Origin of the sequence: Loktanella sp. D2R18 (genome assembly GCF_003318235.1) — a bacterium.
GTDB lineage: Bacteria > Pseudomonadota > Alphaproteobacteria > Rhodobacterales > Rhodobacteraceae > Yoonia.
The window spans coordinates 57,104-113,636 of sequence record NZ_QOCG01000030.1 but is presented as its reverse complement, the minus strand read 5'-3'; the positions used below and the strand labels follow the sequence as shown (position 1 = coordinate 113,636).

Annotated in this window: 56 protein-coding genes, 1 tRNA gene and 1 pseudogene (2 of these 58 cut by a window edge); 32 read left to right on the top strand and 26 right to left on the bottom strand. The window is 55.3% G+C overall.

Features of this window, described 5'->3' with window-relative positions:
* The 6 genes from DS901_RS13995 to pdxR form a co-directional block, all read right to left on the bottom strand.
* Positions 1–2,300: the 5' portion of a molybdopterin oxidoreductase family protein gene (locus DS901_RS13995; RefSeq protein ID WP_113777554.1), read on the bottom strand. It extends 508 nt beyond the left edge of the window; 2,300 of the gene's 2,808 nt are visible here — the first part of the coding sequence; its start codon is at positions 2,298–2,300; the stop codon falls past the left edge of the window.
* Positions 2,301–2,305: 5 nt separating this feature from the next.
* On the bottom strand, positions 2,306–3,364 hold the full coding sequence (locus DS901_RS13990) for an acetate/propionate family kinase (RefSeq protein ID WP_113777553.1): 1,059 nt from the start codon (positions 3,362–3,364) through the stop codon (positions 2,306–2,308).
* Positions 3,361–4,296 (bottom strand): phosphate acyltransferase, encoded by a 936-nt coding sequence (locus DS901_RS13985; RefSeq protein WP_113777552.1) that lies wholly within the window; start codon positions 4,294–4,296, stop codon positions 3,361–3,363. The genes DS901_RS13990 and DS901_RS13985 overlap by 4 nt, the downstream gene beginning before the upstream one ends.
* A 13-nt stretch (positions 4,297–4,309) precedes the next feature.
* Complete coding sequence (locus DS901_RS13980) at positions 4,310–5,053, bottom strand: TSUP family transporter (protein ID WP_113777551.1); 744 nt, start codon at positions 5,051–5,053, stop codon at positions 4,310–4,312.
* Positions 5,054–5,056: 3 nt separating this feature from the next.
* Complete coding sequence (xsc, locus tag DS901_RS13975; protein WP_113777550.1) at positions 5,057–6,829, bottom strand: sulfoacetaldehyde acetyltransferase; 1,773 nt, start codon at positions 6,827–6,829, stop codon at positions 5,057–5,059.
* A gap of 126 nt (positions 6,830–6,955) precedes the next feature.
* Entirely contained in the window at positions 6,956–8,416 is a 1,461-nt protein-coding gene (gene pdxR, locus DS901_RS13970; protein ID WP_113777549.1) for a MocR-like pyridoxine biosynthesis transcription factor PdxR, read from the bottom strand.
* A gap of 166 nt (positions 8,417–8,582) precedes the next feature.
* Here pdxR and DS901_RS13965 point away from each other — a divergent pair, with 166 nt between their 5' ends.
* Positions 8,583–8,915, top strand: a complete 333-nt coding sequence (locus DS901_RS13965) for a hypothetical protein (protein ID WP_147249943.1) — start codon at positions 8,583–8,585, stop codon at positions 8,913–8,915.
* Between the two features lie 74 nt (positions 8,916–8,989).
* On the opposite strand, the gene DS901_RS13960 is transcribed toward DS901_RS13965, so the two are convergent.
* Positions 8,990–10,372 carry an aminotransferase family protein gene (locus DS901_RS13960; protein ID WP_113777547.1) on the bottom strand — a complete coding sequence of 461 codons (1,383 nt, stop codon included), beginning with the start codon at positions 10,370–10,372 and terminating at the stop codon, positions 8,990–8,992.
* Between the two features lie 467 nt (positions 10,373–10,839).
* Between DS901_RS13960 and DS901_RS13955 the strand changes: the two genes are divergently transcribed.
* From DS901_RS13955 to DS901_RS13925, 7 genes are all read left to right on the top strand, one after another.
* Positions 10,840–11,847 carry a taurine ABC transporter substrate-binding protein gene (locus DS901_RS13955; RefSeq protein ID WP_181820877.1) on the top strand — a complete coding sequence of 336 codons (1,008 nt, stop codon included), beginning with the start codon at positions 10,840–10,842 and terminating at the stop codon, positions 11,845–11,847.
* A gap of 113 nt (positions 11,848–11,960) precedes the next feature.
* Entirely contained in the window at positions 11,961–12,767 is an 807-nt protein-coding gene (locus DS901_RS13950; RefSeq protein WP_113777546.1) for a taurine ABC transporter ATP-binding protein, read from the top strand.
* A gap of 101 nt (positions 12,768–12,868) precedes the next feature.
* Positions 12,869–14,098, top strand: a complete 1,230-nt coding sequence (locus DS901_RS13945; RefSeq protein ID WP_113778033.1) for an ABC transporter permease — start codon at positions 12,869–12,871, stop codon at positions 14,096–14,098.
* 116 nt (positions 14,099–14,214) lie between these two features.
* Positions 14,215–15,513 carry a histidinol dehydrogenase gene (hisD, locus tag DS901_RS13940; RefSeq protein WP_113777545.1) on the top strand — a complete coding sequence of 433 codons (1,299 nt, stop codon included), beginning with the start codon at positions 14,215–14,217 and terminating at the stop codon, positions 15,511–15,513.
* A gap of 55 nt (positions 15,514–15,568) precedes the next feature.
* Positions 15,569–17,791: a heavy metal translocating P-type ATPase gene (locus DS901_RS13935; RefSeq protein ID WP_113777544.1), complete on the top strand. Its 2,223-nt coding sequence runs from the start codon at positions 15,569–15,571 to the stop codon at positions 17,789–17,791.
* Positions 17,792–18,178, top strand: a complete 387-nt coding sequence (gene cueR / locus DS901_RS13930) for a Cu(I)-responsive transcriptional regulator (RefSeq protein ID WP_113777543.1) — start codon at positions 17,792–17,794, stop codon at positions 18,176–18,178.
* A 75-nt stretch (positions 18,179–18,253) separates the two neighbouring features.
* The gene (locus tag DS901_RS13925) at positions 18,254–18,871 is read left to right on the top strand and encodes an NYN domain-containing protein (RefSeq protein ID WP_113777542.1); all 618 of its coding nucleotides are present in this window, start codon (positions 18,254–18,256) and stop codon (positions 18,869–18,871) included.
* 322 nt (positions 18,872–19,193) lie between these two features.
* Here DS901_RS13925 and uvrB read toward each other — a convergent pair whose 3' ends face one another.
* Entirely contained in the window at positions 19,194–21,398 is a 2,205-nt protein-coding gene (gene uvrB / locus DS901_RS13915) for an excinuclease ABC subunit UvrB (RefSeq protein WP_113777540.1), read from the bottom strand.
* Positions 21,399–21,664: 266 nt separating this feature from the next.
* Here uvrB and DS901_RS13910 point away from each other — a divergent pair, with 266 nt between their 5' ends.
* The 3 genes from DS901_RS13910 (at position 21,665) to DS901_RS13900 (ending at position 23,137) form a co-directional block, all read left to right on the top strand.
* Positions 21,665–21,976: an ETC complex I subunit gene (locus DS901_RS13910; RefSeq protein WP_113777539.1), complete on the top strand. Its 312-nt coding sequence runs from the start codon at positions 21,665–21,667 to the stop codon at positions 21,974–21,976.
* A gap of 72 nt (positions 21,977–22,048) precedes the next feature.
* Positions 22,049–22,966 carry an MYG1 family protein gene (locus tag DS901_RS13905; RefSeq protein WP_113777538.1) on the top strand — a complete coding sequence of 306 codons (918 nt, stop codon included), beginning with the start codon at positions 22,049–22,051 and terminating at the stop codon, positions 22,964–22,966.
* A gap of 93 nt (positions 22,967–23,059) precedes the next feature.
* A tRNA-Arg gene (locus DS901_RS13900) sits at positions 23,060–23,137 on the top strand.
* 21 nt (positions 23,138–23,158) lie between these two features.
* On the opposite strand, the gene DS901_RS13895 is transcribed toward DS901_RS13900, so the two are convergent.
* From DS901_RS13895 to DS901_RS13875, 4 genes are all read right to left on the bottom strand, one after another.
* Positions 23,159–24,241: a tyrosine-type recombinase/integrase gene (locus DS901_RS13895; RefSeq protein ID WP_113777537.1), complete on the bottom strand. Its 1,083-nt coding sequence runs from the start codon at positions 24,239–24,241 to the stop codon at positions 23,159–23,161.
* A 203-nt stretch (positions 24,242–24,444) separates the two neighbouring features.
* Complete coding sequence (locus tag DS901_RS13885; RefSeq protein ID WP_147249942.1) at positions 24,445–24,708, bottom strand: hypothetical protein; 264 nt, start codon at positions 24,706–24,708, stop codon at positions 24,445–24,447.
* 2 nt (positions 24,709–24,710) lie between these two features.
* On the bottom strand, positions 24,711–24,932 hold the full coding sequence (locus DS901_RS13880) for a hypothetical protein (RefSeq protein ID WP_113777534.1): 222 nt from the start codon (positions 24,930–24,932) through the stop codon (positions 24,711–24,713).
* Position 24,933: 1 nt separating this feature from the next.
* Positions 24,934–25,218 (bottom strand): hypothetical protein, encoded by a 285-nt coding sequence (locus DS901_RS13875; RefSeq protein WP_147249941.1) that lies wholly within the window; start codon positions 25,216–25,218, stop codon positions 24,934–24,936.
* Positions 25,219–25,253: 35 nt separating this feature from the next.
* Between DS901_RS13875 and DS901_RS18800 the strand changes: the two genes are divergently transcribed.
* Genes DS901_RS18800 through DS901_RS13860 form a run of 3 tightly spaced genes read left to right on the top strand, consistent with a single transcriptional unit; the run spans position 25,254 to position 26,511 of the window.
* Positions 25,254–25,457 carry a hypothetical protein gene (locus DS901_RS18800; protein WP_113777532.1) on the top strand — a complete coding sequence of 68 codons (204 nt, stop codon included), beginning with the start codon at positions 25,254–25,256 and terminating at the stop codon, positions 25,455–25,457.
* Entirely contained in the window at positions 25,388–26,254 is an 867-nt protein-coding gene (locus DS901_RS13865) for a hypothetical protein (RefSeq protein WP_147249940.1), read from the top strand. The genes DS901_RS18800 and DS901_RS13865 overlap by 70 nt, the downstream gene beginning before the upstream one ends.
* Positions 26,251–26,511 (top strand): hypothetical protein, encoded by a 261-nt coding sequence (locus tag DS901_RS13860; RefSeq protein ID WP_113777530.1) that lies wholly within the window; start codon positions 26,251–26,253, stop codon positions 26,509–26,511. Before DS901_RS13865 ends, DS901_RS13860 begins: the two co-directional genes overlap by 4 nt.
* A 326-nt stretch (positions 26,512–26,837) precedes the next feature.
* Here DS901_RS13860 and DS901_RS19035 read toward each other — a convergent pair whose 3' ends face one another.
* The 3 genes and pseudogenes from DS901_RS19035 to DS901_RS13850 form a co-directional block, all read right to left on the bottom strand.
* On the bottom strand, positions 26,838–27,413 hold the full coding sequence (locus DS901_RS19035) for an HNH endonuclease family protein (RefSeq protein ID WP_258546767.1): 576 nt from the start codon (positions 27,411–27,413) through the stop codon (positions 26,838–26,840).
* 471 nt (positions 27,414–27,884) lie between these two features.
* Positions 27,885–28,511, bottom strand: a pseudogene (locus tag DS901_RS19030) (DUF262 domain-containing protein); the annotation flags it as partial.
* A gap of 433 nt (positions 28,512–28,944) precedes the next feature.
* Positions 28,945–29,322: a hypothetical protein gene (locus tag DS901_RS13850; protein WP_113777529.1), complete on the bottom strand. Its 378-nt coding sequence runs from the start codon at positions 29,320–29,322 to the stop codon at positions 28,945–28,947.
* Between the two features lie 678 nt (positions 29,323–30,000).
* On the opposite strand from DS901_RS13850, the gene DS901_RS13845 reads away from it, so the two are divergent.
* The 7 genes from DS901_RS13845 to DS901_RS13815 all read left to right on the top strand — a co-directional run bounded on the left by DS901_RS13845 (position 30,001) and on the right by DS901_RS13815 (position 37,075).
* Entirely contained in the window at positions 30,001–31,359 is a 1,359-nt protein-coding gene (locus DS901_RS13845) for a serine/threonine protein kinase (RefSeq protein WP_113777528.1), read from the top strand.
* 185 nt (positions 31,360–31,544) lie between these two features.
* On the top strand, positions 31,545–32,828 hold the full coding sequence (locus tag DS901_RS13840; RefSeq protein ID WP_113778032.1) for an extracellular solute-binding protein: 1,284 nt from the start codon (positions 31,545–31,547) through the stop codon (positions 32,826–32,828).
* Between the two features lie 72 nt (positions 32,829–32,900).
* A complete protein-coding gene (locus DS901_RS13835; RefSeq protein WP_113777527.1) occupies positions 32,901–33,782 on the top strand; it encodes an ABC transporter permease subunit in 882 nt (293 codons plus the stop codon).
* Between the two features lie 9 nt (positions 33,783–33,791).
* Positions 33,792–34,667 (top strand): sn-glycerol-3-phosphate ABC transporter permease UgpE, encoded by an 876-nt coding sequence (ugpE, locus tag DS901_RS13830; protein WP_113777526.1) that lies wholly within the window; start codon positions 33,792–33,794, stop codon positions 34,665–34,667.
* 10 nt (positions 34,668–34,677) lie between these two features.
* Positions 34,678–35,715: a sn-glycerol-3-phosphate ABC transporter ATP-binding protein UgpC gene (gene ugpC / locus DS901_RS13825; protein WP_113777525.1), complete on the top strand. Its 1,038-nt coding sequence runs from the start codon at positions 34,678–34,680 to the stop codon at positions 35,713–35,715.
* Positions 35,712–36,722 carry an endonuclease/exonuclease/phosphatase family protein gene (locus DS901_RS13820; protein WP_113777524.1) on the top strand — a complete coding sequence of 337 codons (1,011 nt, stop codon included), beginning with the start codon at positions 35,712–35,714 and terminating at the stop codon, positions 36,720–36,722. Before ugpC ends, DS901_RS13820 begins: the two co-directional genes overlap by 4 nt.
* A 74-nt stretch (positions 36,723–36,796) precedes the next feature.
* Positions 36,797–37,075 carry a hypothetical protein gene (locus tag DS901_RS13815; RefSeq protein ID WP_147249939.1) on the top strand — a complete coding sequence of 93 codons (279 nt, stop codon included), beginning with the start codon at positions 36,797–36,799 and terminating at the stop codon, positions 37,073–37,075.
* Here DS901_RS13815 and DS901_RS13810 read toward each other — a convergent pair.
* Complete coding sequence (locus DS901_RS13810) at positions 37,072–37,527, bottom strand: hypothetical protein (RefSeq protein ID WP_113777522.1); 456 nt, start codon at positions 37,525–37,527, stop codon at positions 37,072–37,074. The genes DS901_RS13815 and DS901_RS13810 overlap by 4 nt on opposite strands.
* 233 nt (positions 37,528–37,760) lie before the next feature.
* Between DS901_RS13810 and DS901_RS13805 the strand changes: the two genes are divergently transcribed.
* From DS901_RS13805 to DS901_RS13790, 4 genes are all read left to right on the top strand, one after another.
* Positions 37,761–38,399 carry a sugar transferase gene (locus DS901_RS13805; RefSeq protein WP_113777521.1) on the top strand — a complete coding sequence of 213 codons (639 nt, stop codon included), beginning with the start codon at positions 37,761–37,763 and terminating at the stop codon, positions 38,397–38,399.
* A gap of 90 nt (positions 38,400–38,489) precedes the next feature.
* Positions 38,490–38,747 (top strand): spike base protein, RCAP_Rcc01079 family, encoded by a 258-nt coding sequence (locus tag DS901_RS13800; protein ID WP_113777520.1) that lies wholly within the window; start codon positions 38,490–38,492, stop codon positions 38,745–38,747.
* Between the two features lie 91 nt (positions 38,748–38,838).
* Positions 38,839–40,335 (top strand): hypothetical protein, encoded by a 1,497-nt coding sequence (locus tag DS901_RS13795; protein ID WP_258546738.1) that lies wholly within the window; start codon positions 38,839–38,841, stop codon positions 40,333–40,335.
* 34 nt (positions 40,336–40,369) lie between these two features.
* Positions 40,370–41,968, top strand: a complete 1,599-nt coding sequence (locus DS901_RS13790; protein WP_113777518.1) for a YjbH domain-containing protein — start codon at positions 40,370–40,372, stop codon at positions 41,966–41,968.
* Between the two features lie 2 nt (positions 41,969–41,970).
* Here DS901_RS13790 and DS901_RS13785 read toward each other — a convergent pair whose 3' ends face one another.
* Complete coding sequence (locus DS901_RS13785) at positions 41,971–43,782, bottom strand: exopolysaccharide transport family protein (RefSeq protein ID WP_147249938.1); 1,812 nt, start codon at positions 43,780–43,782, stop codon at positions 41,971–41,973.
* A 132-nt stretch (positions 43,783–43,914) separates the two neighbouring features.
* Between DS901_RS13785 and DS901_RS13780 the strand changes: the two genes are divergently transcribed.
* Genes DS901_RS13780 through DS901_RS13750 form a run of 7 tightly spaced genes read left to right on the top strand, consistent with a single transcriptional unit; the run spans position 43,915 to position 50,321 of the window.
* Positions 43,915–45,120 (top strand): lipopolysaccharide biosynthesis protein, encoded by a 1,206-nt coding sequence (locus DS901_RS13780; RefSeq protein ID WP_147249937.1) that lies wholly within the window; start codon positions 43,915–43,917, stop codon positions 45,118–45,120.
* On the top strand, positions 45,027–46,448 hold the full coding sequence (locus DS901_RS13775) for an O-antigen polymerase (protein ID WP_258546737.1): 1,422 nt from the start codon (positions 45,027–45,029) through the stop codon (positions 46,446–46,448). Before DS901_RS13780 ends, DS901_RS13775 begins: the two co-directional genes overlap by 94 nt.
* Positions 46,438–47,022, top strand: coding sequence for an acyltransferase (locus DS901_RS13770; RefSeq protein ID WP_113777514.1), 585 nt, complete (start codon positions 46,438–46,440; stop codon positions 47,020–47,022). Before DS901_RS13775 ends, DS901_RS13770 begins: the two co-directional genes overlap by 11 nt.
* Complete coding sequence (locus DS901_RS19090) at positions 47,019–48,140, top strand: glycosyltransferase (RefSeq protein WP_113777513.1); 1,122 nt, start codon at positions 47,019–47,021, stop codon at positions 48,138–48,140. Before DS901_RS13770 ends, DS901_RS19090 begins: the two co-directional genes overlap by 4 nt.
* A complete protein-coding gene (locus DS901_RS13760) occupies positions 48,137–48,679 on the top strand; it encodes an acetyltransferase (protein ID WP_113777512.1) in 543 nt (180 codons plus the stop codon). Before DS901_RS19090 ends, DS901_RS13760 begins: the two co-directional genes overlap by 4 nt.
* The gene (locus DS901_RS13755) at positions 48,676–49,578 is read left to right on the top strand and encodes a glycosyltransferase family 2 protein (RefSeq protein WP_113777511.1); all 903 of its coding nucleotides are present in this window, start codon (positions 48,676–48,678) and stop codon (positions 49,576–49,578) included. Before DS901_RS13760 ends, DS901_RS13755 begins: the two co-directional genes overlap by 4 nt.
* Positions 49,575–50,321, top strand: coding sequence for a glycosyltransferase family 2 protein (locus tag DS901_RS13750; RefSeq protein WP_113777510.1), 747 nt, complete (start codon positions 49,575–49,577; stop codon positions 50,319–50,321). The genes DS901_RS13755 and DS901_RS13750 overlap by 4 nt, the downstream gene beginning before the upstream one ends.
* Here DS901_RS13750 and DS901_RS13745 read toward each other — a convergent pair.
* From DS901_RS13745 to DS901_RS13705, 9 genes are all read right to left on the bottom strand, one after another.
* A complete protein-coding gene (locus DS901_RS13745; protein ID WP_113777509.1) occupies positions 50,312–51,253 on the bottom strand; it encodes a phosphatidate cytidylyltransferase in 942 nt (313 codons plus the stop codon). The genes DS901_RS13750 and DS901_RS13745 overlap by 10 nt on opposite strands.
* Complete coding sequence (locus DS901_RS13740) at positions 51,250–51,891, bottom strand: lysophospholipid acyltransferase family protein (protein ID WP_113777508.1); 642 nt, start codon at positions 51,889–51,891, stop codon at positions 51,250–51,252. The genes DS901_RS13745 and DS901_RS13740 overlap by 4 nt, the downstream gene beginning before the upstream one ends.
* 81 nt (positions 51,892–51,972) lie before the next feature.
* Positions 51,973–52,251, bottom strand: coding sequence for a hypothetical protein (locus tag DS901_RS13735; RefSeq protein ID WP_113777507.1), 279 nt, complete (start codon positions 52,249–52,251; stop codon positions 51,973–51,975).
* A 38-nt stretch (positions 52,252–52,289) separates the two neighbouring features.
* Positions 52,290–52,970, bottom strand: a complete 681-nt coding sequence (locus tag DS901_RS13730) for a PspA/IM30 family protein (protein WP_113777506.1) — start codon at positions 52,968–52,970, stop codon at positions 52,290–52,292.
* Between the two features lie 91 nt (positions 52,971–53,061).
* Complete coding sequence (locus DS901_RS13725; RefSeq protein ID WP_113777505.1) at positions 53,062–53,658, bottom strand: TetR/AcrR family transcriptional regulator; 597 nt, start codon at positions 53,656–53,658, stop codon at positions 53,062–53,064.
* A gap of 55 nt (positions 53,659–53,713) precedes the next feature.
* Positions 53,714–54,931: a TCR/Tet family MFS transporter gene (locus tag DS901_RS13720; RefSeq protein WP_113777504.1), complete on the bottom strand. Its 1,218-nt coding sequence runs from the start codon at positions 54,929–54,931 to the stop codon at positions 53,714–53,716.
* A gap of 49 nt (positions 54,932–54,980) precedes the next feature.
* Positions 54,981–55,676: an alpha/beta fold hydrolase gene (locus DS901_RS13715; protein WP_113777503.1), complete on the bottom strand. Its 696-nt coding sequence runs from the start codon at positions 55,674–55,676 to the stop codon at positions 54,981–54,983.
* Positions 55,669–56,466, bottom strand: coding sequence for a 3-oxoadipate enol-lactonase (gene pcaD / locus DS901_RS13710; RefSeq protein WP_113777502.1), 798 nt, complete (start codon positions 56,464–56,466; stop codon positions 55,669–55,671). Before pcaD ends, DS901_RS13715 begins: the two co-directional genes overlap by 8 nt.
* On the bottom strand, positions 56,459–56,533 hold the final stretch of the coding sequence (locus DS901_RS13705; RefSeq protein WP_113777501.1) for an endonuclease/exonuclease/phosphatase family protein. It continues 1,125 nt past the right edge of the window; only the last 75 of its 1,200 coding nucleotides appear in the window; its start codon lies beyond the right edge, outside the window; it ends in the stop codon at positions 56,459–56,461. Before DS901_RS13705 ends, pcaD begins: the two co-directional genes overlap by 8 nt.

Below are 56,533 nucleotides of genomic sequence, written 5' to 3'. Positions count from 1 at the left end.
TGGACGGGGTATTCCTCGGCCTCGTCATCGGCGGATGGGTACCAAATTGGCAGCGGGTCCATCGTTTTTTGAACTTGTGCGCGCAGGTGATCGGGGGGCTGGCGCAACCCGGTGCCTTCGGCGGCGGCTTGGAATTTGCGCATCGGTTCGACGTAAAGTTGGAAAATATAAGGCTGCACGACATCATAACAGCCCATTTTCACGGCCCAGTCCTGATAGCCCATGTTAAATGGCTTATAATAGGCAGCGTCTTCGGGCACGTGGCTCAGCCAATAGCCGCCATTGTCGATGTAGTTCTGAAGTTGATCCGGGTTCGCATCACCGCGCCCATCGCCACCATCGCGGAACCCGGCAAGCGGGCCAATGCCGGGGCGCCGGATGTGGTTGGTGATATAGTCGGCGTAGTCTTTGTACTTCGCGCTGCCGTCTTCATTCACGAACCCCGGCAAGTCCAGCCGCGCGCCAAGATCACACAGCACAGATTGGAATCCACGCACATCGCGGTCAGGTGCGACCACCGGCCAACGGATTGCGTCGGCGATGCCGTCTGCCTCGCAAATCGGGCGGTCCAGCAACGAAATGCAATCGTGGCGTTCCAGATAGGTTGTGTCCGGCAAAATCAGATCGGCGTAGGCGACCATTTCGGATGAATAGGCATCTGAATAAATGATCCGCGGGATCACGTAATCGCCGTTCTCATCTGTGTCGGTCAGCATGTCATGCACGCCGCCCACATTCATCGAAGAGTTCCACGCCATATTGGCCATATACATAAACAGCGTGTCGATCTTATAGGGATCGCCCGCATGGGCATTGGAAATCACCATGTGCATCAGCCCGTGGGCGGACATTGGGTTTTCCCAAGTATAGGCTTTGTCGATGCGGATCGGATCACCCGCATCGTTCAGGCACAGATCCTCGGGGCCCTGCACATAACCCAGATGCGGCCCGTCAAGCGGTTGGCCCGGTGTAACCCGGCAATGCGGTTTAGGGTGGGCTGTCGCGGGTTTGGGGTAAGGTGGTTTGAAGCGCATCCCGCCCGGTGTTTCCACTGTGCCAAGGATGATTTGCAACATGTGGAGTGCGCGGCAGGTCTGGAACCCGTTGGCATGGGCTGAAATCCCGCGCATTGCGTGGAATGACACCGGGCGCCCGATCATTTTGCTATGGGTGACGCCCCGGAAATCGGTCCATTCGCGGTCAAATGAAATCGCCTCATCAAATGCCACACGCGCCAGATCAGCGGCGATTGCATGGATGCGCTGGGCAGAGATGCCGCAACGTTCCGCCACCGCTTCGGGGGCGTATTCATCCGAAAGATAGCGATCCGCCATCATGTGAAAGACTGGGCGGTGGGTGACGCCGCGCGCGCGGTGACTGCCTGCCAGATCGGGGTCAACGCCTTGCCCGTTCCACGGCGCGAGTTTGCCGGTGCGGCGGTCGATGACTTGCGGTTGCCCGTCTTTGTCGCGCAAGAATAGCCCGTATTGTTCCGACTTGGGGTCTTGGTCGATCAGCACGGATGCATTTGTGAAGCGGGCGAGATAGTCCAGATCGACCTTACCCGCCTTCAGCAAGCAATGCACAAGTGCCAGAATAAACAGCCCGTCTGTCCCCGGTGTGATCCCAATCCAATCATCCGCCACGGCGTTATAGCCGGTACGGATCGGGTTCACGCTGACCATACGTGCGCCACGTTCTTTGATCTTGCCAATGCCCATTTTAATCGGATTGCTGTCGTGATCTTCGGCAACGCCAAACAGCATAAACAGTTTGGTGTGATCCCAATCTGGTTGACCAAACTCCCAAAACGCGCCGCCCATCGTATAGATGCCAGCGGCCGCCATATTGACCGAACAAAACCCGCCGTGGGCTGCGTAATTGGGGGTGCCAAAGCCTTGCGCCCAGAAGCTGGTGAAGCTTTGCGATTGATCGCGCCCGGTAAAGAAGGCGAGCTTCTCAGGTGCTGTGTCGCGGATCGGCTTGAGCCAAGAGACGGCGGTTTCCAGCGCCTCTTCCCAGCTGATTTCTTCATATTCACCTGACCCGCGCGGGCCTACACGTTTTAATGGGGCCCGCAGCCGTGACGGCGCGTTGTGCTGCATGATCCCGGCAGACCCTTTGGCGCAAAGCACACCTTTGTTGACCGGGTGATCCTTGTTGCCTTCGATATAGGCGACCTTCCCACCCTTCATGTGCACGTTGATGCCGCAGCGGCAGGCGCACATGTAACAGGTCGTTTGACGGACCTCATCTGATACCTTCAGCGATGTATCAAGGTTGGGTTGGTCTTTTGGCATTTCGGCTACTCCCCCATAAGTAATCGCGCATCACGCGCGATTTGTTTTTCCTCGTCGGCTGCAATCACATGCACAGGCACGTCCCCAAAGCAGGTTAGATGCGCCATGATTTTGTCGCGAATGGGTGCGGCGTTTTCGCCGATCCCCCCGGTGAACGCGACCGCGTCCAAACCGTCCATTGCGATAATTGCTGACCCGACTTGGCGCGCGGCCCAATAGCAAAAATGATCCACTGCAAAACGCGCGGATTCGTCATCGCGTTCCATCAAGGTCTTCATATTGTTGTCGCCAGCAAGGCCTTTCAGCCCGCTTTGTTTGTTTAGCAGTTGATCCGCAGCCGCGATCCCAAGATCATCTGCGATCCGCAAGACTGCGGCACCATCGATGTCACCACAGCGTGTCCCCATGACCAGCCCAGACATCGGCGAATAGCCCATAGAACTGGCAACGGATTTGCCGTCCTTTATCGCGCAAAGGCTTGCGCCATTTCCCAAATGCAGGGCCAAAAGACGGCTTGGCAGGTCCGCGCCAAATTCCGTGACCATGCTGGCATAAGACGACCCATGAAAGCCATAGCGTTGAATCCCGGCTGCAAATTGTGCGTCGGGGATCGCATAGCGGGTCGCGATAGCCGGGTTTGTTGCATGAAACGCGGTATCAAAGCTCGCGAATTGCGGCAAATGCGGATGGGATTTGGCCAGCGCTTCGATCCCGATCAGGTTTACGGGGTTATGCAGCGGGGCAAGCGGGATGCAGTCTTGGATTGCTTTGATTACTTCTGGGCTAACGCGGGCAGGCGCAGAAAAATATGTGCCACCATGTACAACGCGATGCGCAACGGCGGTAATATCTGTGATTTTATGACCTGCATCATCTAGCGCTGTCATCATCTGCGCCAATGCAACGGCGTGGTCAGGAGCATCCAAAAGTGTCGATTGCTTGTTCAGCTTGAGCGACGCATTTGCACCAATGTCACTGACCATTCCATCGGCGATTTGCGTCAGATCAGTTTGAAACAGGCTGACCTTTAACGACGATGAACCAGCATTAATAACAAGGATCATGCTGCGGCCGCCACAATTGCACCAAGCGCGGCAGAACAAATGCGCGCTGGGGCTTGCTGGCTGCGCGAGGTCAATAAGATTGGCACCTTCAGTCCCATGACCAGCCCACCCGCACAGCAGCCCATGCCCAAAACCATCATCTTAAAGAGCGCGTTGCCCGAGGTGATGTTAGGTGCAAGCATGATGTCGGCATCGCCAGATACTTCGGATGCGTAGTTTTTAGCCTCCGCCGCTGCCGCGCTGAAAATCAAATCAAGCGCCATCGGTCCCTGAACCGTTGCATTTGGCAGCGCATCCTTGGCCCAAGCGGCGATTTCAGCGGCTTCGACGGTGTTTGGTATTGATGGGATCGTGTCCTCGGTCGGTGATAATATCCCCGCCTTTGCATGTGGGTTTCCTAAGATTTCCGCGAGCCGCACAGCGTGGCTTAAGCAGGCTTTGCGGGTCGCGACGCTTGGGTTCACGTTCAACGCGGCATCCGTCAGGAACAACGGCCGCTCTGATCCCGCGCGGGTGATGTAAAACACATGGCCACAACGGGTCCCTTTTTCGCGCAATCCAGCGGCGGATGGCAGCAATCCTTTTAAAAATGTGGAAGTATGAATTTGCCCCTTCATGATGCTGTCGGCTTCGCCACTGCGCGCAAGATCAGCGGCGCGCCCTGCGGCGGTTTCATGCGGTGCGTCTTCGATACGGTAAGCGCTGATATCCCAGCCGATGTCATCGGCAGTGCGTTTTATTTTATCGATGTCACCGATCAAAATCGGATCAGCAAGTCCAAGCTCTACAGCCTCGCGGATGCCTTGCAGCGGGTTCAGGGATCCTGCGTTCACAAGTGCCACTTTCGGCGCGGGTAAGGCCTGTGCCTTGGCCAGCAGTCCAGTGGGGCAGGGCGCGTTTTCAGGGGCAAGAAATGGAAAAGGAAGGGTCATTGGGAGGATGCCTTTATGTCAATAATGGTCGCAGTAGGCCAAGCGCGGATAAAATCAGCAAGAGAAAAACCGCAAATCTGCGAAAGCTGTCGGCGCTCGAGGACATAAATCGCCGTCCACCTAGCCAGACGCCCAATCCGAGCACCGGTAATGCGAGTGCAAGGGCCCAAAAACTGTCACCACTGATCAATCCGCCATGCCACATCAGCGGCAGAGTGATGAGGTCTAGCCCGGTCAAGTAGACGATCATTGTCGCCCGAAAATGTGGTGCGGTGATTGGTTGCGCGGTTAGAAACGTGGCAACGGGCAGACCGCCGACGCCCGCGCTGTTGCAGATGCCGGACACCAGACCAACGACACCATGTCCCGCCACGCCGACAGGCTTGCGCAGCGTAAACCCAGAAAAAAGTACGAGCGCGAGAACAAAAATGATCCCAGATACCGTCAAGCGTACGGTTGCCACATCAAATGCAATCATCGCCCTAATCGCAAAAGGGAGAATGACGCCAGCCCCAATGAGCAGGGGGAAAACCCTGCGCCAATCGACCTGCCCGCGAATGCCGCGTGCCTGAAAAGATGTCATCACGATTTCGCTCGCAAAAACTACAGGGATCAAAGGTAGCGGGTTGGTCAAGAGTGCCGCAAAGGCAATGAAAATGGCTGAAAAGCCAAACCCCGAATAGCCGCGCACATAGGCGGCCCCCAACAATGCGATTGCAAGGGCCGCCACTGTGGCAAGGCTTAGGTCAAATGGCAAATCCTACCCGGATGCCATATCGTCGGAGGAGACGCCCGCGACGCGCACTGGTTTCTTCATTGCGTCGCGGCGGAATGGCTCGCCCAACTCTTGGTTCAAGATGACTTCGATCAACGTCGTTTCGTTGTTTTCCATCTGATCTTTGATGGCTTGGTTCAAGATTTCGGTCAGCTCGTCCATGGTTTTGGCTTGCACACCTTTAAGGCCGCAGGCCTGTGCGATGCCCGCATAAGAAACCTTCATGTCGAGTTCAGTGCCAACAAAGTTATCGTCGAACCATAGGGTCGAGTTCCGCTTTTCCGCGCCCCATTGGTAGTTGCGGAACACGATTTGGGTGATGGCTGGCCATTCGTCACGGCCAATCGCTGTCAATTCGTTGACCGAAATCCCGAATGCGCCGTCACCCGCAAAGCCAATCACTGGCACATCAGGTTGGCCGATTTTTGCGCCAACAATTGCAGGAAGCCCATACCCACATGGCCCGAAGAGACCCGGTGCAAGATATTTACGGCCTGTTGGGAACGAAGGATAGGCATTGCCGATCGCGCAATTGTTTCCGATATCAGAGCTGATGATCGCATTTTCGGGCATTGCTGCTTGGATCGCGCGCCATGCTTTGCGCGGGCTCATCCAATCAGGGCGAGCAGCGCGGGCGCGTTCGTTCCAGGTCGTACCCGGATCATCCTGTTCATGGTCAAGGCTGGTCAGCTCTTGCGCCCACGCGGATTTCAGGTTGCCGATCAGCGCCTTGCGGTCTGCACGCCCTGCATCACCCGCATCGTCAGAAAGCTGCGCCAAGATGCCGTTTGCGGCTTTGGCAGCATCAGCCACGATGCCAACACTGACGGTTTTGGTCAGGCCAATGCGGTCAGGGTTGATATCGACTTGGATGACTTTGGCATCTCTGGGCCAGTAATCGATCCCGTAACCGGGCAGGGTTGAAAATGGGTTCAATCGGGTACCAAGTGCGAGCACGACGTCAGCCTTGCTGATTAGCTCCATGCCGGCCTTGGACCCGTTGTAGCCCAAAGGCCCTGCAAACAGCGGGTGTGTGCCGGGGAAGGCGTCATTGTGTTGGTAACCAACACACACAGGCGCGTCGAGCCGCTCGGCCAGTGCTTTGGATGCGTCGATACCACCTTCGGCAAGAACAACGCCCGCTCCATTGAGGATCACAGGGAATTTTGCGTTGGACAACAGTTCAGCCGCGTTTTCAATTGCCGTTTCGCCGCCAGCAGGGCGTTCAAAATCAACGATCATCGGCAGGTCGATATCGACCACTTGGGTCCAGAAATCACGCGGCACGTTGATTTGCGCAGGCGCAGAGGCACGCTTGGCTTTCATGATCACACGGCTGAGCACTTCGGCAATACGTGTCGGGTCGCGGACTTCTTCTTGGTAGGCGACCATATCTTCGAACAGTTTCATTTGCTCGACTTCTTGGAAACCACCCTGACCAATGGTTTTATTGGCGGCTTGCGGCGTGACCAACAACAACGGCGTGTGGTTCCAATAGGCGGTTTTTACAGCAGTCACAAAGTTGGTAATGCCGGGGCCGTTTTGCGCGATCATCATCGACATTTCGCCAGTCACGCGGGTGTACCCATCGGCCATCATCCCGGCTGATCCTTCATGGGCGCAATCCCAGAACATGATTCCCGCTTTGGGAAAAATATCCGAAATGGGCATCATTGCAGAGCCGATGATCCCAAAAGCATGTTGTATCCCGTGCATTTGCAGGGTTTTGACGAATGCTTCTTCGGTGGTCATTTTCATAGGGATTTGTCCTTTGGGTTTTGGGCTTTGCGCGCGCGATATTCTTGCGCCACATTAGAAACTGGCCTGACATTTCAGTAGGGCCAGTTGGTTTGGGTTCTTAGTGCCAAATTGGTGGCATTGGCGCTATGCATTGGCGATGGCCTGCGCAATCAGCGCGACGCCGGGCGCAATTTGCGCGGCGGGAATGGATGAATAGGCAAGACGGAAATAGTCAGTCGGCGGGGTGTCCGATGCGAAAAAGGCTGCCCCCGGTTCAATCAACACGCTGTCATCACGCAATTGATGCGCCAATTGCGTTGTATCAAGCCCGTTGGGGGTGCGCAGCCAAACTGCTGACCCACCGTAGGTGCCGTGCCCGGCAACCGTAAGCCCGTGGTTTTTGAGCGCCACATCCATGACCTCGCGTCGATGGTGATAGGCCTTGCCCATGCGCCTGATCAACGCATCGTAATGCCCAAGCGACAGGTAGTAACTGACCGTGCGCTGGATGTGGCCGGGGGGGTGGCGCAGCACAGTAGCGCGCAGGGCGCGTGCTTCGCGGATGAATGGTGCCGGGCCAACAAGATACCCCAAACGCAGCCCCGGAAAGAGCGATTTTGAGAATGATCCGACGTAAATCACGCGCCCATTCTGATCAAGCGATTTGAGCGAGGGGGAGGCCGGTTTGAGGAAAGACATCTCAAATTCATAGTCATCCTCGACGATCAAGAAGTCATCTTCTTCTGCTTTGCGCAGCAATGCTTTGCGCCGGTCCACCGACATGGTTGATGTCGTCGGGCATTGGTGGCTAGGTGTCGCAAAAACTACATCTGTCTCCGGCGGGAGCACATCAGGGGGCAGCCCGTCGCCGTCCACAGGAACGGCAGTGTATTGGCACCGCGACTGGTCCAGAATATTGCGCAGGGCGGGATAGCAGGGGTCCTCAATCGCGGCCAAACGGCGGCTATTCAAAAGCACTTGCGCCGCGAGCCAAAGCGCATTTTGCGCGCCCATGGTTACCAGAATTTCATCGTTATTTGCCAGAATGCCACGGCGGGGTAACGTCTGACGGGCAATGAATTCGACCAATTGCGGATCATCACCATCATAGTAGTCAGCTGTCAGGGCGCTAAAATCGCGCATTCCCAATGCGCGCAACGCACACAACCGCCAATTGGCCGCATCAAACAGCGTCTTATCAGCTTGGCCGTAGATAAATGGATAGCGGTATTTGGCCCAGTCGCTTGGCTTATCAAGGTTTAAGCCGGGGGTGAATTTCTGGCCGATTGCCCGGTTCCAATCGACAGTGCCGACCTGCGCGCGTTTGGCAGGAAATGCAGGGGGGTCGGGCGCATTATCCGACACAAAATACCCAGACCGCCCCCGCGATGTCAGGTAATCATCCGCGACCAATTCGGTATAGGCCAAAGTCACGGTGATCCGGCTGACGCCCAAATGCGTGGCCATCTTTCGGGACGAGGGCAACCGTTCACCGGCCCGAAATCGTCCAGCAAGGATGCCCTGCGCAACCATCTGCTGCACACGCGCTTGCAGTGTTCCAACAGAGGATGGGTCAAGAAAGAAGGTTTCGACAGAAATTGGCATGATTGGTCCTAAGGTTGAACTTAATTGGACCTACTTAGCACAGGAACACAAGGAGGTTTTGGAAAAGCCGAAAAAGGCCTGTCAAAAAACTAACGCTTAAAAATTTTTCTGCGACGGAAACAATTCGACCATGCGTTTTAGAAGCCTAACCAAAGCGGAGAACGTGATGAAAATTCTATCGAAAGCCACAGTGATTGTCGCACTTAGTCTCATTGCCCCGACAGTCGTGACGGCACAAGAAGGGGGCGACCGTCGCGGACCACCGATTGCTGAAATGGCATCGGATCTTGGTGTCACGGCTGAACAACTTGAAGTCTGTTCACCAGACAGGGGGGCAGCTGGTGGCGAGCGCCCGGCAGATGGTGAACAACCTGAACGTCCAAGCCGCGAAGAACATGAAGCACGCTTGGCTGAAATGGCCAGCTGTTTGTCGGTTACGCCAGAATCTCTCGAAGAAGTCATGCAGAAATACCGCCCTGCCGCGCCCGACCGCGGATAACAGTCACACCACTCACGGAAATAACGACTGTTACGGTGGTAAGGCCCGGAGTATATTGCTCCGGGCCTTTCTATTTACCCCAAGACGCGCTTGATCGCGTGGCCGACGGCCTCGGAGATGCGGTTCAGATCGTCTTTGGTAGCGATCAACGCTGGCGCAAACAAAAGTGCGTTGTTGTACCCCGGCACTGAACGGTTTGTGTTGCCGATCATCACGCCTTGATTGATGCAATCAGCCACGATGGCCCCGATTTCAGGCTCGCCGACGGGTTCTTTGGTGTCGCGGTCGGTGACCAGTTCGATCCCGGCAAATAGCCCCATACCGCGCACGTCCCCGATCCATTTGTGCGTTTCCATCAGCCCGTTCAGATTGTCCCGAAAATGTTCGCCCATAGCGGCGGAATTCCCAAGCAGGTCTTCTTCTTCGATGATTTTCATGTTTTCGATCGCAGCGGCGGGACCGCCCGTACAGCCGCCAAATGTCGAAATATCGCGGAAGTAGCTCATTTTGTCGGTGTCGTCTTTGAATTGATCAAAGACGGCATTCGTGGTGACACAACAGGAAATCGCCGCATAGCCAGAGGCCACACCTTTGGCCATTGTCACGATGTCGGGTTTCACGCCAAATTGTTGATATCCAAACCATTTTCCTGTCCGACCGATGCCGCAGACGACCTCGTCGATGTGCAGCAAGATGTCGTATTTTTTGCAAATCTCTTGCACACGGTCCCAATAGCCTTTGGGGGGCACGATGATGCCGCCGCCAGCGGTGATCGGTTCAAGGCAAAGCGCACCAACGGTGTCTGCACCTTCGCGCAAAATCACGTCTTCAATGGCTTGGGCGGCGGCGATGCCATAAGCTTCGCCCGTCAAGCCGTTTTCAGCGCGATATTCAAGACAATGTGGTACGCGCACAAAGCCCGGTGCGAAGGGGCCATATTGCGCGTTGCGCTCATCTTGGCCACCTGCCGACAACGCGCCAAGTGTGGTTCCATGATAATCGCGGTCGCGATACAGAATCTTGTATTTCTTGCCGCCGTGGTGTTTGTGGCTGATCTGGCGGACCATTTTGAACGCTTTTTCATTCGCCTCAGACCCCGAGTTGGCATAGTAAACGCGGTCAAGTCCGGGCATTTTCGCGATCAGCATTTCAGCAAATTGCGCGCCCGGAATTGTTCCAGCACCCCCGCTAAAGAAACACATCTTTGTAATTGCGTCGCCGACAGCCTTGCCGATCCGTTCGCGGCCGTAGCCCACGTTGGTTGTCCAAACACCACCAGAGACGGCATCGACATATTCTTTTCCGGTGATGTCCCAAACGTTGAGGCCTTTGCCTTCAACAATGATGCGCGGTTCGATGGTTTCATAGACTTTGTTTTGGCTCAGGTGATGCCAAACATGAGCGCGGTCAGCCTCGATTACATGGCCGGGATCGTTCGTGAAATTACTAGTGTCCATGTCGGAGGCTCCATTTGTGTAAGGGAATGCGCAGGCCGAATCTTGTAGGATACTGCTGCAATTAAGTGCAGTTTTTCAACAGGATGTATTGCGGAGATAGGTCCAATATACGCAGATGCGTAGGTCCAAAGAGGCTGTGATGTGGGTGCGATGATTGGTGTTGGTAAAGTTTATTGAGTTGAAATTATTATATAATCTTCGACTGATCGTCCATTTTATTGACTGATTGGTAAATATTTTTGAAGCTTGTTTTAGTTGACGTGAGGACATGAATTTCTTTGGCTTTGCTTAACCTACCGCGGTTTTTTTAGGCGGTGGGGTTCATGCGGCCAAACTTGGTCAAGACAAAGAGCTGATGCGCTGGGGTAGGAACCCGGCGCGAAACATGTTCAGTTCAACCAATCGAGGCAGGGACAACCTTGCCCAACGTATGGCCCGATATACGGGTCGCAACACGGGAGACGATTATGAATCTTAAAACTGCACTGATGGGGGCCGCTGCTGGCGCCACATTGATGATGGGCGCGACAAGCACGTTTGCAGCCGGTCATGAGGAAATTACTGTTGGCTATTTTCTCGAATGGCCGATGCCTTTCCAATACGCAAAGGTAAACGGCACCTACGACGAAGCGTTGGGTATGACTGTCAACTGGGTCAGCTTTGATTCCGGGACCGCAATGTCTGCGGCGATGGCGTCAGGTGACGTGCAACTGTCCGTGAGCCAAGGTGTGCCGCCGTTCGTTGTTGCGGCCTCTGCCGGACAAGACTTGCAAATACTGGATGTCGCCGTGTCTTATGCTGAAAACGACAACTGTGTTGTCGCGTCAGGTCTTGAAATTGACAAAGACAGCGCGGACGAGCTTGCCGGTAAGAAAGTTGCGGTCCCATTGGGCACAGCGGCGCACTACGGCTTCTTGCTTCAGATGGAACACTTTGGCGTTGATGTCGCCTCTGTTGATATCGTTGACATGGCGCCGCCGGATGGCGCGGCCGCATTGGCACAAGGTGCCGTTGATATGGCCTGCGGTTGGGGTGGCTCACTGCGCCGCATGACAGAATACGGGAACGTATTGCTGACAGGCGCGGAAAAAGAAGCGCTAGGCATTTTGGTGTTTGATGTCACATCTGCCCCGGCAAGCTTTGTCGCTGAAAACCCAGAGCTGGTTGCGAAATTCTTGGCTGTCACAGCCGAAGCAAACGCAGCGTGGAACGATGGGTCAGGTGTTGAAGAAATGCTGCCTGTCATCGCGAGTGATGCGGGTATGGACGTAGACGCAACTGCCGAAACAATGGCAACATTCGTGTTCCCATCTGTGGAAGAACAACTGTCTGACGCATGGTTTGGTGCAGCGGCACCTGCGTACATGAAAGGTGTTGCGGATGTATTCGTGGCATCCGGTTCAATCGACAGCGCGCTTGATAGCTATGCGGGCAACGTCAACATTGGCCCATTGTCAGCAGCCAACGACATGTAATCCTTTGATCCCGGCGCGCGTATCATACGTGCGCCGGGGCAATCGTTTTCAAGAAAACGAGGGATTTTGCTGCGGCAGGTCGCTCGTTTTTTTGAAAACTATTGGAGTAAGACATGTCGGGGTTACAAATAGATAAGCTGTCAATGCGCTTTGATCTGCCTAACGGATCATCGGTGCAGGCGCTGAAAGATGTGTCGCTTGACCTTAAGGCGGGCGAACTTTTGTCGGTCCTTGGGCCTTCGGGCTGTGGAAAGACGACACTGCTGAATATCGTTGCTGGGTTTTTAGCCCCAACTGACGGAAAGATTGTTTTGAATGGCAATACGGTCACCGGACCGGGTGCCGAACGCGGTATGGTGTTTCAGCAAGGCGCACTATTTGAATGGATGAACGTACGTGAAAACGTCGGTTTTGGTCCGTCAATGAAGGGGATGCCAAAGGCTGAAAAAGCAGAAATCGTAGATCACCTGCTTGACGTGGTCGGGCTGCAGGATTTCAAAGAGAAAGCTGTCTACGAGCTGTCAGGTGGTATGCAACAACGTGTTTCTTTGGCGCGTTGTTTGGCCAATGATCCGGATGTGATTTTGATGGATGAGCCGCTGGGTGCGCTTGACGCATTGACCCGCGAAAAAATGCAGGGCCTTGTCCTGAAGCTTTGGAAAGAGACAGGCAAGACCATCATTTTGATTACCCACTCTGTTGAAGAAGCATTGCTGCTGGGCGAGCGTTTGATCGTGATGGCCCCACGTCCGGGACGTATTCACCGTGAATATAACTTACCGTTTGCCGAAATGGGCGTGAACCAAGACCTGCGTGAGGTCAAAAAAGACCCAAAGTTTGGTGAAACCCGCGAAGAAATTCTGAGCATGATTTGGGATATGGAAGAAGAAATTATGGGCCGGACGGAGGACGCACAATGAACCTACTTGCAGATCTCGGCGGTGAACTCTGGGCCGTTTTGACGACCCTTTTTAAGGCCGCCCCCTATATCTTTGCTTATGTGCTGTTGATTTTGATCACGATGTTCATTTGGAGCGGGATCAAACGGCTTTTGACACCCAAACACGACTATGGATCGCTTAAGACCGTGACCTTTGGGGATGAAAGCGCGGTGACGTCTAACACCGTTGCGTCGGTTGTCTCAGTTGTTTTGATCTTTGTGTTTTGGGGCGCATTTACGGGTTCCAAGCTTTTGCCCGGATTCATGCACGCACCCGGCGCGTTTACGGGTGAGGGGTCATTTACCTATACTATCACAACCCCTGACGGCCAGACGGACGACGCGACGGTATCTGTTGTCGTGCATCCGGCGACCGAAGATGTTGCTGCCCCCGAAGTTACGCCGGGTGACGGTATCGCCAAGAACGATTCAATCGCGATTGCCAGCTATCGCAGCGCCTTGTTCCGGGTCGATGAAAATGACGAAATGGGCCGTGACGAGGAAACATTTATCACCGCTGTCAACGGCGAAAACATCGCCCCAGAAGGGTCGGTCGATGTTGGTTTTGGCACCGTAGCGATGTCTGCAAAGGGAACTTTGAACATTATCCCATCGACAGGCATTCAGATGGAGCCGATTTGGCTCCCTTCACCAGAGGCCGTCTGGTCACGGATGACCGAAATTGCGACCGATGGGTTCCGCAACTCAACCTTGATGGAGCATTTGGGTTATTCATTGTTCCGGGTTGTCGTCGGCTTCTTCCTTGGTGCGCTGGTCGGTATTCCGCTTGGGTATGCGATGGGGCTGTCAAATTGGTTCCGGGGTTGGTTCGATCCGATCGTTGAATTCATGCGCCCGGTTCCACCGCTTGCGTTGATCCCCTTGGTCATCATCTGGGCCGGTATTGGCGAAGTTGGTAAGATTATCCTGCTGTTCCTCGCTGCGCTTTGGATCATGGCGATCGCGGCCCGGTCCGGCGTTTCTGGCGTGCGTATCTCAAAGGTACATGCCGCCTATAGCTTGGGCGCCTCTAAGTGGCAGATTATGCGTCACGTGATTATCCCCAACTCGTTGCCCGAAATCTTTACCGGTGCCCGCGTTGCGATGGGGGTTTGCTGGGGGACGGTTGTTGCGGCCGAACTTGTCGCGGCGGAAAAAGGTGCTGGTATGATGATCATGGTCGCCTCAAAATTCCAAAACACCGACATCGTTCTGATGGGGATCATTCTGATCGGCGTCATTGGCTTTAGCATCGACATGCTGATGCGCTGGGTCGAACGTGTTCTGGTGCCGTGGAAGGGCAAAGGTTAAGCCTTTCCGAACGGGCATTTCAGCGAAGTAAAACAAGGAAGGCAAAGGGCAGATCGTCCTTTGCCTTTTGCCTTTTGTAGCGCCAAATCAATGCAACGTTTTCAAAGGGAATTGATATGGCCGAGTATCTCAAACGCGCAACGCATACCGCACAATCTGATCATGCTGATGTGACACCTATCGTGCAGGCATTGTTGGACGAGATCGCGACAGGTGGCGAAGAGGCCGCCATCGCGATGGCCAAGCGTTTTGATAAATGGGATGGCGACGTCATTGTCACGCGCGCAGAGTTGGACCGCGCCATCGCACTTGTGCCGAAACAGACAAAGGCCGATATCCGTTTTGCACATGCGAATATCTTGAAATTTGCGCAGGCCCAACGCGAGACGATTGTCGATACGGAGATAGAAATTCTGCCCGGTCTTGTTGCTGGACAACGGCAAATTCCCGTGGGGGCTGCCGGGTGTTATGTGCCCGGTGGACGCTATGCGCATATCGCCAGTGCGATGATGACGATCACAACGGCCAAGGCCGCTGGGGTGAAACATGTCACGGCCTGTTCGCCGCCGTCAGAGGCGGATGGCATTCCACCTGCAATCTTGTTTGCGATGGACCTTTGCGGTGCTGATGTGATCTTGAATATGGGCGGGGTACAGGCGGTTGCTGCAATGGCCAAAGGTTTGTTTGGCTTGCCGCGTGCCGATGTTCTGGTTGGGCCGGGAAACCACTTTGTTGCAGAAGCCAAAAGGATATTATTTGGCGAGGTTGGCATTGATATGGTCGCCGGGCCGACCGATTCACTTGTTCTGGCGGACGAAACAGCGGACCCTGCAATTGTCGCGGCCGATTTGGTCGGACAGGCCGAGCATGGGCCGAATTCCCCCGTATGGTTAGTCACAGATTGCCGTGCGTTGGCCGAAGACGTGATCGCACGCATCCCCGCATTGATCGCTGCCTTGCCTGAAATTAACAGCGCAAGCGCAGAAGCCGCATGGCGCGATTATGCAGAGGTGGTTCTTTGCGCCGACCGCGCAGAGATGGCTGCCTTATCGGATGAATATGCGCCCGAGCACCTGACAGTGCAATGCACCGATCTTGACTGGTGGCTGAACCAGCTGACAACCTATGGCTCGTTGTTCTTAGGCGAAGAAACGACCGTTGCATTCGGGGATAAAGCCGCCGGGCCGAACCATGTGCTGCCCACTTCGGGGGCGGCGCGTTATACGGGCGGGCTGTCCGTTGGGAAATTTATGAAAACAGTGACGTGGCAACGCGCAACCCGCAATGCAGCGCGCCCTGTCGCCGAAGCTACGGCACGGATTTCGCGGATCGAAGGCATGGAAGGGCACGCCCGCACGGCAGACATCCGACTTGCGAAGTACTTCCCCGATGAGGTTTTTGAATTAGGTGCTTGACCTTCCTGTCACTGGAACCCCTATGTGACACCCGAGAGCAATCAAAAGGTGTACTATGGGGCAGGTGGCAGAGCAAAAATTCCAAATCAGTGGGATGAGCTGCGCAGGCTGCGCGGGGCGGGTGGAAACCGCGCTCGCCCGGGCAGATGGGATCACCGCAGTGCATGTCAATTTGGCGACAAGCACCGCGACAGTCGCAAGCGCACTTGCCCCTGATTCCATCGCCGCAGTGATTACCAAAGCGGGCTATCCGGCGGAGCCGATAATTGATCAAACACGTATTGTGCCTGATCACGGGCAAGCCGCGCAGGATATTTTTCGACAGTTTGTGATTGCGGCATGTCTGACCGCCCCAGTTTTCATGCTTGAAATGGGGGGGCATCTCGTCCCCGCACTGCACCATCTTATCGGGAGGACGATTGGAATACAGGCAAGCTGGGTCATTCAGTTTGTGCTTGCAACATTGGTTTTGATCGGCCCGGGCCGGGTGTTTTTCACCAAAGGCTTGCCTGCGCTTTGGCGGCGCGCGCCTGATATGAATGCGCTTGTTGTGATGGGGGCAGGGGCGGCGTGGACTTATTCCACCTTCGCCCTATTTGCGCCGGGGCTTTTACCCACGGCGGCACGCGCCGTCTACTTTGAGGCAGCAGCCGTGATTGTGACGTTGATCTTGCTAGGCCGCTGGCTCGAAGCGCGAGCAAAAGGGCAGACAGGTGCGGCGATTGAGCGGCTGATCGCCTTGCGCCCTGATACGGCAACCGTGGTGCGGGCAGGCGAAGAAATAACACTGTCTTTGTCGGAAGTTGTCACCGGGGATATTATCATATTGCGCCCCGGCACGCAGATCCCTACCGATGGTGTTGTGACGCAAGGTGCGTCGTATATTGATGAAAGCATGGTGACGGGCGAGCCCGTACCCGTCGCAAAATCTGAAGGCGACACCGTCGTTGGTGGTACCATTAACGGCAATGGGGCGCTGCAAGTCCGGGCCACGGCAATCGGGGCAGACACAATGTTGTCGCGGATCATCGCGATGGTTGCAGATGCACAAGACGCGCGGCTACCGGTCCAAGATTTGGTGACCAAAATCACGGTTTGGTTTGTGCCCGCGATCATGGGCATCGCAGCGGTGACAGTTCTGCTTTGGCTGGTGTTTGGACCCGCGCCTGTGCTCGCACATGCATTGGTTGCCGGGGTCAGCGTGCTCATCATTGCATGCCCCTGCGCGATGGGGTTGGCGGTGCCGATGTCGATCATGGTTGGCACTGGGCGTGCCGCGGATCTAGGGGTCTTGTTTCGGCAAGGTGATGCGCTTCAGGCGCTTGCGAGGATTGATACCGTAGCCTTTGATAAGACGGGCACACTGACATTGGGACGTCCTAGCGTAACGGATGTCGACGATTTGACCGGCGATAAGGATCAGTTTCTGCGCAAAATCGCCGCTCTTGAGGCGCTGTCGGAACATCCGCTGGCTTCTGCAATGACTGCCGCCGCGCAGGCACCATTCCCGCATGTTACTGATTTTCGCGCTGTCCCAGGCCACGGGCTACGTGGCTTGGTTGACGGGCAGGTTATCTTGGTTGGGGCGCAGCGGTTGCTTGACGCCGAAGGGGTCGATCCTTCGGCGCTTGTCGCCATTGCGCAGGGCCACGCGCAGGCAGGCAAAACACCTATCATGGTGGCGATTGATGGCAAAGCAGCAGGCGTTATCGCCGTGTCCGATCAGCTGCGTCCAGCTGCAAAGACCACGGTCGCACGCCTGCAAGCGATGGGAAAACGGGTCGTGCTGATCACCGGGGATGCGGAGCGCACAGCCGAGGCCATTGGCGTGCAACTGGGCATCATGGATATCTTCGCCGAGGTTCTTCCCGCTGGCAAAGTTGACGTCGTCAGGCAATTGCAGACGGGTGGTGCAAAGGTGGTCTTTGTCGGGGATGGAATCAATGACGCGCCCGCCTTGGCCGCAGCGCAGGTTGGAATCGCAATTGGCACGGGTACCGATGTCGCGGTGCAAAGCGCAGATGTCGTTTTGATGTCGGGGGACCCGACGGGGGTGCTTAACGGGCTCGTGGTCAGCGCGGCGACAATGGCGAACATCAAACAGAACCTGCTTTGGGCGTTTGGGTATAATGTGCTGTTGGTGCCGATCGCGGCAGGGGCATTTTTCCCGATTTTCGGGGTACTTCTTTCGCCGGGGCTTGCGGCGGGGGCTATGGCTTTATCAAGCGTTCTAGTGGTGACAAACGCGCTGAGGTTGCGCGGGGTGAAAGGTGCATAGATGAATATTTCTGAGGTCGCGACACAAACTGGGCTGCCCGCGAAAACGATCCGCTACTATGAGGATATCCGGCTGGTGATCCCCGCACGCAAGACGAACGGGTACCGAGATTTTGCGCAGGCCGATGCGCATAAACTGGCGTTTTTGGGGCGGGCGCGGGCCTTGGGCTTTGCGATCGAAGATTGCCGCAATCTTATGACACTGTGGGAAGATAAGACGCGCGCCAGCGCAGACGTGCGCGCGATCGCAGGTGAACACCTTGCCGCGATTGATGCGAAAATCGCCGGGTTGATGGGGATGCGGGATACATTGGCCGAATTGGTAAAAGACTGTGCGGGCGACAACCGCCCCGACTGCCCGATCCTGAAAGGGTTGGCCGGGTCATAAAATCGTCCCGATGTTGCCTTTTGGTTGTGGAAATTGCCCCCGATACACAGAAGGCACGAAAATAAAGGCGATTCTATGTGGTTCCTCCGAGGTTTATTGATTTGCGCGCTGATTGCATTGGTTGCTTGCGCGGTTGTATTGCCCGAAGGGGGCGACAAGACGCGTGTGATGGATGGGCTTGGGAAGCTGATCTTCGGAGCCTTTGCCGCGCTCGCACTTGGCTATATGTGGCAGTTGCGCAAATGGTTCCGGCGCGGCACGCCAACAGAACCAACACCGCGCGCACGCGTCGGTAAACCGATTGTCGTTGATGGGTCAAATGTGATGCATTGGGGCGGCGATCCGTCACTGGTAGTGCTGAAACGAGTGATTGGGGCGCTCAAAAACCGAGGGTATGAACCTATCGTCTATTTTGACGCAAACGTGGGCTATAAACTGTCGAAAAAACACGTGAACGATCACGCTATGGCTGCGGAATTGGGGCTACCCAAAGATGATGTCACGCTCGTGCCCAGCGGCACACCCGCCGATCCAATCTTGCTCAAACACGCAGTCGAGGATGACATGCGGGTCGTCACAAACGACCGCTTCCTCGACTGGAAACAAGATTTCCCCAAGATCGGCGACAAAGGCTTTCTGGTCAAAGGCCGCTGGCAGCAGGGCAGCGTGATCTTGCTGGGGCTGGGGCGTTAGGCACCTAATGCATTGTCTCTATCGATCACATCCGATCCCGTCGCCGTCGCGATCAAGCCCATAAATATCTCTGCCTATGACACGCACGGGGCCACGTACATAGGCGGGTCCATTTCCATTGCCTCCGGCGCAATCAACATCGCTCGCTATAGGGACGCAAGCTCCGGTGTAATTTGGGTCGCATTCCTGCGCTGAAGCTGAGGCGGGGATAATCGCATACAGAAGCGCAATTGCATATATGGGGCGTTTTAAATTCACTTGTTAACCTTTCATTAATAAAGGTTAACGTGAGCTCGCTCTTAAGGGGGAGTCAATAGCATTACTATCGTTTCCCTCCATAACCGGATTTCCCACCACGCTGCCCGGGGCGCCCGCCTGTGCTGCGCCCAGATGCGGCTTGCGCGTCGTCGACGGCCTTATCCACCGCTTGTTGCCGCGCCAGCGGGTCGTCGGCGATGGTCAGTTCAACCGTTTCAAGGCGCTTGACCTCATCGCGTAGGCGGGCGGCCTCTTCGAATTCGAGGTTCTCGGCGGCTTTGCGCATATCCGCGCGCAGCCCATCCAGCACGGCCTCTAGGTTGCCACCATGCGCGGGGTTGTCGACCTTGGCCGTGACCCTGTTCATGTCCACATCACCTTTATAAAGCCCGGCAAGAATGTCCTCGACGTTCTTTTTTACCGTGGTTGGCGTGATCCCATGTTCAACATTATAGGCCATCTGCTTGGCGCGGCGACGTTCGGTTTCATCCATCGCGCGCTTCATCGATCCGGTGATTTTATCCGCGTACATGATCACGCGCCCTTCGGCGTTACGCGCGGCGCGGCCGATGGTTTGCACAAGGCTGGTTTCTGATCGCAGAAACCCTTCCTTATCCGCGTCCAAAATCGCGACGAGCCCACATTCAGGGATGTCCAATCCTTCGCGCAAAAGGTTAATGCCGATCAGGACATCAAACGCCCCCAAACGCAGGTCGCGCAGGATCTCGATCCGTTCAATCGTATCAATATCCGAATGCATATAGCGCACGCGAATGCCTTGTTCGTGCATATATTCGGTCAGGTCTTCGGCCATGCGTTTGGTGAGCGTGGTGCACAGCGTACGGAAGCCAGCGCCAGATACTTTGCGGACCTCGTCCAGCAGGTCATCAACCTGCATCTCAACAGGTCGAATTTCGATTACTGGGTCGATGAGCCCCGTTGGCCGGATGATCTGTTCGGTAAACACGCCGCCCGTCTGTTCCATTTCCCAAGCGGCGGGGGTGGCCGAAACAAACACCGATTGCGGGCGCATGGCGTCCCATTCTTCGAACTTAAGCGGGCGGTTATCCATGCAAGACGGCAGCCGGAACCCATGTTCGGCCAAGACGGATTTACGTCGAAAGTCACCCTTATACATGCCACCAATTTGCGGCACAGAAACGTGGCTTTCATCGGCGAAAACAATCGCATTGTCGGGGATGAATTCGAACAATGTGGGCGGTGGTTCGCCGGGCGCGCGGCCGGTCAGGTAGCGCGAATAGTTTTCGATTCCGTTGCAAACGCCGGTGGCCTCGAGCATTTCAAGATCAAAGTTGCAGCGCTGTTCCAACCGCTGCGCTTCGAGCAGCTTTCCGTTGGCGGTGAGCCGATCAAGCTGTAAACGCAGTTCCTTTTTGATCCCGATAATTGCCTGCTGCATCGTCGGTTTGGGCGTCACATAGTGGCTGTTGGCATAGATACGGACCTGATCAAGCGTGTCTGTTTTCGTGCCCGTCAGCGGGTCAAAGGCGGTGATACTTTCCAGTTCTTCGCCAAAAAACGATAGCTTCCACGCGCAATCGTCTAGGTGGGCGGGCCAGATTTCAAGACTGTCACCGCGCACCCGGAATGTGCCGCGCTGAAATGCTGCGTCATTGCGGCGATACTGCTGTGCAATCAAATCGGCGATGATCTGGCGCTGGTCGTACATGTTACCAACATGAATATCTTGGGTCATCGCCCCATAGGTTTCGACGGATCCGATGCCGTAAATACACGACACGGAGGCCACGATGATCACATCATCGCGTTCCAAAAGTGCGCGCGTGGCTGAGTGGCGCATCCGGTCGATCTGTTCGTTGATCTGGCTTTCTTTTTCGATGAATGTATCGGACCGGGCGACATAGGCCTCGGGTTGGTAATAGTCGTAGTAGCTGACGAAATATTCGACCGCATTGTCCGGGAAAAAGCCTTTGAATTCGCCATAGAGCTGTGCAGCGAGCGTCTTGTTCGGGGCCAGAATGATGGCGGGCCGCTGCGTTTCTTCGATCAGCTTTGCCATCGTAAAGGTCTTGCCGGTGCCGGTTGCGCCCAGCAGGACCTGATCACGTTCGCCGTCTAAGATGCCTTGCGATAGCTCTTTGATTGCGGTGGGCTGATCGCCGGCAGGTTCAAATTCCGTATGTAGTACAAAGCGTTGACCGCCTTCCAGCTTTTCGCGGGTTTTCACATCGGGTGCTGGGTTGGCCAAAAACACGGCTGGCTGTGGTTCGGATGCTTGCGTGGTCACGGTTTTATCACCTCGGTTTTACTCATCATAAGTCGATCTTTTTGACACTGTTTTCAACCCTGATCGATAAAATGTTTACGTTTTGTACACTTATTTGGCGTGGTGATTTCGGGCGCGAAGGCGTGACGCAGTTGAGATTACGACCAGCCCCCCGTTGCATTTACGTGCGAACGTGCAATTAGCCCCGTCAAAGGCGGAAATTCTCGTGCAACGATCTTGCCAAGGTCGACCAGTTTCGGGATAAGTGCCACGCAAGGAGTTTCACAATGCGCGCACGTATTTTTCGACCAGCCAAAACCGCAATGTCTTCGGGCACAGCCAAGACTAAGTCGTGGGTGCTTGAACATGTCGCCGAAAGCGCGCGCGAGGTTGATCCGCTGATGGGCTGGACGTCATCGTCTGATACGCAAGCACAAGTGCGTCTGACATTTGATACGAAAGAAGCCGCGCTTGCCTATGCACAAGAGCATGGGATTGATGCTGTCGTACAGGACCCCAAGCCGCGTAAGATGAATATCCGCGCAAGCGGCTACGCCGAGAATTTCGCGACGAACCGTCGCGGTGCTTGGACGCATTAGGCACGCTTTTGCACACCCGCGCTTTCCTTCGCCCCTGCATCACAGATTTCTGACGCCCCGGAGCCTTCTCGCATGACGATTACTCAACTTATCACCCATTCCGGTGGTTTTCACGCGGATGAATTGCTGTCGTCGGTCGTCTTATCCCGACTGTTCCCCGACGCGCAGATCGTGCGTAGCCGGGACAAGCAGATGCTGACGCCCGCCGCCAATAAAATTATCTATGACGTTGGTGGCGATTATGATCCTGACCGTCAAATCTTCGACCATCACCAACGTCCCAATCCCCTGCGCGAAGATGACCAGCCCTATAGCTCTTTTGGTCTGATTTGGGCGCACTATGGGCACGCGTATCTGGCGACGTTCAATGTTCCGACCGATGATATCGCCGAAGTACATGCCGCATTCGATAGCAAATTTGTGCTACCAATTGACCTGTTGGACAATGGTGCCATGGAACCTTCGGTTGCAGGACCTTTATCGATACTGACGCTGCCGTCATTGCTGGGAAGCCTGAAACCCGTCTTTGACGATCCGTCGCCAACGGCTGACGATGATGCATTTATCGCCGCGCTCCCCGTCGCGGGCGCATTTGTCGAAGCGACAATTCGTAACCTCGCTGCCAAGGCGCGGGCCCGGGCGCTGGTCACTGCAGCGATCGAAACTGCGGGGACCTCGCCGATCTTGGAACTGCCGATGGGGATGCCCTACCGGTCAGCATTGGATGCGGCTGGCGCTGACCATATGTTGTTCGTTGTGACACCGCGCGGCGGCGACTGGACGCTTGGTGGGATCAAGCTGTCGAACGACACGTTTGACCAACGCGCTGATCTGCCTGCTGCATGGGCGGGGTTGACGGATAAGGCGCTTGAGGATGCGAGCGGCGTTCCGGGCGCAAAATTTTGCCATAACGGCCGCTTTATTGCTGTCGCGTCCTCGCGCGATGCGATTTTGGCGATGGCGCAAATCGCGGTTGACGAAGCAAAATAGCAGTCTTCGCCTGTGCCGGTTATTGACCGATATCCTTGCCGTTACCACGTTGACAAAGCTAGGGGAATTGACCGATACAACGCTCTTAAGTGCGGGCCGTTAGCTCAGCTGGATTAGAGCAGGGAACTTCTAATTCTCAGGTCGGGGGTTCGAGTCCTCCACGGCTCGCCATATCTATAATAACCATTTGCTTTATAACGATTTTATAGGATTTTTTGGCAAAAATTCAGTCACTTTGCCATTTCTCTGTTCACTGGGCGTTCCTGATACGGCTGCGCGACGATCCATCGACTTAGTGTAGTGTTCTATTTCTTTCAGAGATTCGTGACCTGTCCACGCGCCAATCTGGTGTGGTGTCGCGCCAGCATGTGCCAGTCGGGTAGCGCGGTATTTCCGCAATCCATGGGCGCTTTTGGGTATCCCGGCGTCGTGGGCCGCTTTCCTAACAACGCCGCCGATTGATTTTGCCGATCTTGATATGCTGTGCTCTGTTGCTAGAAACGTCAGGTGCTTGCTAGATCTCGCATCAAGTGTGCGATGCATTGAGGCCCGGTCTGTCTCCATTTCGTCGGCATAGGTTGGTAGGTCGCAGAACCAAGGACAGTAAGCCATGCCTCCTGTTTTTTGCTGCTCGTAGGCGATAACGCCGTCAGCGCCGATATGCTGAGGCCCAAGCAAGACGGCATCGCTTATCCTTGCGCCCGTCCATTGCAGAACCTCCATAATTAGCCGTTGGCGTGATCCAATGGCCCAATGATTACGGAATTTATTCACATCGTCAGATGTCCATGCTGGATGCCCCTTTGTTGGCGCTCTGCGGGGTAAGCTGAGGCTTTCGGCTGGATTGTTCTCAATAAAGCCGTTGCGGATCGCCCACTTTGCGGCCCACCGCCACACCTTGCGCCTGTGGCTGGGTGCGCTTGAGCTGTCTACGTCTTGTTGGATGTGCCTGCGCTCAAGTCCGTGTATGGGGGCTGCGCCGTAGTTTGTGCGTATATCGTCAGCGTGACGACGGATCATTGCCCTATAACCTGGGCTTATCGTGTGCATGTCTTCGCTCGCAATCACCGCGGTAAACACTGCACCAATGCTTCCAGCCTTGAACGCGCCGCCTAGCCGTTTGGGTGTTTCGCGAGCGTCTGTGTAGGCCCTTAGAAATTCTGGGTCGCTTGTTGGTAGATCGGGCAGGCGGATATCGGGTCCATCTGTTCGACGAACGTAGAGATATGTCTTGCCGCCTGCGGACCTAACTTTCTTGATGCCCTTTAATCTCACGACCGTAGGGCCCTTTTGTTGAATACATCGTCGCACGTTATTGTCTCCGGTTTGGTGAGTGTCACGCTGGCAGCGCTGTCAGCTGCAACAATTTCCACAACCCCGCCTGCATGAACTATGACGCGGCCTACTTCTATGCCTGCCGCACGGACGCCTGATACAGCCCGTTCAATTGACTTAACTGTGGTGCGTGACGCTATCATCTAATTCTTTCCTTGCTGTCGGCGCATGCGTCGGATGCAGCGGTTCATGATGCGTTGGCGTTCGGCCACGAGTTCATCGAGACTTTGTTTGCGACGGTTGATCCGCCCATGAAGTTGGGCCAGGCGGCGCAGTTCGATCATGTTTGCAAAATGCAGCCATGCTGCGCGTAGGCCGAACGGTTCATCGGCTTCTTGGCTGTTGTGGCCTATGGTGGGCGGCGTTTGTGTAGCGAGGGGCGCTGTACAAGGATCAAGTTGTTGCATCGTCATTTGTCCTCTGTGGCGCTGGCCGCGAGCATTGTGAGCAGATCCGTTGCAAGCTGACGTTCTGCGTGGTCGCGGCTGTGCGTTAGGATTGTTTTACAGGCGCGTCGGATGCGGGCGTCTGAGTGAACTTCGATGTCGGCTAGAATGCTGCGCGCCCAGCCCAAGCGCGTGTCTGCCTGCGTTGTGTGCGTGGTGCGGGCAGGGCGGTGTGCAGCATTCATATTAGGCCGCAGCTTTCGTCATACGGCTGACGGCCTTGACCCACTGGCGTCCCGCTTCGGCGATGGTTGCGCCTGATGCGCTGACACCAATCAACGATAGCTGCACTTCGAGCGGCCCCCACTGCATCGTCGGTTCGATCAGCGTTCCGCCGTGCGTGACTACGGCTTTGCGAATTTCTATTTCCGCGTCACGGGCATCAAGGTTGTCGATGCCGTCAGCTAACCCCCCAACATTCCCCATCCTTCCCCATCCCGCGACGGCCTCCCGCTTCGCGCCCATTGCCATGCGCACCCCCCACATCTTGAATTGGAGTTTTTACAATGTCATCATCGGTGATTGGTAGCCTGCGGGTGAACCTTGGCTTGGACAGCGCGCAGTTTGAGCGCGGTGCCAAGCGTATGGATGCGCCGCTGCGGCAGATGCGCAGACAGTTCATGGCGATCTCTGCGGGAGCGTGGCTAATGCGGCCACTGGTGGCGTCAGCTCTGCTTTGGGTGGCTCTGGCGGGCTGCTGTCTGGGTTAATGGGCAGCATGGGCGGGTCCGGCGGTATTTTGGGCGCGTTTACCGGGGGCAGTGGATTGGCTGCTGGCTTTAGCGGGCTTGCGGGCGGGAGCGGCTTGCTGGGTGGGCTTGGCAACACATTAGCCGGCACGTTTGGGGCAGGCGGCGGCATTGGCGGCTTGTTCAGCAGCATTGGTGGCGGTGCTGGTCTGATGTCGAGCATTGGTGCCGCGCTGCCCGTCATCGGGATCGCTGCGGCTGCGGTGTCATTCTTCAAGACCAAAACCACATTGCTGGATAGCGGCATCCGCGCGACGATCAACATGGAAGACGCCATGTATGAGAGCTTTGAAAAGATCCAGAAAAGCAAATTCTGGGGCCTCTCCAAAAAGACCAGCTATAAATACAGCGCACTGTCAGCGGCTGAGAGTGATCCGATCAATCAGGCGGTGCTGTCGGTACAAGAGGGCGTGGTTGCAGCCACCGCAGCGCTCGGCATTTCTAGCGATGTGTTTGACGGGTTTACCCATAAGTTCAAGGTCTCGCTCAAAGGCTTGGATGATGCTGCCAAAGAGGCCGCGTTCACGGAGGCGCTGGAGGGGCTTGGTGATGAAATGGCCGCCATCGTGCTGGGCTGGAATACCCAAGACGAAGCGGAAGCAGTCGGCACCTCACTGATCGATCAGATCCGCGACGGTGTGTTGGCCCCAGACCTGCAGCCCAGTGATGGCGTGATGACAGTGCTGTCGCTCATCGCAGCGGCATGTGGCGCGGTTGCGCGTGTACTGATGCAGCCAAAGACAGAGGCTCAAGCATGAGCGCCCGCAGCGAGGCTGCCGGCGGCATCGCCGGATCCGCAGCAGCACTGGCGCTGGCCATAAACTTTATCGGCGGCTGGGAGGGGAGTGAAACCACGGCCTATTTGCGACGTGACCTCGCTGCCCTTCAACTTCAGCTCTCCGCATGCGGCGGGCGGCTACAAACAGTTCTTGATGATAAGGGGTCTGACCATGCCGTTGACCAAATGCCTGATACCGATCTTATCGTTGTGCCTGATCACTGGCTGCGCCCCTGAACCGGTTCTGGTGCCAGACGGTGCTGCAGACTTCTGCGACATCGAAGAGCCGCGGCGGTTCACGCAAGAAGAGCTCGATTGGCGGGCAGCCAACGCGCCCTGGAACCTGCGCAGGGATTTTAAGACAAATATCAGCTGGGATCGGGAATGTGAGAGGGGAGGATGATGGGGCTGTTCAGCTTTATGGGAGGAATGAGACATTCGCTGTGCCATTCCCATTCTATCTGGATGTAAACGCTTTACGAATCTCTCCTGGCGATCTGATCAGCAGTATGCCCATTGCTGCCCATCAACGCATGAGGCTTTGGATGCGAAATATTCATTTGTCATTCGTTTTCCCACCATTTCTTGAAGGTGTCTTTCAGGCCCCAGTCTTTAGCCAACCGCTTCAACAGTGCTTTTCTGCGCCCTTCGATATCCTCTGGCTTCCAAGAACCGAATTCACGGACCTCATTGGTCAGAGTGAATGGACTTGTGTCACCAGCAGCAAAATATTTCGTCTTCTTCTTGCCGAAATCGTAATTTCTGGCAGCCGAGTTTTTCCGAAAATTTAAAAGAACAAGGTTGCCAATGGTATGCAGCCAAATGCTGTGATCTTCACCGTCAGCATACCACTCTGCCCACTGGGAGCCCTCTTCCAAGGTTTGTGGACAAACATGTTCCACTGAAATGGTCGGAAAATCGTAATTTGCAGATCCATCATGAGATGCCTGCTCGAGCCGCAATAGTAGGGGTTTGACGACCCGTGTAACCAAGTAAACATTCCCATCAAGCGCATCAAATAGCGCAAACACTTCATCTTGGGTCAATTCCAGCGCTGTTGAACGCTCCTTTGCGCCTGCCCGGAGCTTGCGATCAACTTGCGGTTCCAGCTTGTCGAGTACATCTGCATAGCGGCTCATACGGGCATTCACGTCAGCGCGAACCATGAACAGGTAATATGCCAGCCGCTCAAGCTCGAAGACAAAGTCTGCAACGTCGTCTTTGGTGTCGGTACTGCTCTGCTGAAGGCAAAGAAGAAGTGGCGGGAGCCAATCCTTGTTGTCCAAGCGCTCGAGAGAGCGCACAAGATCAGCGGTTTTGTGGCCAAAACGGCTCCTTAGTTCAGCATCGTCCATAGACAGCAAGAATGAGTCCGCGAACGGTTCGAGAACCGTATCCATAAATTTCATCGGATTATCGCGAAAAATCGGGACTTGTTCGGGGAATCCGTTTTCGAGCGCTGACCGTGGCTCGTCCCGCTCAAAAATCATCCGAATATGCGTGAACAGATCACTGAACTTACCGCGTTCAAGGCTGACTTCGACGTCTTCCCATCGTTGAGAAAGGTTGTCTTCCTTGTCCTCGCCAGCACGTTCCAGAAGGTCAGCCTTCAAGATATCTGTGGCAGACAAGTCCATGCCGCGCGCGTTTAGGACCGTGAAAATTCGGCGAGCCGCCGTTTGCGTTGGCACCTCAACCACAACCAGATAACAACTCTGCAGAAGGAATTTCAAAAGCGCACTGCGCGTCTCTTCCCCCATATTTTCCAGCTTGCGGCGGATGGTCCCTGCGTTCTGAATGATACGGGCCTTGGCACCCGACAACCCGTCTATCGTCGGAAGGTTGTCAGTTGCGCCGCCAGCCTGAACATGTTTCTCAAAATAGGCCTGATCCTTCTGACGCAATTGAAGTCGAAGCGCTTCGGGGATGCCTTCATCTTCGTTGGCCACCTGCTTGACGTATTTTTCGCGGTTGGCTTGCTTTATAGCGTCTTCGGTCAGGTCGCGGATCACGCTGAACAGGATCGTCAGCGTAGTCAAACGCTGCTGTCCGTCCACAACGCGCGAGTCCGGGCTGCCGTGCTTTTTTACCAGAACAATGCTGCCTAGAAAATAAAACCCATCTGACTTTGAGGTCGGTGCCATGGCATCAGTCAGGTCGGCCAACAACTCTTCGACCTGCGTCGTTTCCCATGCGTAGGGGCGCTGGTAGGCGGGGATCGTAAAGGCATAGTCCTTGGAAAAAAAACGTCCGAAATCTTCTTGTGGGCAGCTTCAATCCGAAGCTGTGAGGCGTCGTTCATGTCTTTTCCTCTGAATTGGTAAAACGCGTTTCGCGTTTGTGGTATGATTGTTTCTTGGATTCATGGTGGAGCGCGCGCTTTTCCCAACCGCGCGAAATAATTGAATGTAGAAGAACGGCGACGAAAGCGCCAAGATCAAAATGAGTATGACAAATGCGACGGGAGTAAAATTCTGTACTTGCTCCATGACCTCATAGAAACATTCTCGCTTTGATTATGCAACTAGAGATAGTTGACGGATGCGCTCGTATTCTTTCAGTTCGCCCCCATTGGTCTTTTGTAGCGAACGTCTCCTTAAGCGGGATGCACATCAGCATCTATAAGGTTGGGGCAAGGTCGGCTTAGGGCCGTTTTGCGGATCAGCGAAATCAGTGTGCGCAACCGAGATACATCTCGCCGAAGCGTCGAAGCGCAGCTTCTGCCAGGACTTCGTTAACTCTTGGGTCTATATGAAGCCCATGTTCCGCGACATCCACAATTGCTGGGTCGAAATCGGCGTTATCCTCGTGAGTTTGAATGGAAAGAAAGGAATTTCGGAAATAGGCCCACAGTTCAAACGGCAAATCGACATCCACGTCGTCACCGTAACCGCTGTCAGGCCAATCGACTAACTTCTTAGGCTTACCCAATGTATCTAGAAGCATCATTGCACAAGTGTGCGCCGCCAAATCTGCTAATTGGATGCCAAGGACTTGTTTGGAGTCTTGTTCGAAGTGAATGGAGCAATTTAGTGGAACGCTCTTCATGTTAGCGATGTCTTGACCTGCCGCTGCTGAACTAAATAGCCCTTCGTCGAAGAAAACCGTCCGTTCTTCTTCGTAAACCTCCTCAGATATCTTGCCGAGAAAACTCTACTTTTGAACACCACTAATTTTAGGAGGGATTACCGTAGCAAGTCGGATTTCGGTCTAACTAAGGCGGTTTCTGGGTGTCCGCGCGCAGGTTCTGGAATGCCTATTCGGAAATAAATTATTGTATTTAAACGATTTTTAATTTTTCAAGACGGTCTTTAGATATCCGGCGTCACGAAACTGCGCTGATTCTTTCGCAGAGAATGTAAACATTGCGGTTCTAGTTCTAGATTAGCCCCCGGTGATCGCGCGGATGTATAGAAAACATTAAATATTTTGCCCCATTGATATCTGTAAGAATTTTGATGCCCATCAAATATGACGTTACGGCAGCCGGGCACGGCGGAACACCTTAATTTATGACCTTTTGCTTCTGGCTAGGGCATTGTTCGGACAGGGATTTGCCGCGAAACGGTGGCGTGGCGTTGAAAAATAAGGGCATGGTTGCGGTGGGTTGCACCGCTTGTCCGGCATGAGCGCCTTGACATTGTTGGATAAACTGTTCCAATGAAACGCAAGTTTCCATGACCTAGTACTTTGTTTCTCTTTACCCGCTGAAGCCTAGGACTCCCTATGGAAGAAACCCGCATCATCGATTCTGCAGAGGTCTATGAAGACCAAGGGCAAGCTTTGCCTGTTGGTACTGATTTGCTTGGCGGCAAGTTTAAAATCGACCGGCAGATTGGCAGTGGCGGGTTCGGCATTACCTATTTGGTCCGCGATATCTATCTGGAACGTGGCGTCGTCATTAAGGAATGCTTTCCAGACGCGGTGAGTTTCCGTTTTGGGAACCAGGTTCGTGTGAACTCCCCTCGTTTTGCGGAGCATTATCAAAAGAGCGTAAAAATGTTCATGCGCGAGGCGCGCAGCATCGCAAAGCTACGCCATCCCAATATTGTCAGCGTGCACCAAGTGTTTGAGGAAAATGAAACCGCCTATATGGTGCTTGACCTGATCCATGGGCGCGACTTGATGGATATCATTGATGACGATGATGACAGCGCGCTGCTAAGCCCCGATCAAGTGCGCGAAATCGTTGTGAAAATGCTGGATGCAATGGATCTTGTACACCGTAACGATCTGCTACACCGTGATATTTCGCCCGATAATATCTTGCTCGATAAATGGGGCAGCCCTACGTTGATCGACTTTGGGGCTGCTCGTGAAGATGCAAGCAAGACATCGACCAAAGCGTCGACAATGCTCGTGGTTAAAGACGGATATTCACCGCATGAGTTTTACATCGCGGGTGGCAAGCAGGGGCCGTCCAGCGACCTGTATGCACTGGGTGCCACGATGTATCATCTGATTTCTGGTGAATCTCCGCCCAATAGCCAGACCCGCGTCGCCGCGTTGACCAATAACGACCCCGATCCGTGCGATCCACTTGCCGGGCGGTTTCCGCAATACGATCGAGCCTTTCTTGAGGCCATCGATAAAGCCATGCAGGTCGCGCCAAAGGACCGCGTGCAATCGGCGTCGGAATGGCTCAAGCTAATTGAACGTGACGACAGTAAGGTCAAATTCGTCAAAATCCCCGAAGCCCGCAGTCTTAGCAAGACCTTGACCGAACTGATCGCGGAAACCAACAAGCACGTTTATAGTGCGCCTAAAAAGAGCCGTGAAAAGCCTGTGCTGCCCGGCACAACCCCAGTGAAAAAAGTTTCACGTCCAGAGTGGATTGAAGAATTCAATCGCGAAAGCCGCGAAGCCGATGAACTCCAGCGCGAAGAAGAGGCGCGCGCAGCCGCAGAGGCCGCGCGCATGGCGGAAGAGGCGCGTTTGGCCGAAGAAGCGCGGGTTGCACAAGAGGCCGCACAAGAGGCGATGCGTGTGCAAGAAGCAGAGGCGCAAACACTAAAGGCTGTCGCCCAAGAAGGCAGCGCAACGCGCGGTGTTCTGGATTGGGTGCCGCGGGGAAAGCGCCACTAGCGCTGCGTTAGCAATTCTGACTTCACGGCTGGTCGGGCGCACGCGGTATGGTTTTATATTTATTTACAAATAGTTCACAGAATTTGCACAAAACTGTGTGTCAGTTCTCATACGTGACCCTTGCTGATAAAGGGCTACTGCGCCCTTTAAGAATAGGGAAGCAAAGAATGAAAACGACATCCGTAATGATCGCTGGTGCGATGACCGCTGCGATGGCAGGCCCGGTCGCGGCCCAAACTGAAATCGAATGGTGGCACGCTATGGGCGGCAGCCTGGGCGAAACCGTGAACAAGATCGCGACAGAGTTCAACGCGAGCCAAAGCGACTATGTCATCACACCTGTCTTCAAGGGCAGCTACGAAGAAACGTTGACTGCTGGTATCGCCGCGTTCCGCGCGGGTGAACAGCCAAACATCTTGCAGGTGTTTGACGCGGGCGCCGCAACCGTGATCGGCGCGCAAGGTGCGACGATCCCAGTCCAAGACCTGCTGGTTGATAATGGCATTGCGTTCGACATCGAGGACTACATCTCTGGCGTTCGTTATTTCTATGCTGACAGCGATGGCAAAATGATCGGCATGCCGTTCAATTCATCTTCGCCCATCATGTATTTCAACGTTGACGCGCTCGAAGCTGCTGGCGTGACTGCACCTGTAACTTGGGAAGAATTCCAAGACGTGACAGCGCCTGCACTGGTCGAAGCCGGCTACGTGCCGATGTCGCAATCACACATGCCTTGGATTTTCACTGAGAACTTCTTTTCGCGTCACAACCTGCCGTTTGCATCTGCAAACAACGGCTACGATTCCGCTGACGTGACAATCAACATGGACGCCCCAGAAATTCGCGATCACTTTGAAGCTTTCAAAGGTTGGATCGACAACGGTTATGCGGGCTTCTACGGCGCAAGCTGGGACGACAACGCGACACCATTCCAACAAGGCGAAGTCGGCCTGTGGCTCGGGTCTTCGGGGTCGTTTGGTGGCTTGCAAAAGACTGCTGAATTCGAATTCTCAGCAACTTACCTGCCATATTGGGAAGCGATCACAACAGAGCCAACACAAACCTTTATCGGTGGTGCGGCCCTATTCGCGATGTCTGGTCAGCCTGAAGAAGAAAACAAAGCAACCGCTGAATTCTTCCGCTTCCTGACATCACCAGAAGTACAATACATGTGGCACCAGGAAACTGGCTATGTGCCGATCACTGAAGCGGCTTACGAAGTTGCAAAAGCTGATGGTCACTATGACCGCTTCCCAGCTGCCGAAGTTGGTATTCAGCAACTGTCATTGCCAGCAGGCGAATGGACACGCGGCTATCGCATGGGCTTCTACGTTCAAATCCGTGACGTAATGAACCGTGAATACACACGGTATCTGACTGGTGAAACATCACTGGATGATGCGTTCACAGCGATCAAGGAAGAATCCGACGTATTGCTGTCACGTTTTGCACAAACGCAAAACTAAGCAAATCAGATAACCGTCGGCGGTCGCAGTGATGCGGCCGCTATTTGCATTCTCGCATATCAGGAATTCGACATGAAGCGCGCGGCGTTCTCGCAGCCTTTGATGCCCGTGGCACTGTTGTTGCCACAGTTGATCATCATCGCTGTTTTCTTCTACTGGCCTGCAGGGGAGGCGATCTATTCATCGTTTTTCTTGCAGGACCCCTTTGGTTTTGGGTCAAATTACGTCGGTGCGGACAATTACACCCGTCTGGCAAAATCGTCTGAATACGCCAAGGTCGCGGGTTTCACGTTGTTCTTTACGGTCCTTGTAACGTTTCTGTCGCTTGGCATTGCATTGTTGCTGGCGGTGAAGGCCGACAAGGTCATTCGCGGCGCCAAGACCTATCGCACGTTGTTAATGTGGGTCTACGCCGTCGCGCCGCCTGTTGCTGGTTTTCTGGGCGCGTTGTTGTTTGACCAGAACATCGGACCGATTACCGATCTGTTCGCCTATTTCGGCTATAACCTGCAAATCGGCCTGAATTATAACGACACCGCATTTGCGATGATTGTCGTTTCGGTTTGGAAACAAATCCCGGTGAACTTTATCTTTTTGCTCTCGGGACTTCAGTCGATTCCGGTAGCCGTGCGTGAAGCTGCGCTGATTGACAACAAATCAGGCACGCGGCGGTTTTGGGACATTACGTTTCCATTGCTTGCGCCGACTGCATTTTTCTTGTTGATCATCAATATCACCTATGCACTTTTTGATACCTTTGGCGTGATCGACATCATGGTCAAAGGGAACCCCGCGTCCAATCCAATTACCCTTGTTTACAAGGTCTATACAGACGGTTTTCGGGGCAGCGATCTTGGCGGATCATCGGCCCAATCGGTCGTTCTAATGGTCCTTGTTTTGGCGCTTACGGTGATGCAGTTCCGTATGCTTGAACGCCGCATTCATTATACTTGAGGGGCTGAAATGACCAAAATCACACACAATAAGAAGCCCATCCGCGTCAGTGATCTGGCCGATCATGCGATCTTGATCGCGGGCGCACTGCTGATGCTGTTCCCCGTCTATCTGGCGTTTACCACGACGAGCCATGACAACATCACCTTGGCGCGCGAAGGGCTGCAATTTGGCTTTGGCGATCAGATGGGCGCGAATTTTTACGCAGCGATGTTTGAAAAGGGCGGGTTTAGCGAACAGATCGACGGGACGTCGATGTTACTGAATTCACTGATCCTGGGGATTGGGTTTGCATTTGGCAAGATCGTGCTTTCGATGGCTGCTGCCTACGCGATTGTCTATTTCCGGCTGCGGTTCGCAACGTTCGCATTTTGGGTGATCTTCACAACGATCCTGCTGCCGCTTGAGGTCCGCATTCTGCCGTCTTACGAGGTCGTCACAGGGCTTGGCATGGCAAACACCTATACTGGGTTGATCGTGCCGCTTTTGGCCTCTGCAACGGGTACTTTCTTTTTCCGGCAGTTCTTTTTGTCGGTCCCCGAAGAACTGGTCGAAGCAGCCCGCATCGATGGGGCAGGGCCGGGCAAGTTTTTTATCGACATCCTTGTGCCGCTTTCGCGCACGATGATTGCGGCGATCTTTATCATCATGTTTGTTTACGGGTGGAACCAATACCTGTGGCCGACCCTGATCACGACTGATGAAAGCCTGTTTACCCTGGTGCGCGGGATCAAGCAGATCACCCAATCCATCTACGAAGGCAATGATATCCCCGAATACGGTCAGGCATGGGCGCTTGCGATTATTGCAATGTTGCCGCCCGTGTTGATCGTGATTTTTTTCCAAAGCTGGTTCGTTAAGGGCCTCGTCGAATCCGAGAAGTAGGAAGACCAAGATGGCAACCGTAAGCGTTACCGATATTTCGAAAACATACCCAAATGGCGCGCAGGCTGTGCACCCTGCCAGCTTTGATATCGCCGATGGCGAATTGATCGTGCTTGTCGGCCCGTCGGGTTGCGGCAAATCAACTTTGCTGCGCATGGTCGCAGGGTTAGAGGACATCACAACCGGTGATCTGCGCATTGGCGATAGGGTGGTGAATAACCTTGATCCGGCAGAGCGCGACATCGCGATGGTGTTCCAAAACTACGCGCTTTATCCGCATATGAGCGTGGCCAAAAACATGGCGTATGGGTTGAAAAACCGTGGGGCCACCAAGGATCAAATCGCGGCGAAGGTGGATGAAGCGGCGAAGATGCTTAGCTTGACACCCTTGCTTGACCGCCGTCCAAGCCAACTGTCGGGCGGCCAACGCCAACGTGTCGCAATGGGTCGGGCGATCGTACGTGATCCGGCGTTGTTCTTGTTTGACGAACCTTTGTCGAACCTTGACGCCAAGCTGCGCCATCAAATGCGTGTTGAAATTCGCAATTTGCAACGTCGTTTGAACGTGACGGCCATGTATGTGACACATGATCAGGTCGAAGCTATGACAATGGCGGACCGCATCTTTGTGCTGAATGCCGGAAAAATCGAACAGATCGGCACGCCGTCCGAAATTTACCGAACCCCGGCATCGACGTTTGTTGCGTCCTTCATGGGGGCGCCCCCGATGAACCTTGTGTCAGCAAAGGGGGTGGGCAGGCAGGTGTTGATCGGCGACAGCGCAATCTCGCATCCTTGTGCTGACGGCGACGTGACATTGGGCATTCGCCCCGAACAAGTCACGCTGTCTGATACCGGTACGATCCCGTTTAAGTTGACGTTAGTTGAAGAACTGGGTGCGAGCCGTCTTTTGCACGGTAAAATCGCGGGGCAAGATTTTGTGGTGAATACGCCAAATGATGATGCGGCGCTGGCGGATGATCTGCTACTTGATTTCGGACTCGATGCTTTGCACTTGTTCGATGCGCTGACTGGGCAGCGCCTATGACAAAAATGCTGCCCAATCTCACCCGCGTCACGGCTGAAGAGCGCGTGCAAATTCTAAGTGCACCCTCCACGCCCGAAGCACATCGCGCATTGATGGGCGCGATCCCCGCGATGAACCAGATCGAAGTAGGCGGTCAAGCCGCGGACCAGATCATCGGCCCCGTGACGGTCGCTGCGTGGAACGTTGAGCGTTGCCTGTTTCCGGAACCAACCGCTGAACATTTACGGCCATTTGCGCCACAGGTCATTCTGATTTCCGAAGCGGATAACGGCATGGCGCGGACAGAGCAGCGCAACACGATGGCCGACATGGCCGGACATTTGGGGATGGTCTATGCTTACGGTGTCGAGTTTCACGAACTCGATCTTGGGGGTGCCACCGAACGCGCCTATTGCACGGATGATTTCAACGCCGATGGCTGGCATGGCAATGGCATTATGTCATCGGCTTCGTTCGAGCGCCTGAAACTGATCCGGCTTGACGATCATGGGCATTGGTTTGCACCAGACAAAAACGCTGCTGATCCGGGCCAGCCACGGCTTGGCGGGCGGATGGCGATTGCTGCTGTGATTAAAGTTGATGGTGAAGACATCTGTTTTGTCTCAACGCATCTTGAAAGCAACGCCACCCCCGCGCACCGCGATATGCAGATGATCCGGCTCTTGGACGCGATTGATGATTTTGCACTGGGGCTTCCTGTGGTGATCGGCGGGGATCTGAACACGGGCAATCACATTCCGCCCGATTTTGATTGGCGCGCAGAAACCTTGTTCGCGACAGCGCGGGCGCGTGGCTATCATTGGGACGCAAACGCTGACGGGTTCACGACCCGTCCCAGCCTGATCACCCCGCACCCTGAACGAACGATGAAGCTTGATTGGTTCTGTTGCCGGGGTGTCACCGGTTATGATGCGCAAATCCTATCGAGCCTTGATACAAATGGGCGGCCGCTGTCAGATCACGACGCGGTGCTTGCCTCTTTTCAGCTGACCGCCCCCGTTTCATGAAATATTAAAGGCTCATGCAATAGAACTTTTCCCCGGTGTGGTGGTCTAACTGGCCGTAATTAAGGGGAAAATTTATGAGAATTTTATTCGTTTTGGGCGCATGCTGTGTGACCTTCTTTGCTGGGGCAGGTATTGCGGATACGCGCGATGACCTGATCGCAATTCCGCAGGTACAGGCGGCCTGCACGCCTTATGGCGTTGCAAATGCTGCCTATGATGGGCAGGGCCGGATTGTGGTGACGTGCAATGAAGATGCGACCGCTTTCGTGCCTGCGCTGGGTGGGCTTGGTCCAGTGCTGAGCCTCGTTGCCTCTATGGTGGTCGCGGGGAATACGACGCCGCATACGCACTAGCAGGGGGCGTAGCCCATGTTGATCAGCTGGGTACCGGACAATCGGTAATATCCCGTGATCCGGTGTCGCGCCGTTTCCAAGAACCATTCGCGCAGCGGGACACGGTATTGTGCGGCCATTACCTGTGACCAATGTTCAAATTCATCTGGTGGCAAGGGGCGCCCGTGGCGGCTGGGGCCATGAAACCCAAACACGGTGTCGGCGCTGATGCAAAGATTGTCGGCCCCCAGATACAAAGTACAGGATGAATAACAAATACGGCCGCGCAGTTCGATACGGGTGCGGTCGGCATTGGCCTGCGCAACCGCCAGCAGACGTTCCCCAATTGCGCCCCCGCGATCATTTTGGATGATCAAAGCCGCGCGGTCTTGTGCCTGAACGGACCCGCCGCCAATCACCAAGACGACAATCGCGGTCTTTATGAATTGAACGGCATGCAAGAATTTGGGCATTGGGGCTCCATGGCTTGGGGCGACCATTAGAATTAAACGCATAAAGGTTAAGGACTGATTGCGCCCTCTAGAGCCCAATATGCGGGGTGGTTAACAGAAAAGACCTGTATTTCGCCTCGCCCCAAACAAAACACACAGTTTTTGCGGCTGGCATTAAACAATGCTTAACTATGAACCCGCAGGTTTACTCTCGAAGCGGTTGCAAAACTGCACTTGGTAAATGGTGAGCCGCGATGTTCGATTTTCACAATGACACAGCCTTTGTTGCAAGGGCTGATCGGCCTAATAGAGCCGCTATTCCCCGCACAAAATTCATCTTCGACCGCACGGGTGCGTTGCTGCTTTTGGGGCCGCTTGCCGTTTGCGCGGGGGTCCTTTTATTGCTGAACCCATTTCTTAACGCGGGGCCACTTTTTTTTGTGCAAGAACGCATGGGGCAGGGCTGTAAACCTTTTACGATGATTAAGTTCCGGACAATGCGCGTGGCGGATCAGACACGCGGCGCTTTTGACCCGCTCGATACGGATCGCGTGACGCCCTTGGGGCGGTTTCTAAGGTCTTCCCGCATTGATGAGCTGCCGCAGATCATCAATGTTTTGCGCGCTGAGATGAGCCTGATCGGGCCGCGCCCTGACTGTTATGATCATGCGCGGGTCTATATAAATGTGATCCCTGGCTATGCGGCACGCCAAGCTGTGTTGCCAGGGATCAGCGGCTACGCACAAACCGAATTGGGCTATATCGACGATGCAGATGCGATGCGCCGCCGTGTCGCGGCAGATCTGTACTATCTGGATCATGCGAGCTTTGGCTTTGATCTGCGCATTGCTTGGCGCACCTTGGCGGTGGTCGCGGCACGACGCGGGGCGTAGCGCCGTTATGGCACGCAACGTGCGGTGGGCGCACGGCTTGGTAAGGTTCCCTGTCTAGGCATGGTTGGGTCTTATTAACCGGAGCATTCCATGTCTGACCCATTTGATTCTGATTACGTCAACCTGACATCGCCTGCGGTGTCACATTTCCCAATCTCCCCGGATGACGCGGCTGACCTGCCAGTGCGCCCCCGCGCGATTTTTGTGAACGCGGGCGGTACGGCGGTACTGCAGGACAAAGACGGCGTGGTCGTTAGCTATGATCTGACAGCGGGCGCGGTGCTGAGCATCCGGCCCCTGCGGGTACTGGCCACGGGCACAACCGCCCAGTTGATCGCGTGGTACTGACTTGATCGGTCTTGAACTTTCGCCCGCTTCTACCGCATCCGCACCTTCACAGCCCCTGGCGGGGTTATTTGCACGCGGAGAGGGGGCGCATGTGGCACTTGCACAGGCGCCCGCAGGCGGGCTGACAATCTGGACCGAGGTCGGCCTAGGTGTCGCCGCCGCGATGCGATTGGATGCAACCGATCCGGGCAACCGTTATTCATGGCGTGAAACGTTACTGACAGAGCTGCACAATATCTACCCGATTGGCGATCTTGTACTGACCGGATCATGGTCGCAGTTGCAATCCTCTGGTTCAGGCTTGCAGGGAAGCTACACAGGCAATCGCGCGATCAGTACTTCGTCGCAGACATCTACAGCATCGGTGACGGTAGACCGTGCGGCCCCCTATGATCTTTGGGTCTATTTCACCGGGCGCACAGGCGGCGGTTATTGTCGCGTGGACATTGACGGAGAACAAAGCTTAGTCAATGAAATTGTTGACCCGGCAGGGCTGGGGTTTAAAGCGTTCTCGACTTACACGGCCGTCGATTTGGACCGCAGGCAGGCAGTCAAAGTCGCCAGCGGCTTGACCGGTAGCCATGTGGTGAGCCTTTCCAATGGCGGTGCAGCCAGCCCCGGCGGCGATAACTTGATGATCGAGGCCGTTGGGATCACAGGCAGCTTAGACGATCCGCGTGTTTTACCGCCTTCTTGGATGGCATCAACGGCCTATACAATGGGCGATGAAGTCCAGCACGGCGGGGTTTTTTATACGGTGCGCGCGACGGGGACCAGCGGCATTACCGCACCTTCGCACTCCGGGGGCATTGCTTCAGATGGGGCGTTGGATTGGCGCGCAGATAATCGCCCGAGCTATCCAAAGTTCGTTGCAATTGATTATGCGTCAGAACGTGAATATGCGGCCGAATTTTCGATCGCGGGTAATACCACTATTTTGGGTGGGCAAACGCACGGCAATGAAAGCCTGATCTCGCGGAGCATCTTGCTTGATGGTGCGGTATGGACACCTGCGCAGGGTACAAACGGACTGTCAGTCGGCACTACTGTCACAATCACTGAAAACACGACATGGCAGCGGGCCGAAGGCGGCGATATCGGTGAATGTCAATTGCTCCGTCGTATCACGCCCGGCGAGGCCCGCCATGATGTCACCGTGATTGGCACGGGGGCCCAAGCAAGTTTCGCGTGGGCCTATGTTGGAATGGCGCCATTTGTACATTGGGACGGTGAAAGCCAAAACCTTGTCTTCGAACAGGTTTTACCAGCCGGGACCACGGCCATTGACCTGCATGTCTACGATGGCGTGAACCCTGCGAATATTGATATCGCGGGTGTTTCGCGGGTTGGGACCACCGGGGAATTGGGCTCAAATTCAGTCTCATATGGCATCGAAGCCGGGTCAACGGCTGTGACGGGCAACGTGCTTAATGGTTTTGACACTATTTTGCGGCCTAATCTGGACGCCAGCACCGCAAGCGGCGGGTTGGATTGGATGGCAAAGACCTATGTAAATGCGGGCTCGTTTTCTTTTGGAACGGGGGATGCCTTGGGCTTTTACAGCCGGCATGTTCTGCGCGTGCCCTAGGGTAGGCCATCGCCATTGGTGAAAGCGGTGGCTTATGCGGTATTTTGTTTTATGGGTTTTGATGGCCACTTGGCCAATCGCCGGACAGGCGCAACACTATAATACTTACGGTATGCCGGGTCTGATCGACATGTCGGTGGCCAGCTCTGCCCCCGATGCAGAGCTGGCTTTTTCCGTTGCGACGTTTGCCAGCCGAACGCGGGGCAGCGCGACATTTCAGCTGTCTGATCGGATGTCAGTCAGCTTACGGTATGCCCAGTTAAGGAACCTGCATGATGCCGATGGCCGCCCCTACGATCAGATTTTTGACCGCAGTTTTGGGCTGCATTATCGACTGTTTGACGAAACGACGCACCGGCCTGCAGTTGCGATTGGGGTGAATGATTTTGTCGGCACGGGGATCTATGCGGGTGAATATATTGTGGCAACCAAAGCACTCTCGCCTCAGATCAGCGGCACGCTTGGGCTCGGCTGGGGACGGTTGGCAAGCCACGGCGGTTTTCCCCATCCGCTTGGGGGTGCGCTGGGCGATCGCCCTGATGCCCCAATCGGAGAGGGTGGGGCTGTCACCACCGCTGCGCTGTTTCATGGTGATACAGCGGTGTTTGGTGGGCTAACATACCAGCCGCATGATGATGTGAAGGTCATTCTTGAATATTCATCTGATGGGTATAGGGCTGAAAATGGCAGCGCGTTCGACCATCAAAGCCCATGGAACCTTGGGCTGATCTATTGGCCGCGCCCTGATCTTCAGCTATCGGCGCAATATCTTTACGGCAACGAATTTGGCCTTAGCGCGAGTTATGGATACAATCTAAAATCAGCACCTGTTACCCGCCCGCCTTCGGTGCAACATACGGGGCCCTTTGACTGGCAAATTAAACCCTATATTGCACCAAGCCTGTTTGACCCTGATGCGCCGCTGCGCGCCGATTTTGGTCTCGCGTTGACAGGGGAATGGCGGATTGCTCCGAGTGTCACTGCGGGTGGGGAATTGCGCCAACATATTGCGGGCAACTTGCATAGAATAACCCGGGAATCCGATAGTGTGCTGCCACATGTCCGCAGTGATTTTGCCAAATACAGCCGTGAGGGTGATCTGGACCTAAATAGCCTAACGCTTGCTTGGTATGAACAGCCGTATCCGAACGTCGCCACGCGATTGACGCTCGGTTTGCTTGAAGAAATGTATGCGGGCGCATCTGCTGAGGCACTTTGGCAACCGCCCGGTAGCGCGGTTGCCTTAGGCGTCGAATTGAATGCGTTGCAACAGCGCGGCTACGAAAGCGATTTTCGGCTGCGCGATTATCAAGTGCTGAGCGGGCACGGATCATTTTACTGGGACGCGGGCGGCGGTTATCATGTGCAGGTGGATGCAGGGCGCTATTTGGCCAAAGACTGGGGCGGAACGCTGACCCTTTCGCGGCGGTTCGAAAATGGCTGGTCTGTGGGCGCATTTGCGACCCTGACGGATATCTCATTTGCAGAATTTGGTGAAGGATCGTTTGACAAGGGGATCATGTTTACCATTCCGCTCGTAGAGGCAGGGGCATTGTCGCAAACCATTCGCCCGGTCACCCGCGATGGCGGTGCGCGTGTGCATGTTGATGGGCGGCTCTATACGTTTGACTGAATTCAGTTGGTGAGCACAATCAACGGCTGTTGTGTCACCGCAATTTGGCGAAGCGCGGTTTGCGCAGTTTCCCAATCGCGGGTGCGCGTTTTGCGGTCTCGCAGAGTGATAACCACGGCGTCGCTTTGTGGGGCGATTATAGCCGCGTCGGGAAACCGACAAATGGGCGCAGCAACAATGATGACATGGTCGTAGAGGCTGCGCGCAGCGTTCAAGAACTGTATGAATGTGGGCCTAGTGAACACGTCCGCCGGGCATTCTGAGGGGGCGTAAGCGCGAATGCGTGTGATCCCTTCTTTATGGTCTGGCGTTGCCATTGGGTCGCCTGATGCAATGATATCCCCGATGGTCGGGGTGTTATTGCACGGGCTTGATTGCGGCATGCTCTCAGCCGCGATTAGCAGCACTGATCGTTCGAGCCGCGCAAGCGATTGCGCCAGAGCATCTGCGGCTTGGGTATGCCCATCGTCGGCCCGGCACGATGTAACCATAATGACCTGCGGGGGGGCGGCTGATTTGCTTGATAGAACGGCTGTGCGCAATTGGTTTGCTGCGTTTTGCGCTGGGCAAGGCAGCGCAGATCCGTCGAATTTGGGGGCAGCAGTCGCGGGCAGATGCGCGACAACAGGCCAATCCGCCTGACCCGCAAGGGTATCGCTTTGGATATGGCGCTGCCTTTGCAAAAGCACATATGCAGTACCCAAAGCCGCCCCCAGCAATGCGGCAATCGCGAGGATATAGGTCTTGCGCGGCGCCACATAGCGCCCCGGTGTGGCCGCAGATAGGACGCGGGCCGTTGGCGTGTCGCTGTCATGGGCAATTTGGACCTGCTGCAATTGCGCTAAAAGCGTTGTATAAAGCACGCGGGTACTTTGTGCTTCGCGGCGCAACTGTTGCAGTTGGATAAGCCCTTCGGATTGTATTGCTAACTCCGCACCTAGCCGATCTTGAAGCGCCTGTAATGCGGCGATTTGCGTGGCATTATCGGGGGAGTTTTGGGCTTCGTTCAGACGCTGATTGGCATCGTTGACCTGATGGCTGAGCCGATCAAAAAGGGTTTCATCCGTCATCTGCCCGGCCGAGAGCATTGCATTGATCGCGGCTTCTTTGGCCTGCAAGTCTTGCTGCAATTGTGAAACACGCTGCGTTAACCGTGCGACAGAGGCATCTGTTTCGGCAACACGGGCGCGCAGCTGATCCGCGAGATATGCTTGGGCGACTGCGTTGGCGATGGTTTGGGATTTGAGCGGGCTTGTTGTCGTGGCGGTTACCGTCAATAGATAGGTGCCGCGTTCTGGTCCTGTCCGCAGCATGTTTGACAGGTTTTCAATCGTCTTGTCGCGCAGATCGCTTTGTGAAATTTCGGGCGCGGGTTGCCCCAAGATCAGCGCGCGGGCACGATCACAGATTCCGTTGACCGACCAGGGGGTGGCGGGCAACAGGTAGCGATTGAACTCGGGATCGCTTTCAAGTTCCAGCGTGTCGATAACCTGTTCAAGAATATGCCGGGACTGCAAAACGGCCGCTTCGGTGTTTAGGCGCGTCGGGCTGATTTCCGAAAATGCGGGATCACTAAGCTGTGGATCCGGTAGTTCGAGTTTAATCGTTGCGGTCGCCGCATAGGAAGGAACTGCGCGCGCAAACGCATAATATCCCGCCAGGACAACGGCGCAGATCACCGTAAAAATAATGATCCATTTTCCGCGCCAAAGGCCAAGCAACAGGCCCGCGACGTCAATCGGCGCAACGGGTTGATAGGCACCTAAGCGAAGATCAGCCCGGCCCGCGACCCTGTCAAAACTACGATTCGTCATGAATGTCAGCGCCTTTTGTCCTGCAACGATAGGCACCAATTGATCACATCAGGGTTAACCGAAAATTAATCTCAATGAACGACGACTAAGCGAGAGGACGGCGAAGTTAACGGGCCGCGATGGGGTGCGTATATGTTTGGGACAAAGTTGAGCAGGCTGATCAGTGCAAAGGCCACATTACCAATGGCCGCGCGTGCCGCGATTGTTGCAGTCAATTTCGGCGTTATGATTTGGTTGGCCTACTGGCTTGGGTTCGATGCATTTGGGTCACTTGCGGTCGTTTGGGGGATTGCTCTTGTTGCCGCGCCGGTCGTGTCATTGGGCGGCCCGCTTCTTTTGTTGCGTGCCTTAACGGATGGTGGCGGGGTGTCGCCCGCAGGTCTGCTGTTGCATATGGTCACTTTGCCCGCAGCAGTGGCCGTAATCGGCGTTATGATTTGCCCGCTGTTTTTACCTTTGCTACCTTGGGCTTCCATTTTTTGGGCGGCGTTCGCCATCAACCTGTTGACCTGTCTGGCAAGTCTGATGCGCGCCTTAGGCAGCGTCAACATGTCGATGGTACTCCGGGATTGCGGCCCGCAAGTTGGTCTTGGCTTGGCCGCATTGACGACAGATCAGTACTTATCGTTTGCCGTGGTCTGGTTGGGGGGCTTTGCGATTGTTGCCATAATCTGGGCTTGGCAACGCCGGCACCGGGGCGAAATTATCAATGCGTCCCACCCCACACCGGTCGTATCGCTCTCGCTTTGGGGGACATCGGTCTTGGGGGTTGGGTTGTCGCAGGTCGATATTATTGTCGGCGGGGCGATACTTTCGCCAGCACAAATTGGGACCTACGTGGTGTTGCGCCGTGTGGCCAACCTGGGGGCGCTTCCTGTCAGTGTGGCGACTTGGGTCAGCGCAAATGCGGTGTCAAAAAGTTATGCAGCGCGCGATACTGTTGGGTTGCGTGCGGCTAGTAAGCTGGGCAACCGGGTTGCGCTTTTACCGGGGTTTGCTTTGTTTCTTTTGGGGATTATGGCGCTGCCTTTCTTGCCCGCGGAGGCGCCTGCGGTCTTTGCGGTACTTCTTTGCGGTGCAGTTTTGCAGGTTGTGTTTGCATCAGGTTTCACCGTCGCCACACTTTGTGGCATGGCGCACCTATCTGCCATTTCGCGCGCAGCGGGCTTGCTTGCCTATCTTGGTTTGGCCACATTTGTTGCGGGCCCGCTTGAAAATGCTTTGGCCTATGTCGGCGCGATCACATGCGGCAGCGCGCTATTGTGGTGGATGATTTGGCAGCGGGTCGGCGTCGACACCTCCGCATTCGTATTGGGACGCCGATGGAAACCGTCCTGATCATCGCCCTCGCGCTGATCTGCACCCTGCTGCCTTTGGTCATCGGGCAGCGGATGGGCTGTGCTCCCTATGTGTCGCCGATGTATTTTCTAGGATATTTTTGCGGGCTTGGTTTCTTCCTCAAGGCAGCAGCCTATGCGGTCGTCCCCGAATTGGCGTTCTTTCAACAGTTTACGCCCTCGCCCTCAGCCCAATTGCGTGGTGCGCTTTACCTGAGCCTGTTTATCATACTGATTTGCGTCGGATACATCGCCTTTGCTCGTCCCGTAAGCCATGCGCAGTCTCAAGAAGCCGCGCGTTTAATTGCATCACAAATCTGCCGCCGCGACTGGCTTTTTACCGGGGCATTTACATTTGCGGCAATAACATTTGCGCTTGTCTTGCGCGCGCGCGGGGTCGGAGTGTTTGATCCCGCATTGCTTGCCGGGTTGAACGCGACAAAGCAGATCAATGTGAATGACGCAGGCGTGGGGGCCACACTGGCGGGGATTAAGACGTTCTTTATCATCCCCAAATTTGCCTTTGTGCTGCTGCTCGCCAATGGCATCGTGCTGCGCGCGCGCCGGGTGATAGCGCAGGCCGCCATTGTGGGTGTTTTGCTTATTGGCATTGCTGTGATTTCTGGCGACAGATTTGAGCTGATAGAGCTGCTTGTCTACGCGTTTGCGACCTATGCGATACTGGGCGGGCAGATCGCCGCGCGGACGGTTTTCTTAACCATTTTGGGCCTATTTGCGGTGATGGTGGTATCGGCCTACATGACCCAATTGCGGTTTCACGGGGCGCAGGTGTCATTGTTTCAACAGATTGTCGGATCGACCTATTTTCTGGATTTGAACGTTGCAGTGATGGTCACGGACCGCACTGAATTTGAACAGCTTCTTCATGGTGAAAGTTATACGTGGTGGCTGTTCGGCTGGGTGCCACGCGCGATTTGGCTGGAAAAGCCTGCCATTGATTTGGGCGTCTATTTCAAGCGCGAAATTATGCAAACTTTCACCGGCGGCGCGTTTAACGTGACCGGCCCGGGTGAGGCGTTTATCAACTTTGGTTGGTTCGGGTTGGGGGTCGCGCCTGTGTTGGGGGCGATTTACCGCAAGGGTGAAGAAATTCTGCTAAACGCCACGCAGGTTTTGCGCCACGGATCATACCTGCTGTATCCGATGCTATTTTATCCCTTCGTACAGGCCACGCTGCAGTCGTCGTTTAGCGCATTTATCGTCGGGGCGGCGGCGCAATCTGTCTTGTTGCTCTTGATGCTTGCGCTGTTTGTGCCCTGCTTCAGGCCCTGCCTTCTGCCCAAATCTGGGGTGTGTTATGCGGCTTAACCCATTGATTGCAGCTTATTGGTTTGGCCGCGCAGCGGGCGCAGTTTATCGCCGCTTCGGGATCATCTGCGCGACACAGATACACGTCGCGACGTTAAAATCTGTTGGCAAAGGATCGCGGTTTCAGCCCGGTGTTCGCTTCGCCGACCCGCGCAGCGTCCGGGTTGGCAAGAACTGCTATTTTTGGAAAGGCTGCAACGCCTCCTCCGAAGTGTCGGGCACAAGCCTGCATATCGGCGATCAAGTGCAGGTGAACCGCAACGTGCATTTGGACATCACCGGCGGGTTGCGTATTGGCGATGGATCTATGATTTCCGAAGATGCGGTGATCTATACACATGACCATGGGCTTGACCCGCACTCCCCTCCACAGCCGCGCGCCAAGGAAATTGGTGCCGATGTTTGGATTGGGATGCGGGCAGTGATCTTGCCGCAATGTACCCAGATTGGGCGCGGCGCGGTGATCGGTGCCGGTGCGGTGGTGGCCACAAATGTGGCTGCAAATACCGTGGTCGCAGGTAATCCGGCCCGTGTGATCGGGCAGCGGCTTCCAATGGCGCAGGCAGCAGAATGAAGATTTTGCATATCAGCCCGTCCTTTTACCCCGCGACCTATTGGGGTGGCCCCATTTGGTCAACAAAGGCGATCTGTGATGGGGTTGCACAGCAGCCGGGGTTCGCATTGCAGGCGCTGACAACTGATGCGGCTGGGCCCGACCGGCAAGCGCGTGTGACGCCCGAACCGCTGCCATATCCGGTCAGATATACGCGCCGGATTGCGGGTCATGCGATTGCGCCGGGGCTGTTGGCACGCTTGCCGCAGGCGGTCGCTTGGGCTGACATCGTGCATCTAACTGGAACCTATAGTTTCCCGACATTGCCTGCCTTGGCCTGCGCCCGCGCGCTAGGCAAACCGTTGATCTGGTCGCCGCGTGGCGCGTTGCAAGCCACCGCTGATTGGTCCGACGCGCCCCGCCGCCACACAAAACAGCTGTTTGAACATCTGGCGCAATTTTTGCGCGGTGCAGATGTGACGCTACATGTGACCAGCGACGCAGAGGCGCGCCAAAGCACGCAGCGCTTGGGGGCGATACGTACGGTGATGATCCCCAATAGCGTCGCGATCCCACCAGCCGCGCCGCGGTCGACCCGCAGGCCAAGCAGGCTCTTGTTTTTGGGGCGGCTGCATCCCAAAAAAGGGTTGGACCTGCTGTGCGCGGCGATGGCAGGGCTGCCTGCGCATGTCCATTTGGATGTTTATGGCACGGGGGATGCCGCCTATATCGCGCAGCTCAAGCAGGAATGTGGCCCACGCATCCACTTTCACGGGCATGCGGATGGCGTTGCAAAAGAGCGAGCGTTTGCCGATGCTGACCTATTTGTGCTGCCTAGCCATTCCGAAAACTTTGGCATCGCCATTGCCGAAGCGCTGGCCCACGGCGTGCCCGTTTTGACCACAACCCAAACACCGTGGCAGCGGCTTGATAGCATCGGGTGTGGGGCCTGTATTGATTTGAAGACCTCTGATTTAGCACAAGAAATTAACGGATTATTGGGGCGTGATCTTGGGGTGATGGGGGGACGCGGCCGCAGGTGGATGCAGCAAGAGTTTTCATCCACAGCCATGACCGCGCGTTTTGTGGAATTGTATCAAGAGGTCGCCGCTCGGCGCACCACGGCGGTGCCCGTATGATGACCCATGTTGACGTCAGCGCAAATCGCAGCGCGCAAAAATACGGATTTACCACCCAGCTGCGCCGCGTGATATGGGTGCTGGTCTGGCCGTTGTTTCGGTGGAGCCCCCGGCCGCTTTGGGCATGGCGGGTTTGGCTTTTGCGGGTCTTTGGGGCGCAGATCGGGCGCTGCGTGCATATTTACCCAAGCGTGCGGATCACCATGCCTTGGCATCTGCGGATCGACGATCAGGCGGCTGTTGGTGCGCACGCCATTCTGTATGCTTTGGGTGAGATTCACATCGGTGCACGTGCGACGGTCTCGCAATATGCGCATCTATGTGCGGGCAGCCATGATTGGCGTCAGCCGCAGCGCCCCTTGGTCACCCCGAAAATTTGGATAGATGATGACGTTTGGGTTTGCGCGGACGCCTTTGTCGGGCCGGGGGTGCGGATTGGCGCGCGGGCCATTTTGGGCGCGCGGGCCGTGGCCATGAAAAATTTGCCGACGGGCCATATAGGAGTGGGAAACCCCTTGCAAATCAGGCCAATGAAATGACCCCGCTCACCGTCATTATCTTAACCAAAGACGAAAGCCTGCACATCGTGCGGGCAATTGCATCGGTGCAGGCGATTGCGACAAAGATTATCGTTGTCGATAGCGGGTCGACAGATAATACGGTGGAATTGGCGCGTGAAGCTGGGGCAGAGGTATTGTGCCATGCTTGGACCAATTATGCGACGCAGTTTAACTGGGCGCTACAGCAACTATCTAATGCGCCGGGCTGGGTGCTACGCCTTGATGCGGATGAGGTGGTCACTGCGGAACTGGCTGCCCAAATCAGCGCGGGGCTGCCGGATGTGGATGGCGTTTATGTCGGGCGTGCGATGCATTTTCTGGGCCAGCCTGTGCGCTGGGGCGGGGTGTTTCCAATCCGCGTGCTGCGGTTGTTTCGCAATGGGAAAGGGCATTGTGAAAACCGGTGGATGGATGAGCATATCGTGGTGTCAGGGCCTACGGAATCATTGCCGGGCTTGATCATCGACGACAACCGTAAAAACCTTGATTGGTGGATCGCCAAACACAATGCATATGCCAGCCGCGAGGTCGTCGATATCTTGAACCGCAAGCATCGCTTTATGCCGCAAGACACCATCGGGACATTGCGCGGAGGAAAACAGGCAGCGGTGAAGCGCTGGATTAAAGATCGGATTTACGGGCGTTTGCCGGGTGGGTTGCGTGCAGGTTTGTATTTCTTTTACCGGTATATCCTGCGGCTTGGTTTTTTGGACGGGCGGCAAGCCCGCGCATTTCATGTGCTGCAAGGGTTTTGGTATCGCTATTTGGTCGACGCAAAACTAGTCGAGGTTCGCCGCCATATGACGATCACAGGAGATGATCCCAAGGCCGCAATTCAGGCGGCGCTCGGCATTGATCTTGGGGCGGGGACGTCATGAAGATATCGGTCGTGACAGCCGTGATGACTGGCGCGCAGACCTTGTCACGGATGCTCGATAGCCTTGCGCAGCAGACCTACCCTGACATCGAACACCTGGTGCAAGATGGCGGATCGACCGATGGCACTTTAGACATTCTATGGGCAAAGCGCCGCATCACCCCTAAAGTTGTTTCGGCCCCTGATGGTGGGATTTACGAAGCAATCAACGCAGGGATTGCGCGCGTAACGGGGGATGTCGTGGGGGTGCTGCATGCTGATGATCAGCTCGCGGGGCCGAATGTGCTGGCGGCTGTGGCCAAGGCGCTTGCGGATCCGGCGATCGATGGCGTTTACGGTGATTTGCAATATGTGGCGGCAGATGGGTCGGGCCGGGTGGTGCGGCATTGGACGGCGGGGCCCTATTGTAATACCCGCCTGAAATGGGGGTGGATGCCGCCGCACCCAACGCTGTATCTGCGCCGTCAAGTGTTTGAAAATATGGGAGCCTATGACGCCAGGTTTCGTATTTCCGGCGATTACGAGGCGATGTTGCGCTATCTGTCAGCAGATGTGCGGTTGGCCTATTTGCCGCAAGTGATGGTGCAGATGCAGGTCGGCGGGGTCAGCAATGGCTCGCTCAAACTGCTCATCCGTAAAAGTCGCGAAGATTACCGTGCAATCCGCCGACACCGTATCGGCGGGGCAGGCACGTTGGTTGCAAAGAACTTATCGAAACTGCCGCAGTTTTTGCGTCACCCATAGAAATATGCGGTCAGATGATAAAAGATCGGAGCGGCAAAAATCACGCTGTCCAATTGATCAACAAACCCGCCTTGGCCGGGGATCAGATGTGACCAATCCTTGACGCCGCGGTCGCGTTTGATGGCGGCAAACACAAGACTGCCTAACATGCCTACAAACGATGCGATCGCCGCCATGCCCGCTGCACCTAAGATACCAAATGGGGTGATCCAATGCAGCAACGCGCCGATACACATTGCGGAAATGACACCGCAGAGCACACCTTCGCGGGTTTTAGGCGACAGCCCGGGGGCGATTTTGTGACGCCCGATCCGACGCCCAAAGAAATATTCGAGCAAATCACCAAACTGCACGACCATGACCAAAAAGGCGATCATTAGGACGGAACGGTCGCTGCTTTGTCCTAGGTCTAGATTGATCAATGCGGGTACGTGGCTGACGCAAAAAACCGCAATCATCAGCGCCCATTGGGTTTCGGCCACGCGCACAAGAAACCGATCAGCATTGCCGCGCAATGCTGACATGATTGGCAGAAGTAAAAACGCGTAAACCGGAATGAAAACGGTATACATTCCGGTCCAGCCCATGCCGACAAAGACATATTGCAACGGCAGCACCACGAAAAATGCGAGCGCGAGCGATTTGTGGTCAGCCTGTGCTTTGGCCGTCAGCGTCAGAAATTCGCGCAATGCCGCGAATGAGCAAAATGCGAACAGCACCATCACCCCGAATTTTCCCATTAGAAGCGCGCCGCCGACAAATGCGACCATGCCCCACCAGCTTTGGATGCGGGTCATGAATGTTTCAAGCACAGGGTTTAGCGTGCCAGGGGTTTGGCGGGCGCGCAGGACTTCACCTATAAATGTGAGCCCAATCAGAATGCCAAAACTGCCAAAGGCCAGCAGCAAAATATCAACCGTTGTGGGGCTCATTGTGTCACCTCAGGTGCCAGCGCGACCAATGCGTCTGACGCGCGGGCCAAAAATGCGTCCTTGTCTTCGTCGGCTTTGACATGGATTGGCGTACCAAATGTGACGGTGCAAATCAGCGGCAGTGGGATCACCTCGCCTTTGGGCATGATCGTATTGAGATTGGCGACCCACGTGGGCACCAAATCAATATCAGGCCGGGCCAGCCCCATGTTATATAGCCCCGCCTTAAACGGCAAAAGCGGCTCATCGGTCATGTTGCGATTGCCTTCGGGAAAGATGATCAACGACGCCCCTTCGTCCAAGGCGGCAATGATCTTATCCATCGGCTTATCTTTGACCTCTGGGCGGCGGTCGACGAGCACGCAGTTGAACACTTCAGGGCCGACAAAGGCACGCAGCTTGTTTTTCAGCCAATAATCTGCCGCGGCAACGGGGCGAACTTCACGGCGTAGTGCAGGCGGCAATGCCGCCCAAATCATCGGCATGTCACCGTTGCTTGTGTGATTGGCAAAATAGACGCGTTGGCGCGGCACGGGTTCGATCCCTTGCCAATCTGCGCGCACCGCGGTGATCGCCCGTGCGAAAATTCGGATGGCATGGCCCACAATCCGGGCCGCGAGGCGGCGTAAAAATTTCATGGACCCAACCTTGGTGCATATCGATCGTGTTGAAAAGCGCATTTCCCTGCCCATGCAATTGCGCGGGCAGGGAGCAGACAATTAGGATGTTTCACCGACGTAGTCTGACAGCAATTTTTCGTTCTTCGCGTCTTCGATTCGCTGGATACGGTCTTCGGACATTTTGTCGTCAAATCGGTATTTCACAAAGTTTACCAGCGCCAGCGTCAGCATCATCACCGACATCGCCCAAAAGCCTTTGGTGGACAATGGAACATCTGGTGAAAGCCAAAGCGAGATCCCCAGCATCCCATAAGCGACCGCAACACCTGCGCCGTTTACAAACATGATCAATGTGTTGTCTGATTTGTTATGTGCCATTTTACTAAATCCTTGTTGAGTTGCGTGAATTGGTTTTGTTATTTCTTTGATGACTTGAGCCGCGCCAAGACATCATCTGCAGTTGATCGTGTGGCCCCACCAAACCCGGCGTCAGCCATGCGGTCGGTGATCGTGCCGCCATCAAGTTCGTGGTTGATATCGGCCAAAATTTCAGTGCGCTCAAAGGGATCATCACGGCCTAAAACGCGCTGGATCAGCTCTTCTGCCTCTTCGACGCTGCCGTGGGTCGCGCCGGTTTTGACCATCTGCATTTGGATCGATTGTTCACGACGCACCGCCCGCGCTTGGATCGCACCTTGCTTAAGGTCGATAATCCGGCGGTGCCCGGTTTCGATAGATGACCGCAAACGGAGCACCTTTTGGTCCAAGCGATTCAGGGTCTCGGTCCGTACGGTTAATTCGTTTTCCATCGTCGCGATGGCGCGGGCGGCCTCTGCGGCCATATCTTCGCGGTTGTTTTCCAAGGCTTCTTGGGCCCGTGTGGTAAGGTCGCTGATCCGGGCCCGCAGGGCGCTATGTTGTTTTTCTTCTGCCCGCTGACGCTGGATCAGGCTGGCCAATGTTGATTTTGCGGCGCGCAAGCTGCCTTCGGATTCACGGATTTTTTGGTCAATGAGCTCAATTGCGAATGCGTCACGTACACGGTCTTCGGCGCGTGCATTCTGTCCGTTTATCAAGGTCGCGAGTGTCTTAAACATTGCTATCATCCTTTGTGAACATTGTTCATTAGGTGGTGATAATGGGGCGCGCGCCCTGGGTCAAGGAAAAAGGTGAACAAAGTTCACAAAATTATGGCTGAGATGTCAATTGCCTTAAAACAAGCGCGATCATACGATCTATATCGTCGGATGGTACGCCCGCGCTGGCCCCATCAAGCGCCAAAATCACGATTCCATGCACGGATGAAAACAGCGCACGTGTCAAAAGGGTCAATTCTTGAGGATCGCGCGCGGGGAAAATCACAGCAAGCGGATCAGAGATATAGGTGAATAGCTGTCCCATCTCGTGCAGGTACCAATCGGGGGCGGGGGTGTCGGGCGCGCGCTCTACATCGAATAGTGCCCGCCAGCTGTGCAGGTGTGCCGCCGCGAAATGGTGATAGGCTTGTGCCATGACAACCAATTGATCCACCGGGTCTTGTGGCGCATCGGCTAGGGCAGCAGCCACATCAGCCCCCAATTGGTGAAATGTCCGCGCATTTACTGCCAGCACCAGATCATTCAGATCGCCAAAGACGTTATAGATCGCCCCCAAGGCACACCCAGCCTCGGTCGCAAGATCGCGCGCCCGCAGCGCTGATAGCCCGTTTGCCGCGATCCGTCGCTGCGCAATGTTAATAAGATCTTCGCGCAATGCCGCGCGGCGCAGTGCAACTTTTCCAGCCATAATACCCTCATCTGAACGCAGTTCACCGTAGCAAGGGGAAAACGCGATGAAAACCCTATGAAGCGCGTTTTCGTCTTGGCCGTGGCGTTTGTACAAACACAAGAACGCAGCCAACGGTTAAGAAGGCCGACACCAAGAACGGCGCGCCGGGCATATAGACGGGTGCTGTGTCGCTGGTGAAGTAGTAGAAGGTCTGCGTCACCAAAAGCGGCGCAATAATCGTGGCCACTGCTGCAATGGATGCGACCAGACCTTGCAACTCGCCTTGTTGGTCGTCCGATGCCGTGCGCGACATGATCCCTTGCAGGGCGGGCCCCGCGATTGATCCAAGTGCAGTAAGCGGGATCAATGCCAGCGCCAGCCAGCCGTTGGTTATGAACCCGAGCACGCCAAAGGCTGCGATATCGATTGATAGCCCTAGGATCACGGCTTTGCGTTCGCCAATCCGGTCTAGAATGGGTCTCATCAGTAGACCTTGCACCACGGCGATCCCAATGCCAAAGATCCCAAGCGACAGCCCAATCATTCCTGGCCCCCAGTCAAATCGCGCGACCCCAAAATAGGCCCAGACCCCGGGGTAGACAAAAAAGGCGATGGTATAGACAAATTGGATCAGCATCAGCCGTTTCAGGCCGGGCAGGGCCCCGATGCTCTTGAATGCACCCAAGGGGTTAGCGCGCCGCCATTCGAATTTGCGTCGAATTTTGTCGGTCACCGTCTCAGGCAGCACAAAATATCCAAAGATCGCATTTGTCCCTGCCAATATGGCCGCTGCCCAAAATGGTGCGCGCGTCCCAAATTCGGCCAAGACGCCGCCCAGCATCGGGCCAAAGACAAACCCTATCCCAAACGCTGCGCCGATCCGGCCAAAGTTGACGGCCTTTTGTTCCGGCGTCGAAATGTCAGCGACATAGGCGGATGCGGTCGATTGCGTGGCTGCGGTGATCCCACCGATCAAGCGCCCAACCACCAGCAACCAAATTGTCCCCGCAACAGCCATCAACACATAGTCGAACGCCATGAATACGAGGGACCACAGTAAAACAGGCCGCCGCCCGTAACGGTCAGATAGGCTGCCGATGGTCGGGCCAAATAGAAACTGCATCGCTGCAAATATCGTGGTCAACACACCGCCCCAAACGGCGGCCATCGCCAGATCGCGCCCTTCGACCTCTTGGATCAGTTCGGGCATCACGGGCATGATCAACCCTATCCCCATGGCGTCGATCACGACGGTGATCAGGATAAAGGTGAGTGGAAGATTGCTTTTCATGAGGGCACAATTGGATGCCCTGCGTCTCATTGCAAGGGGTGATTTTAGTCTACAAGGCGTTGATCAGCGCGGTAGCCAATGCGGCGGGGTCTGATAGGAATGGCGAATGTGATGTCGGCAACTGCGTGATCATTTTGGCAGGCCAATCGGCGGTCATTTTGGTCTGAAATGCAGGTGGGATCGTCTTGTCATTAGTACAGCGGATATAGTGGCGTGGCACATTGGGGATCTGCGTGATCGTGGTCTCTTGCGGTAAAATAGGTTGCGGCCCAAGCTGCCCTACGGCCCAAGCCGCGCGCGCTGGGTCAACATCATGATAGAACTTTTCGGTGGCCTTGGAGGGGGCAATAGAGAACGTCACCCGGTCAGCTGCGACAATGATCGCGTCGCGCAATGGCTGGGTGTCCGCCATCTGCCGCATCTGGGCCGTAGACTGTCCGATCATCGGTGCATAGGCGCAAAGATAGATCAGCTTGCTGATCTTTTCAGGGGCCAAATTCGCCGTTTGGGTAATGGGGTAGCCGGCCATCGAATGCCCAACCAATACGACGGGCGTGTCGATTGCAGTAATAATAGCGTTGGCATAACGATCAAGTGTAACCTCTGCGGGATCAGTGGTGTCATCGCCATGCGACGGCAAATCAATCGCGCGGGCGCTGTGTCCGGCGGCCTGCAAGTGTGGGATAAGATCGTCCCAGCACCAGGCCCCATGACAGGATCCGTGGATCAATAGAAACTCAGCCATGCCCGATATCTTGAATGAATGTGTTGAGCAGGGACGCATAGCCAACCGGGTTTTCAGCGCAAGGCAGATGTCCGACACGGCGGATCAGTTCAAACTTTGATCCGGGGATCAGATCGATCGTTTCGCGCACCAAATCGGGCGGCGTGGCCCCATCATCTGACCCAGCGATGCCCAATGTTGGGATGCGTAGCCCGCTTGTTGGCGTATAGAAATCAGTGCCCGCAATCGCATGGCAAATCCCAACGTATCCGCTAAGCGGGGTGGCCACCAACATGTCGCGCCATGCAAGCATTGATTCCGATGCGTAAAAGTTGGGGGAAAACCAACGCTTCATGACCTCATCGGCCATGGCATCTAGCCCTTTCGACAATACAGTGTCGATCCGATCTTGCCAGAGTTTCTTGTTGCCAATTTTCGCCGCCGTATTGGACAGTACAAGCGCACGGACCAGATCAGGGCGTTTGATCGCCAAACCCTGTGCCACCATGCCGCCGACAGAGAGACCCACGAACAACACGTCACGCAGATCAAACCCGTCGCAGACGGCTTCTGCGTCACTGACCAACTGACCCATCGTGTAGGGTCCAGCAGGCACATCCGATTGCCCATGGCCACGCATATCATAGCGGATAACCCGCAAGCCCCTTGGCAGCAGCGGGACAATCCCATCCCATAGCCGCAGATCGGTACCTAGCGAATTGGCAAAGACGATTGCAGGCCCGTCGGCGGGGCCCTCGGCCAAAACGTTCAGCTTCACGTCGTCGCGGTCAACTTGCGTCCGCTCATTCATCAGGGTCACCCAAAACCATATGCGCCATGATCTGCCCGTGATCTGACGCAAGCTTGTTATACGGCGC

Excerpts from the sequence above, each read along its gene's own strand:
- DS901_RS13990 (WP_113777553.1), bottom strand. The coding sequence starts at position 3,364 with ATGATCCTTGTTATTAATGCTGGTTCATCGTCGTTAAAGGTCAGCCTG.
- DS901_RS13985 (WP_113777552.1), bottom strand. The coding sequence starts at position 4,296 with ATGACCCTTCCTTTTCCATTTCTTGCCCCTGAAAACGCGCCCTGCCCC.
- xsc (WP_113777550.1), bottom strand. The coding sequence starts at position 6,829 with ATGAAAATGACCACCGAAGAAGCATTCGTCAAAACCCTGCAAATGCAC.
- pdxR (WP_113777549.1), bottom strand. The coding sequence starts at position 8,416 with ATGCCAATTTCTGTCGAAACCTTCTTTCTTGACCCATCCTCTGTTGGA.
- DS901_RS13965 (WP_147249943.1), top strand. The coding sequence starts at position 8,583 with ATGAAAATTCTATCGAAAGCCACAGTGATTGTCGCACTTAGTCTCATT.
- DS901_RS13960 (WP_113777547.1), bottom strand. The coding sequence starts at position 10,372 with ATGGACACTAGTAATTTCACGAACGATCCCGGCCATGTAATCGAGGCT.
- DS901_RS13955 (WP_181820877.1), top strand. The coding sequence starts at position 10,840 with ATGAATCTTAAAACTGCACTGATGGGGGCCGCTGCTGGCGCCACATTG.
- DS901_RS13950 (WP_113777546.1), top strand. The coding sequence starts at position 11,961 with ATGTCGGGGTTACAAATAGATAAGCTGTCAATGCGCTTTGATCTGCCT.
- DS901_RS13945 (WP_113778033.1), top strand. The coding sequence starts at position 12,869 with ATGTTCATTTGGAGCGGGATCAAACGGCTTTTGACACCCAAACACGAC.
- hisD (WP_113777545.1), top strand. The coding sequence starts at position 14,215 with ATGGCCGAGTATCTCAAACGCGCAACGCATACCGCACAATCTGATCAT.
- DS901_RS13935 (WP_113777544.1), top strand. The coding sequence starts at position 15,569 with ATGGGGCAGGTGGCAGAGCAAAAATTCCAAATCAGTGGGATGAGCTGC.
- cueR (WP_113777543.1), top strand. The coding sequence starts at position 17,792 with ATGAATATTTCTGAGGTCGCGACACAAACTGGGCTGCCCGCGAAAACG.
- DS901_RS13925 (WP_113777542.1), top strand. The coding sequence starts at position 18,254 with ATGTGGTTCCTCCGAGGTTTATTGATTTGCGCGCTGATTGCATTGGTT.
- DS901_RS13910 (WP_113777539.1), top strand. The coding sequence starts at position 21,665 with ATGCGCGCACGTATTTTTCGACCAGCCAAAACCGCAATGTCTTCGGGC.
- DS901_RS13905 (WP_113777538.1), top strand. The coding sequence starts at position 22,049 with ATGACGATTACTCAACTTATCACCCATTCCGGTGGTTTTCACGCGGAT.
- DS901_RS13885 (WP_147249942.1), bottom strand. The coding sequence starts at position 24,708 with ATGCAACAACTTGATCCTTGTACAGCGCCCCTCGCTACACAAACGCCG.
- DS901_RS13880 (WP_113777534.1), bottom strand. The coding sequence starts at position 24,932 with ATGAATGCTGCACACCGCCCTGCCCGCACCACGCACACAACGCAGGCA.
- DS901_RS13875 (WP_147249941.1), bottom strand. The coding sequence starts at position 25,218 with ATGGCAATGGGCGCGAAGCGGGAGGCCGTCGCGGGATGGGGAAGGATG.
- DS901_RS18800 (WP_113777532.1), top strand. The coding sequence starts at position 25,254 with ATGTCATCATCGGTGATTGGTAGCCTGCGGGTGAACCTTGGCTTGGAC.
- DS901_RS13860 (WP_113777530.1), top strand. The coding sequence starts at position 26,251 with ATGAGCGCCCGCAGCGAGGCTGCCGGCGGCATCGCCGGATCCGCAGCA.
- DS901_RS19035 (WP_258546767.1), bottom strand. The coding sequence starts at position 27,413 with ATGAGCCGCTATGCAGATGTACTCGACAAGCTGGAACCGCAAGTTGAT.
- DS901_RS13850 (WP_113777529.1), bottom strand. The coding sequence starts at position 29,322 with ATGAAGAGCGTTCCACTAAATTGCTCCATTCACTTCGAACAAGACTCC.
- DS901_RS13845 (WP_113777528.1), top strand. The coding sequence starts at position 30,001 with ATGGAAGAAACCCGCATCATCGATTCTGCAGAGGTCTATGAAGACCAA.
- DS901_RS13840 (WP_113778032.1), top strand. The coding sequence starts at position 31,545 with ATGATCGCTGGTGCGATGACCGCTGCGATGGCAGGCCCGGTCGCGGCC.
- DS901_RS13835 (WP_113777527.1), top strand. The coding sequence starts at position 32,901 with ATGAAGCGCGCGGCGTTCTCGCAGCCTTTGATGCCCGTGGCACTGTTG.
- ugpE (WP_113777526.1), top strand. The coding sequence starts at position 33,792 with ATGACCAAAATCACACACAATAAGAAGCCCATCCGCGTCAGTGATCTG.
- ugpC (WP_113777525.1), top strand. The coding sequence starts at position 34,678 with ATGGCAACCGTAAGCGTTACCGATATTTCGAAAACATACCCAAATGGC.
- DS901_RS13820 (WP_113777524.1), top strand. The coding sequence starts at position 35,712 with ATGACAAAAATGCTGCCCAATCTCACCCGCGTCACGGCTGAAGAGCGC.
- DS901_RS13815 (WP_147249939.1), top strand. The coding sequence starts at position 36,797 with ATGAGAATTTTATTCGTTTTGGGCGCATGCTGTGTGACCTTCTTTGCT.
- DS901_RS13810 (WP_113777522.1), bottom strand. The coding sequence starts at position 37,527 with ATGCCCAAATTCTTGCATGCCGTTCAATTCATAAAGACCGCGATTGTC.
- DS901_RS13805 (WP_113777521.1), top strand. The coding sequence starts at position 37,761 with ATGTTCGATTTTCACAATGACACAGCCTTTGTTGCAAGGGCTGATCGG.
- DS901_RS13800 (WP_113777520.1), top strand. The coding sequence starts at position 38,490 with ATGTCTGACCCATTTGATTCTGATTACGTCAACCTGACATCGCCTGCG.
- DS901_RS13790 (WP_113777518.1), top strand. The coding sequence starts at position 40,370 with ATGCGGTATTTTGTTTTATGGGTTTTGATGGCCACTTGGCCAATCGCC.
- DS901_RS13785 (WP_147249938.1), bottom strand. The coding sequence starts at position 43,782 with ATGACGAATCGTAGTTTTGACAGGGTCGCGGGCCGGGCTGATCTTCGC.
- DS901_RS13780 (WP_147249937.1), top strand. The coding sequence starts at position 43,915 with ATGTTTGGGACAAAGTTGAGCAGGCTGATCAGTGCAAAGGCCACATTA.
- DS901_RS13775 (WP_258546737.1), top strand. The coding sequence starts at position 45,027 with ATGCGGCAGCGCGCTATTGTGGTGGATGATTTGGCAGCGGGTCGGCGT.
- DS901_RS13770 (WP_113777514.1), top strand. The coding sequence starts at position 46,438 with ATGCGGCTTAACCCATTGATTGCAGCTTATTGGTTTGGCCGCGCAGCG.
- DS901_RS19090 (WP_113777513.1), top strand. The coding sequence starts at position 47,019 with ATGAAGATTTTGCATATCAGCCCGTCCTTTTACCCCGCGACCTATTGG.
- DS901_RS13760 (WP_113777512.1), top strand. The coding sequence starts at position 48,137 with ATGATGACCCATGTTGACGTCAGCGCAAATCGCAGCGCGCAAAAATAC.
- DS901_RS13755 (WP_113777511.1), top strand. The coding sequence starts at position 48,676 with ATGACCCCGCTCACCGTCATTATCTTAACCAAAGACGAAAGCCTGCAC.
- DS901_RS13750 (WP_113777510.1), top strand. The coding sequence starts at position 49,575 with ATGAAGATATCGGTCGTGACAGCCGTGATGACTGGCGCGCAGACCTTG.
- DS901_RS13745 (WP_113777509.1), bottom strand. The coding sequence starts at position 51,253 with ATGAGCCCCACAACGGTTGATATTTTGCTGCTGGCCTTTGGCAGTTTT.
- DS901_RS13740 (WP_113777508.1), bottom strand. The coding sequence starts at position 51,891 with ATGAAATTTTTACGCCGCCTCGCGGCCCGGATTGTGGGCCATGCCATC.
- DS901_RS13735 (WP_113777507.1), bottom strand. The coding sequence starts at position 52,251 with ATGGCACATAACAAATCAGACAACACATTGATCATGTTTGTAAACGGC.
- DS901_RS13730 (WP_113777506.1), bottom strand. The coding sequence starts at position 52,970 with ATGTTTAAGACACTCGCGACCTTGATAAACGGACAGAATGCACGCGCC.
- DS901_RS13725 (WP_113777505.1), bottom strand. The coding sequence starts at position 53,658 with ATGGCTGGAAAAGTTGCACTGCGCCGCGCGGCATTGCGCGAAGATCTT.
- DS901_RS13720 (WP_113777504.1), bottom strand. The coding sequence starts at position 54,931 with ATGAAAAGCAATCTTCCACTCACCTTTATCCTGATCACCGTCGTGATC.
- DS901_RS13715 (WP_113777503.1), bottom strand. The coding sequence starts at position 55,676 with ATGGCTGAGTTTCTATTGATCCACGGATCCTGTCATGGGGCCTGGTGC.
- pcaD (WP_113777502.1), bottom strand. The coding sequence starts at position 56,466 with ATGAATGAGCGGACGCAAGTTGACCGCGACGACGTGAAGCTGAACGTT.